The organism is Colwellia sp. BRX10-9, from assembly GCF_014077405.1.
Lineage (GTDB): Bacteria > Pseudomonadota > Gammaproteobacteria > Enterobacterales > Alteromonadaceae > Colwellia_A.
Window position 1 is genome coordinate 1 of record NZ_JACGVV010000026.1, and the last position, 57,671, is coordinate 57,671.

Annotated in this window: 50 protein-coding genes and 1 pseudogene; 29 read left to right on the plus strand and 22 right to left on the minus strand. The window is 37.9% G+C overall.

Going from position 1 to position 57,671, the window contains the following annotated elements:
• The 7 genes from infB to H4J69_RS14250 all read left to right on the plus strand — a co-directional run.
• Positions 1-2,175, plus strand: a 2,175-nt coding sequence (gene infB / locus H4J69_RS14220; protein WP_182251977.1) for a translation initiation factor IF-2, incomplete at its 5' end; no start/stop codon positions are given.
• A 174-nt stretch (positions 2,176-2,349) separates the two neighbouring features.
• Positions 2,350-2,784 (plus strand): 30S ribosome-binding factor RbfA, encoded by a 435-nt coding sequence (gene rbfA, locus H4J69_RS14225; protein ID WP_182215444.1) that lies wholly within the window; start codon positions 2,350-2,352, stop codon positions 2,782-2,784.
• A gap of 11 nt (positions 2,785-2,795) precedes the next feature.
• Positions 2,796-3,758 (plus strand): tRNA pseudouridine(55) synthase TruB, encoded by a 963-nt coding sequence (gene truB / locus H4J69_RS14230; RefSeq protein WP_182215442.1) that lies wholly within the window; start codon positions 2,796-2,798, stop codon positions 3,756-3,758.
• 244 nt (positions 3,759-4,002) lie between these two features.
• A complete protein-coding gene (gene rpsO / locus H4J69_RS14235; protein ID WP_070376186.1) occupies positions 4,003-4,272 on the plus strand; it encodes a 30S ribosomal protein S15 in 270 nt (89 codons plus the stop codon).
• A 348-nt stretch (positions 4,273-4,620) separates the two neighbouring features.
• Complete coding sequence (pnp, locus tag H4J69_RS14240) at positions 4,621-6,738, plus strand: polyribonucleotide nucleotidyltransferase (protein WP_182215440.1); 2,118 nt, start codon at positions 4,621-4,623, stop codon at positions 6,736-6,738.
• 96 nt (positions 6,739-6,834) lie between these two features.
• The gene (gene nlpI / locus H4J69_RS14245) at positions 6,835-7,731 is read left to right on the plus strand and encodes a lipoprotein NlpI (protein WP_182244922.1); all 897 of its coding nucleotides are present in this window, start codon (positions 6,835-6,837) and stop codon (positions 7,729-7,731) included.
• A gap of 30 nt (positions 7,732-7,761) precedes the next feature.
• Entirely contained in the window at positions 7,762-9,144 is a 1,383-nt protein-coding gene (locus H4J69_RS14250) for a hypothetical protein (RefSeq protein ID WP_182244923.1), read from the plus strand.
• A gap of 48 nt (positions 9,145-9,192) precedes the next feature.
• Here H4J69_RS14250 and H4J69_RS14255 read toward each other — a convergent pair whose 3' ends face one another.
• Positions 9,193-9,456 (minus strand): hypothetical protein, encoded by a 264-nt coding sequence (locus H4J69_RS14255; protein ID WP_182215434.1) that lies wholly within the window; start codon positions 9,454-9,456, stop codon positions 9,193-9,195.
• A gap of 179 nt (positions 9,457-9,635) precedes the next feature.
• Between H4J69_RS14255 and H4J69_RS14260 the strand changes: the two genes are divergently transcribed.
• The gene (locus H4J69_RS14260) at positions 9,636-11,321 is read left to right on the plus strand and encodes a SufS family cysteine desulfurase (RefSeq protein WP_182244924.1); all 1,686 of its coding nucleotides are present in this window, start codon (positions 9,636-9,638) and stop codon (positions 11,319-11,321) included.
• On the opposite strand, the gene tcdA is transcribed toward H4J69_RS14260, so the two are convergent.
• Both tcdA and H4J69_RS14270 read right to left on the minus strand, forming a co-directional pair.
• The gene (gene tcdA / locus H4J69_RS14265) at positions 11,312-12,112 is read right to left on the minus strand and encodes a tRNA cyclic N6-threonylcarbamoyladenosine(37) synthase TcdA (protein WP_182244925.1); all 801 of its coding nucleotides are present in this window, start codon (positions 12,110-12,112) and stop codon (positions 11,312-11,314) included. The two genes, H4J69_RS14260 and tcdA, sit on opposite strands and share 10 nt — an antisense overlap.
• A 684-nt stretch (positions 12,113-12,796) precedes the next feature.
• Positions 12,797-14,083, minus strand: coding sequence for a citrate synthase (locus H4J69_RS14270; RefSeq protein WP_182215429.1), 1,287 nt, complete (start codon positions 14,081-14,083; stop codon positions 12,797-12,799).
• Positions 14,084-14,493: 410 nt separating this feature from the next.
• Between H4J69_RS14270 and sdhC the strand changes: the two genes are divergently transcribed.
• From sdhC to H4J69_RS14335, 13 genes are all read left to right on the plus strand, one after another.
• Positions 14,494-14,868 carry a succinate dehydrogenase, cytochrome b556 subunit gene (gene sdhC / locus H4J69_RS14275; protein WP_070376194.1) on the plus strand — a complete coding sequence of 125 codons (375 nt, stop codon included), beginning with the start codon at positions 14,494-14,496 and terminating at the stop codon, positions 14,866-14,868.
• Positions 14,862-15,209: a succinate dehydrogenase, hydrophobic membrane anchor protein gene (sdhD, locus tag H4J69_RS14280; protein WP_070376195.1), complete on the plus strand. Its 348-nt coding sequence runs from the start codon at positions 14,862-14,864 to the stop codon at positions 15,207-15,209. Before sdhC ends, sdhD begins: the two co-directional genes overlap by 7 nt.
• Positions 15,210-16,982: a succinate dehydrogenase flavoprotein subunit gene (gene sdhA, locus H4J69_RS14285; RefSeq protein WP_070376196.1), complete on the plus strand. Its 1,773-nt coding sequence runs from the start codon at positions 15,210-15,212 to the stop codon at positions 16,980-16,982.
• Positions 16,983-16,993: 11 nt separating this feature from the next.
• The gene (locus H4J69_RS14290; protein ID WP_070376197.1) at positions 16,994-17,704 is read left to right on the plus strand and encodes a succinate dehydrogenase iron-sulfur subunit; all 711 of its coding nucleotides are present in this window, start codon (positions 16,994-16,996) and stop codon (positions 17,702-17,704) included.
• A 159-nt stretch (positions 17,705-17,863) separates the two neighbouring features.
• Entirely contained in the window at positions 17,864-20,671 is a 2,808-nt protein-coding gene (locus tag H4J69_RS14295) for a 2-oxoglutarate dehydrogenase E1 component (protein WP_182244926.1), read from the plus strand.
• Positions 20,672-20,690: 19 nt separating this feature from the next.
• A complete protein-coding gene (gene odhB, locus H4J69_RS14300) occupies positions 20,691-22,187 on the plus strand; it encodes a 2-oxoglutarate dehydrogenase complex dihydrolipoyllysine-residue succinyltransferase (RefSeq protein WP_182215423.1) in 1,497 nt (498 codons plus the stop codon).
• 200 nt (positions 22,188-22,387) lie between these two features.
• The gene (sucC, locus tag H4J69_RS14305) at positions 22,388-23,554 is read left to right on the plus strand and encodes an ADP-forming succinate--CoA ligase subunit beta (protein ID WP_070376200.1); all 1,167 of its coding nucleotides are present in this window, start codon (positions 22,388-22,390) and stop codon (positions 23,552-23,554) included.
• On the plus strand, positions 23,554-24,426 hold the full coding sequence (gene sucD / locus H4J69_RS14310; protein ID WP_070376201.1) for a succinate--CoA ligase subunit alpha: 873 nt from the start codon (positions 23,554-23,556) through the stop codon (positions 24,424-24,426). The genes sucC and sucD overlap by 1 nt, the downstream gene beginning before the upstream one ends.
• 1,948 nt (positions 24,427-26,374) lie before the next feature.
• Positions 26,375-28,366 carry a hypothetical protein gene (locus H4J69_RS14315; RefSeq protein WP_182230851.1) on the plus strand — a complete coding sequence of 664 codons (1,992 nt, stop codon included), beginning with the start codon at positions 26,375-26,377 and terminating at the stop codon, positions 28,364-28,366.
• A 548-nt stretch (positions 28,367-28,914) separates the two neighbouring features.
• The gene (locus tag H4J69_RS14320; RefSeq protein ID WP_310733614.1) at positions 28,915-29,736 is read left to right on the plus strand and encodes a transporter substrate-binding domain-containing protein; all 822 of its coding nucleotides are present in this window, start codon (positions 28,915-28,917) and stop codon (positions 29,734-29,736) included.
• Positions 29,737-29,889: 153 nt separating this feature from the next.
• On the plus strand, positions 29,890-30,831 hold the full coding sequence (locus H4J69_RS14325; protein WP_182230852.1) for a DUF2785 domain-containing protein: 942 nt from the start codon (positions 29,890-29,892) through the stop codon (positions 30,829-30,831).
• A 114-nt stretch (positions 30,832-30,945) separates the two neighbouring features.
• Positions 30,946-31,533, plus strand: coding sequence for an LURP-one-related/scramblase family protein (locus tag H4J69_RS14330; protein WP_182215416.1), 588 nt, complete (start codon positions 30,946-30,948; stop codon positions 31,531-31,533).
• 22 nt (positions 31,534-31,555) lie between these two features.
• Positions 31,556-32,509 carry a glyoxylate/hydroxypyruvate reductase A gene (locus H4J69_RS14335; RefSeq protein ID WP_182244561.1) on the plus strand — a complete coding sequence of 318 codons (954 nt, stop codon included), beginning with the start codon at positions 31,556-31,558 and terminating at the stop codon, positions 32,507-32,509.
• A gap of 85 nt (positions 32,510-32,594) precedes the next feature.
• On the opposite strand, the gene H4J69_RS14340 is transcribed toward H4J69_RS14335, so the two are convergent.
• The 4 genes and pseudogenes from H4J69_RS14340 to lgt form a co-directional block, all read right to left on the minus strand.
• The gene (locus H4J69_RS14340) at positions 32,595-33,527 is read right to left on the minus strand and encodes an exopolyphosphatase (protein ID WP_182244562.1); all 933 of its coding nucleotides are present in this window, start codon (positions 33,525-33,527) and stop codon (positions 32,595-32,597) included.
• Between the two features lie 208 nt (positions 33,528-33,735).
• Positions 33,736-34,077, minus strand: a pseudogene (locus H4J69_RS20505) (DUF2789 family protein).
• 79 nt (positions 34,078-34,156) lie between these two features.
• On the minus strand, positions 34,157-34,993 hold the full coding sequence (locus H4J69_RS14355) for a ribonuclease H family protein (RefSeq protein WP_182215410.1): 837 nt from the start codon (positions 34,991-34,993) through the stop codon (positions 34,157-34,159).
• Between the two features lie 13 nt (positions 34,994-35,006).
• Positions 35,007-35,795, minus strand: coding sequence for a prolipoprotein diacylglyceryl transferase (gene lgt / locus H4J69_RS14360; RefSeq protein WP_070376208.1), 789 nt, complete (start codon positions 35,793-35,795; stop codon positions 35,007-35,009).
• Between the two features lie 109 nt (positions 35,796-35,904).
• Between lgt and H4J69_RS14365 the strand changes: the two genes are divergently transcribed.
• From H4J69_RS14365 to H4J69_RS14380, 4 genes are all read left to right on the plus strand, one after another.
• A complete protein-coding gene (locus H4J69_RS14365) occupies positions 35,905-36,822 on the plus strand; it encodes an aldo/keto reductase family oxidoreductase (protein ID WP_182215408.1) in 918 nt (305 codons plus the stop codon).
• Between the two features lie 160 nt (positions 36,823-36,982).
• A complete protein-coding gene (locus H4J69_RS14370; RefSeq protein ID WP_070376210.1) occupies positions 36,983-37,564 on the plus strand; it encodes a DUF2975 domain-containing protein in 582 nt (193 codons plus the stop codon).
• On the plus strand, positions 37,564-37,773 hold the full coding sequence (locus tag H4J69_RS14375; RefSeq protein WP_070376211.1) for a helix-turn-helix transcriptional regulator: 210 nt from the start codon (positions 37,564-37,566) through the stop codon (positions 37,771-37,773). The genes H4J69_RS14370 and H4J69_RS14375 overlap by 1 nt, the downstream gene beginning before the upstream one ends.
• Positions 37,774-37,786: 13 nt before the next feature.
• The gene (locus H4J69_RS14380) at positions 37,787-38,359 is read left to right on the plus strand and encodes an outer membrane beta-barrel protein (protein WP_182244564.1); all 573 of its coding nucleotides are present in this window, start codon (positions 37,787-37,789) and stop codon (positions 38,357-38,359) included.
• Between the two features lie 26 nt (positions 38,360-38,385).
• Here the strand turns inward: H4J69_RS14380 and H4J69_RS14385 are convergent, their stop codons facing one another.
• On the minus strand, positions 38,386-39,654 hold the full coding sequence (locus H4J69_RS14385) for an MFS transporter (RefSeq protein ID WP_182244565.1): 1,269 nt from the start codon (positions 39,652-39,654) through the stop codon (positions 38,386-38,388).
• Between the two features lie 141 nt (positions 39,655-39,795).
• On the opposite strand from H4J69_RS14385, the gene recR reads away from it, so the two are divergent.
• Both recR and htpG read left to right on the plus strand, forming a co-directional pair.
• Positions 39,796-40,401: a recombination mediator RecR gene (gene recR / locus H4J69_RS14390; RefSeq protein ID WP_070376214.1), complete on the plus strand. Its 606-nt coding sequence runs from the start codon at positions 39,796-39,798 to the stop codon at positions 40,399-40,401.
• A gap of 178 nt (positions 40,402-40,579) precedes the next feature.
• Positions 40,580-42,541, plus strand: coding sequence for a molecular chaperone HtpG (gene htpG / locus H4J69_RS14395; RefSeq protein ID WP_070376215.1), 1,962 nt, complete (start codon positions 40,580-40,582; stop codon positions 42,539-42,541).
• Positions 42,542-42,606: 65 nt separating this feature from the next.
• Here the strand turns inward: htpG and H4J69_RS14400 are convergent, their stop codons facing one another.
• The 3 genes from H4J69_RS14400 to H4J69_RS14410 all read right to left on the minus strand — a co-directional run bounded on the left by H4J69_RS14400 (position 42,607) and on the right by H4J69_RS14410 (position 45,940).
• On the minus strand, positions 42,607-43,053 hold the full coding sequence (locus H4J69_RS14400) for a DUF255 domain-containing protein (RefSeq protein WP_182244566.1): 447 nt from the start codon (positions 43,051-43,053) through the stop codon (positions 42,607-42,609).
• 285 nt (positions 43,054-43,338) lie between these two features.
• Positions 43,339-44,613 carry an ATP-binding protein gene (locus tag H4J69_RS14405; protein ID WP_182244567.1) on the minus strand — a complete coding sequence of 425 codons (1,275 nt, stop codon included), beginning with the start codon at positions 44,611-44,613 and terminating at the stop codon, positions 43,339-43,341.
• Complete coding sequence (locus H4J69_RS14410) at positions 44,591-45,940, minus strand: hypothetical protein (protein ID WP_182244568.1); 1,350 nt, start codon at positions 45,938-45,940, stop codon at positions 44,591-44,593. Before H4J69_RS14410 ends, H4J69_RS14405 begins: the two co-directional genes overlap by 23 nt.
• A gap of 688 nt (positions 45,941-46,628) precedes the next feature.
• Here H4J69_RS14410 and adk point away from each other — a divergent pair.
• On the plus strand, positions 46,629-47,273 hold the full coding sequence (gene adk / locus H4J69_RS14415; protein ID WP_070376218.1) for an adenylate kinase: 645 nt from the start codon (positions 46,629-46,631) through the stop codon (positions 47,271-47,273).
• A gap of 214 nt (positions 47,274-47,487) precedes the next feature.
• A complete protein-coding gene (locus H4J69_RS14420; protein ID WP_182217508.1) occupies positions 47,488-47,889 on the plus strand; it encodes an MAPEG family protein in 402 nt (133 codons plus the stop codon).
• A gap of 110 nt (positions 47,890-47,999) precedes the next feature.
• Here the strand turns inward: H4J69_RS14420 and H4J69_RS14425 are convergent, their stop codons facing one another.
• From H4J69_RS14425 to hisG, 11 genes are all read right to left on the minus strand, one after another.
• Positions 48,000-48,461 (minus strand): GNAT family N-acetyltransferase, encoded by a 462-nt coding sequence (locus H4J69_RS14425; protein WP_182244569.1) that lies wholly within the window; start codon positions 48,459-48,461, stop codon positions 48,000-48,002.
• Between the two features lie 244 nt (positions 48,462-48,705).
• Complete coding sequence (locus H4J69_RS14430; protein ID WP_182222471.1) at positions 48,706-49,002, minus strand: hypothetical protein; 297 nt, start codon at positions 49,000-49,002, stop codon at positions 48,706-48,708.
• A gap of 147 nt (positions 49,003-49,149) precedes the next feature.
• Entirely contained in the window at positions 49,150-50,034 is an 885-nt protein-coding gene (locus tag H4J69_RS14435) for a hypothetical protein (protein WP_182244570.1), read from the minus strand.
• Positions 50,035-50,183: 149 nt separating this feature from the next.
• Complete coding sequence (gene hisIE / locus H4J69_RS14440) at positions 50,184-50,804, minus strand: bifunctional phosphoribosyl-AMP cyclohydrolase/phosphoribosyl-ATP diphosphatase HisIE (protein ID WP_182217514.1); 621 nt, start codon at positions 50,802-50,804, stop codon at positions 50,184-50,186.
• On the minus strand, positions 50,798-51,574 hold the full coding sequence (gene hisF, locus H4J69_RS14445; RefSeq protein ID WP_182217515.1) for an imidazole glycerol phosphate synthase subunit HisF: 777 nt from the start codon (positions 51,572-51,574) through the stop codon (positions 50,798-50,800). Before hisF ends, hisIE begins: the two co-directional genes overlap by 7 nt.
• A gap of 61 nt (positions 51,575-51,635) precedes the next feature.
• Entirely contained in the window at positions 51,636-52,373 is a 738-nt protein-coding gene (gene hisA / locus H4J69_RS14450; RefSeq protein ID WP_182204062.1) for a 1-(5-phosphoribosyl)-5-[(5-phosphoribosylamino)methylideneamino]imidazole-4-carboxamide isomerase, read from the minus strand.
• A complete protein-coding gene (gene hisH / locus H4J69_RS14455) occupies positions 52,370-52,993 on the minus strand; it encodes an imidazole glycerol phosphate synthase subunit HisH (RefSeq protein ID WP_231907369.1) in 624 nt (207 codons plus the stop codon). Before hisH ends, hisA begins: the two co-directional genes overlap by 4 nt.
• Complete coding sequence (gene hisB, locus H4J69_RS14460; RefSeq protein WP_182217517.1) at positions 52,993-54,075, minus strand: bifunctional histidinol-phosphatase/imidazoleglycerol-phosphate dehydratase HisB; 1,083 nt, start codon at positions 54,073-54,075, stop codon at positions 52,993-52,995. Before hisB ends, hisH begins: the two co-directional genes overlap by 1 nt.
• 1 nt (position 54,076) lies before the next feature.
• Positions 54,077-55,183, minus strand: coding sequence for a histidinol-phosphate transaminase (hisC, locus tag H4J69_RS14465; RefSeq protein WP_182222473.1), 1,107 nt, complete (start codon positions 55,181-55,183; stop codon positions 54,077-54,079).
• 2 nt (positions 55,184-55,185) lie between these two features.
• Positions 55,186-56,484: a histidinol dehydrogenase gene (gene hisD / locus H4J69_RS14470; protein WP_182244571.1), complete on the minus strand. Its 1,299-nt coding sequence runs from the start codon at positions 56,482-56,484 to the stop codon at positions 55,186-55,188.
• Between the two features lie 92 nt (positions 56,485-56,576).
• The gene (gene hisG / locus H4J69_RS14475; RefSeq protein ID WP_070376230.1) at positions 56,577-57,476 is read right to left on the minus strand and encodes an ATP phosphoribosyltransferase; all 900 of its coding nucleotides are present in this window, start codon (positions 57,474-57,476) and stop codon (positions 56,577-56,579) included.
• Between the last annotated feature and the right edge of the window lie 195 nt (positions 57,477-57,671).

Below are 57,671 nucleotides of genomic sequence, written 5' to 3' on the forward strand. Positions count from 1 at the left end.
CAAGCAGCCGCAGCGAAAGCAAAAAATGCTGAAGAAGTACCAGTAAAAATTGCAGAAACTGAAGAAGCTAAAAAAGTTCGTCTTGCTCTAGAAGCTGAAACAAAAGCTAAGCTTGAAGAAGAAGCTAAAGAAGCAACAGCCGCCGCTAAAAAATTAGCAGAAGAAAATGAAGCGCGCTGGAAAGAACAAGAAGCTGAGCGTAAAGCTAAAGAGAAAGAGGTTGTTCATTTAACTTCTTCTAAATATGCTCAAGAAGCTGAAGATAAAAGTGACTCTGCTGATGAAAGTGGCCGTCGTCGTAAGAAGAAAAAAGCACCTGCAGACCGTAATGCTCGTGGCCGCAACAATGGTCGCGGTAAAGGTAAAACTTTATCTTCACCTGACAGCTTAAAACATGGTTTTACTAAACCAGTAGAAACAAAAGTACAAGATATTCGCATTGGCGAAACTATTTCGGTTGCTGAACTTGCCAATAAAATGGCTAAGAAAGGCGCAGAAGTTGTTAAAGCTATGTTCAAACTAGGCGCAATGGCAACCATTAACCAAGTTATTGACCAAGAAACAGCCGCACTTGTTGCTGAAGATATGGGTTTTGAAGTTGTACTTGTTAAAGAAAATGCCTTGGAAGAAGCTGTACTTGCTGACCGTCATCATACGGGTATCGAGATTACTCGTGCACCTGTTGTTACTATTATGGGTCACGTTGATCACGGTAAAACATCATTACTTGATTACATTCGTAAAGCGAAAGTAGCAGACGGTGAAGCCGGTGGTATTACTCAGCATATTGGTGCTTATCACGTAGAAACTGGTCATGGTATGATCACTTTCTTAGATACTCCAGGTCATGCTGCCTTTACTTCTATGCGTTCTCGTGGTGCTAAAGCAACCGATATCGTTATCATTGTTGTTGCTGCAGATGATGGTGTTATGCCACAGACTGTTGAAGCAATTCAACATGCTAAAGCATCTGATGCACCTATTATCATCGCTGTAAACAAGATGGATAAAGAAGGTGTTGATATCGAACGTGTTAAGAGTGAATTATCTCAACACGGTGTTTTATCTGAAGAGTGGGGCGGTGAAGTTCAATTTTGTCATGTCTCAGCTAAAACAGGTTTAGGTATTGATGACTTACTTGATTCAATATTGCTACAGTCTGAAGTTTTAGAGCTAACTGCTGTTGTCGATAAAATGGCAAGTGGTGTAGTTATTGAATCTAAATTAGATAAAGGCCGCGGCCCAGTAGCAACTATCCTGGTTCAAGAAGGTACTTTAAAGCAAGGTGATATTGTTCTTTGTGGTTTAGAATATGGCCGTGTTCGTGCAATGCGCGATGAAAATGGTAAAGATATTCAATCAGCAGGTCCATCTATCCCAGTTGAAATTATTGGTTTAAGTGGTGTTCCACAATCTGGTGATGAAGCGACTGTTGTTAAAGATGAGAAAAAAGCACGTGAAGTTGCTTTATTCCGTCAAGGTAAATTCCGTGATGTGAAACTTGCTCGTCAACAAAAAGCTAAACTTGAAAATATGTTTGCAAGTATGGCTGAAGGCGAAATTTCTGAAGTAAACGTTGTAATTAAGTCGGATGTTCAAGGTTCACTTGAAGCTATTAGTGACTCATTACTTAAGTTATCTACTGATGAAGTTAAAGTTAGAATCATAGGTTCAGGTGTTGGTGCTATCACTGAAACTGATGCGACATTAGCGGCGGCTTCAAATGCCATCGTGGTTGGTTTTAATGTTCGTGCTGATGCATCTGCGCGTAAAGTGATTGAATCTGAAAACATTGATTTACGCTACTATAGTGTTATTTACGCATTAATTGATGAAGTTAAGCAAGCGATGAGCGGCATGTTAGCGCCAGAGTTCAAGCAAGAAATCATTGGTCTTGCACAAGTTCGTGACGTGTTTAAGTCGCCTAAAATCGGCGCAATCGCTGGTTGTATGGTTACTGAAGGTATCATTAAACGTAGTGCTCCAATTCGCGTATTACGTGACTTGGTTGTTATATACGAAGGTGAACTTGAATCACTTCGTCGTTTCAAAGACGATGTTGCAGAAGTTCGTAACGGTACTGAATGTGGTATCGGTGTTAAGAACTACAATGATGTTCGCGTTGGTGACCAAATTGAAGTATTCGAAACAATAGAAATTAAGCGTACGCTATAACTTTAGATTATTGCTGATTGATTGACTGCTTTTGTTGGTTAATCGGCTTCAATGTAATGAGATAGCTCACTTACTGTTGTACAAATACTAAATGGGGGCTTTGCCTCCATTTTTGTTTATATATTAAAAGTTATCAGGTAAAAGTCCTCGATAATTTTATTAGGAGAATTTCCTATGGCAAGAGAATTTGCCCGTACCGACCGTGTCGGACAAGAAATACAAAAAGAAATCGCGACTATTTTGATGCGCGAAGTTAAAGATCCACGCTTAGTCATGACAACAGTTTCTGCTGTCGAGTTGACACGTGATTTAGCTTACGCAAAAATATTCGTGACTTTTTTTACCAATGAAGCCTCAGAAATAAAAAGCTCTATTGAAGTGTTAAATGAAGCTGCTGGTTTTATTCGTTCGTTATTAGCGAAGAAATTACGTGCTCGTATTATGCCGCATTTACGTTTTGTTTATGACAGCTCTATGGCTGAAGGTGTTCGAATGAGTTCATTGGTTGATGAAGCTGTCGCTAGCGATAAGCATATTGCTGAAAGCTCAGAGCGAGATGCTACCGCTTCTAAAGAAGCAACTGATCTCAACAACGAAGAAAATTCATAGGGTACAGCTAGATGGCTAAACGCAGAAAAGGTCGCCCAATTAATGGGGTGATCCTACTTGATAAACCCTATGACATGTCATCGAACAGTGCTTTACAAAAAGTTAAGCGTATCTTCTTTGCACAAAAAGCCGGGCATACTGGGGCATTAGATCCACTTGCTACCGGTATGTTGCCGATTTGTTTAGGTGAAGCAACTAAGTTTTCTCAATTTTTACTCGATACTGATAAAACCTATCAAGTAACAGCAAAATTGGGTGTGCGCACTACAACCAGTGACGCTGACGGCGAAGTTGTTGCGGAAAAGCTGGTTGATGTATCAAGTGAGCAATTAGCAATAGCACTTGAGTCTTTTCGCGGTACCACACAGCAAATTCCTTCTATGTACTCAGCGTTAAAATATAAAGGCCAGCCTTTATATAAATATGCGCGAGAAGGTGTTGAGGTCCCTCGTGAGTCCCGAGATATTACGGTTTTTCGTTTAGACTTATTACGCTTTGAAGGTGATGAAGTTGATTTACATATTCATGTATCTAAAGGCACCTATATTCGTACTATCATCGACGATTTAGGCGAGCTGCTTGGTTGTGGCGCACATGTTGCTAATTTACGCAGAAGTGCCGTGGGAAATTATCCTACAGATAAAATGGTAACACTGGAACAATTACAAGCATTAGTGGCACAAGCAGAAGAGCAAGAGTTAGCGCCTTCTACTTTACTTGACCCTTTATTGTTACCGATGACGACGGCCTGTGATGGTATCCCTGAGGTTTTTATAGATGATATGTCTGCTAACTTTTTACGCCACGGTAATCCAGTACAAGCAGCTAATGTTCCAGCTGAAGGTTTAGTGCAGGTTTTTGTTGGAGACAATATCAATGATGGAGAGTTTATTGGTGTTGGTCATATAGACGACAACGGTTTAATTGCACCAAAACGCATTGTTGTTTTAGACGAATTTTTGAAAACGCTGTAATAAATTATTTAACATTTTAGGATCTTGGCTGGTTATCGCCTATATCAGTAAAATAAAACAGCGTTTACTCATGGTTAAATGTTATATAGTCTAACGACAAGTTATTAATGGTGTGACACAAATATCAGTTGCAATTTCGTCTGTCGCTGATACAATGCGCGCTCTTTTGTCACCTTAGCTGAATTAGTGTTTGGCGAGGTGCGAATTTTAAGTACTTTCGAGTACATCACACTAAGGATTTATTATGTCTTTAAATGCTACAGAAAAAGCTGCAATCGTTGCAGAATATGCTCAAAAAGAAGGTGATACTGGTTCACCTGAAGTACAAGTTGCTTTGTTAACTACACAAATTAACCACCTACAAGGTCACTTCAAAGAGCACATCCATGATCATCACTCACGTCGTGGTTTATTGCGCATGGTTGCACAACGTCGTAAGTTACTTGATTACTTAAAAGGCAAAAACGTTGAGCGTTACACAACGGTAATCGCTAAATTAGGTCTACGTCGTTAAGATGTGACTTATTTGTTACCTTTTTTCTTAAAGGTAATATCAAAAAAAAGGAGCTTTATAGCTCCTTTTTTTATTGCTAATTTACTGGGTAACTTGCCCAAACTTAGTCAAAGTACGCTTTTTTGTCTTTTCTTAATAACAATTCCCCTTTCTGGCTAGTAAATAGCGCGTTTGATAGTATAATGTGCCTGCAAATTTTTAGAAAATTTAAGCTTTTGCAAAACTAATCAATCCAAACTGTATAATTTTTTGTTCAACTTAAGCGGTTAAAATTTTGCTATAAGTGAATAAATAATTGTACAGATTGGTTAATCAAGAAAATTTATATTTAGCTAAAAAGGAACATTTATGTTCAATACAGTGACAAAAACATTTGAATTCGGTCAACATACCGTTACTTTAGAAACTGGTGCTATCGCACGTCAAGCAACTTGTGCTGTTATGGCAAGCATGGACGATACGTGTGTATTAGTGTCTGTTGTTGGTAAGAAAGAAGCAAAACCAGGACAAGATTTTTTTCCATTAACAGTTAACTACCAAGAGCGTACATACGCAGCGGGTAAAATCCCAGGTGGTTTCTTTAAACGTGAAGGCCGTCCTTCTGAAGAAGAAACATTAATCTGTCGTTTAATTGACCGTCCAATTCGTCCACTTTTCCCAGATGGCTTTACTAACGAAGTTCAAGTTGTTATTACGGTTGTTTCTGCTAACCCAGAAATTGCCCCTGACATCATTTCTTTATTAGGTACGTCTGCAGCTTTAGCTATTTCAGGTATGCCATTTAGTGGTCCTGTTGGCGCAGCACGTGTTGGTTATACTGACGGCAAATACATTCTTAACCCATTACAATCTGAATTAGAAACGTCTAAGTTAAACTTAGTTGTTTCAGGTACTGATTCTGCAGTACTAATGGTTGAGTCTGAAGCTGATATTTTATCTGAAGAAGTTATGCTTGGCGCTGTTATGTATGGCCATGAGCAAATGCAAACGGCTATCACAGCAATTAAAGAAATGGCTGCTGAAGTTAACAATCCTAAGTGGGATTGGGTTGCACCAGTTAAGAATGCTGACCTTATTGCTAAAATTGCAGAATTGAGTGAAGCACAAGTTAACGAAGCTTACCAAATCACTGAAAAAGCTGTTCGTTACGAAAAAATCAAAGAAATCCGCGATGGTGTTGTTGAAACATTATTAGCAAGCGATGCAGATCTTAATGTTCAAGAAGCAAAAGATTTATTCCATGACTTAGAGAAAACTGTTGTTCGTGGTCGTATCACTAAAGGCATGCCTCGCATCGATGGTCGTGATCCTGAAATGATCCGTGCCCTAGACGTTATGACAGGTGTATTACCGAGAACTCACGGTTCTGCGGTATTTACTCGTGGTGAAACACAAGCATTAGTTACGGCTACTTTAGGTACACAACGTGATGCACAGCGTCTTGATACTATTATGGGTGAGAAGACTGACGCATTTATGCTTCATTATAACTTTCCTCCATACTGTGTTGGTGAAACAGGTTTTGTTGGCTCTCCAAAGCGTCGTGAAATCGGCCATGGCCGTTTAGCAAAACGCGGTATGTTAGCGGTTATGCCTTCACTTGAAGAATTCCCATATGCTGTGCGTATTGTTTCTGAAATTACAGAATCAAATGGTTCATCTTCAATGGCTTCTGTTTGTGGTGCTTCATTAGCATTAATGGATGCTGGTGTACCAATTAAAGCTTCTGTTGCTGGTATTGCAATGGGCTTAGTTAAAGAAGGCGACGACTTTGTTGTTCTTTCAGACATTTTAGGTGATGAAGATCACTTAGGTGACATGGACTTTAAAGTAGCGGGTACTACCGGTGGTATTACTGCACTTCAAATGGACATTAAAATTGAAGGCATCACTAAAGAAATCATGCAACTTGCTTTAAACCAAGCAAAAGCTGCACGTACTCATATCCTATCTGTAATGGATGAAGCTATCTCTGGTCACCGTGATGATATTTCACAGTTTGCACCACGCATTCATACCATCAAAGTTAGCCAAGATAAAATTCGTGACATCATTGGTAAAGGTGGTGCTACTATCCGCATGCTTACAGAAGAAACAGGTACAACTATCGAGATTGATGACGATGGTACTGTTAAAATTGCTGCAACTAATGGTGAGCAAGCTGAAGATGCGATTAATCGTATTAAAGCATTAACGGCTGAAATTGAAGTAGGTACAATTTACCAAGGTAAAGTAGTACGTATCGTTGATTTTGGTGCTTTTGTTAACGTACTTCCGGGTAAAGATGGTTTAGTTCACATCTCTCAAATCTCTGACGAACGTGTTAATGCTGTAAGTGACGTATTAACTGAAGGCCAGGAAGTTACGGTTAAAGTACTTGAAGTCGACCGTCAAGGCCGTGTACGTTTAAGTATTAAAGAAGCTAATGAGAAAAAGGAAGCACCAGTAGCTGACGCTGCTGAATAGCTTACTTAAAAAGTTAGATAAAAAGGGAGCCTGATGGCTCCCTTTTTTATATACTAAAATGAGTCAATACAAAATTTCATTAGGTACATTATTTCTGTGAATAAATTATTTAAAGTAGCGCTTGTCATCGTCATCTCATCTTTACAAGGTTGTGCAAGCAGCCCAGAAAATGACGATTCGCTCGCCATGAATCAACTTATCATTGTCGAACCATTAGCCATAAATTATAAAAGTGAAATAGCGATAGCGCGTCTAACTGATGTTATTCAAAGAGCTGAAATAACCGATGCCCAACGAGCTGAACTTTATTATGACCGCGGTGTTGTTTACGACAGTGTTGGTTTACGTTCATTAGCCCGTCTTGATTTCAATCGAGCTTTGCGTTTAAAGCCAGACTTTGTTGATGCCTATAATTTTTTAGGGATCCATTTCACCCAATTGCAAGAGTTCAACCAAGCTTACGAGGCTTTTGATTCGGCAATAGATTTAGCGCCTGAACATGAATATGCCTATTTAAATAGAGGGATTGCTTTATATTATGGGGGTCGTGCTGAACTATCTATTGATGATTTTAGTACTTTTCAGCAACGAAAAAGTAATGACCCTTACCGTATTTTATGGATGTATTTAGCCGAGTCAGCGGCAAATAACCTTAATGCGAAAACATCATTAAAGGTCGCGGCAGAGCAAGTTGAAGAGAGTGTTTGGGCTAAAAATATTATTCAACTTTATCTTGGTGAGATAACCGAGCAAGAATTTATCAGTCAATTATCAATAGGCGTAAATTCTAATAAGGCTTTAAGTGAACGTCTGTGCGAGGCATATTTCTACTTAGGTAAATACTATCAACTCAAAGACAATAATGAACTTGCAGCAAACTTTTTTAAATTAGCCTTAAGTACTAACGTCTATGAGTTTGTTGAACACAGATACGCCAAACTAGAGTTAGACTTAATGCGACAAGAAATTGTTAAAGCCGCTAAGTCGTCTTAATGTGTTGATGGATGTTATTTATACCTGCAAATGAAATATAAAGTCAGCTTAACCATCATCAGCTTATTGACTGTTATATCAATAAGCTCTTTTTTATCGGTAAACTCATTAATTAAAGCCGTAGAAAATGGTTACGCTAACCACTCACAATTAACCGTTATAGAAAAGCTTGGCTTAAACACTCTTTTGTATAAGCATTTAAATACTTATGTTGATAACGACCCAAGATGGCAAAATATTGCTAAATCACTGGCTAAAAGTGATGGAGAGGTGGCATTTAAATTAGCCCAATATTATAAAAATAAGCAAGGCGACAATAATCAAAATATCGAGCTATGGCTTGCACAAGCCATTCGATTAGGTCATCAGCAAGCAAGAATAGACTTAGCAAAAATTTATTTTTTCCATAACAAACTACTTGCGGCTAAAAAATTATTATTACCAATATCGTCTAATGGATCTGCCCTAACGCTTTTACTTGAGGTTTTAATTTCAATAGGAGAAAAACCAGAAATAGACCGATATATTAAGCAGCTTGAGACGATAAACGCAGACAAACCATCTGAAGAACTTGAGTCTTTTTCGAAAAAGCTATTGCGTTACCATGTCTTAAATACTCCAAATATACCGTCACAAGCAAATTGTCTAGCGAGCATTGCCCCCTATGCAACGAATCTACGCGACTTAGCATATTTTGAAGAACTGATATCATCCTCGACGTTAGCAACATTACAACCTTACCTTTGTTTTTCACCGGTACAATACATCAGTAAAATAACACTCGCTTGTCACCAAAGTACTAATGAAGCGATTCGATGTGACGAATCTATCTGGCCAAATAATAAGCGAGTGTCAGTAGACAGGTTCATTGCGGTGCTTGTTGAAAAAGGCGGTGCTAACGTAAACGCGGGTATTTTATATATTGATCGTCATGATAATGCAGAAGTCTTTTACCATGAGCTGGCTCATCTACTTGGCTTTATTGATGAGTACGCGCTACCTAAAAATCATTCTCGTTGCTTGGCTGTGCAAAATGCGATGTTCTCCCATAATGTTGCAATTTTGCCCCGTTTTTATCAAGGCTCTCGTGAGAAAGTCCGTGCAGTAATTCTCAGCGAATTACCTTGGGCTAAATATATTTCAAGGAAAACATCGTTAGTGACTCATACTGCGCAAGGTTGGAAATTAGGGACTGTTTCTAAAGAAGGTGATAGCGTGGGTGCTTTTATTGCTGAAAGCTGTAATGAAAAAGACTTTGTTGCAATAAAACCTTTAAAGCAAAGAACTAGGATGCGTTATTATCAAACAGGCTTTCCAGCTTTATACTTACAATTGCTAGCCGACAACCCCGAAAAGTTCTTAATGCCACACTATTTACATAATGTTAGTCTAGCAATAGAAGCAAAAAAATAACGCTTTCGCGCTATTTTTATCAGCCAGATTAGTTGAGAAGAGCTCTGCCTAACCTAAAGGAATAGGGCCAATAATTGGCTTACTCGCTTTAGTCGTCTCGTATTTATGGGTACTTTGAGACGTATTCATTTTCTTATTTGCCTTCTTAATAATCACAGTCGCGTTTTTAACTTTTGCTATCGGCCACATAGTATTGCGATTAAGTGCATTTATTCCTTCATCTGCGATGTCATTTGATACAGCTGTTGGTAAACCTTCTTGTGCAGGCTTTGGATGCTTATTTGCTTTAATGAACCATGAAAATAACTTCATACTTTTCACCCTTTATTTTCTTTACTGTTTAACTCTAGTTTAAAACAGATAAATTAACCTATTATTTTGGACTATTGTCTAAATAAACTAGTGAGACTCTTGATTGTTTAAATGATCAATTTTTATAGTATTATCAGGTATAATTATGTCAGTAATATTATCTTTGCATGTAATCTCTTATGAATAAATTCGATGTCAGCACATTTCGCCAGCATTTTCCTTTGCTCAGTAATACCGTCAACGACTTGCCCTTAGTTTATTTTGATAATGGCGCTACCACTCAAAAGCCTAATGTGGTTATCGAAACCGAAGCTGAGGTGTATCAGCAATATAATGCTAATGTTCATCGTGCCTCACATGCTCTGAGTGCTAAAGCTACCTTGGCTTTTGAGCAAGCTAGAGCTAAAGTGCAACACTTTATTCAAGCCAAATACTTAGAAGAAATCATTTGGACTCCAGGTACAACGGGAGGAATTAATTTAATTGCTCAGAGTTGGGGGCAGAAAAACTTACAAGCGGGCGATGAAATATTATTAAGCCATGCTGAACACCACGCTAACATCGTGCCTTGGCAAATGATTGCCGTAAAAACTGGCGCTATTATTAAAGTTTTACCTTTAGATGCGAGTGGTTGTATCGATGAAAATAGCTTAGCAGGTTATTTTAATGAAAAAACTAAGGTGGTTAGTTTTACGCATATTTCTAACGTGATTGGTAAAGTGAATCCCGTTAAAAAAATCATCACCTTAGCTAAAAAATATAAAGCCATAACGGTTATTGACGGTGCTCAAGCTTGTGCCCACTTAGCACTAAATATGCAAACTCTAGACTGTGACTTCTACGTTTTTTCAGCACACAAAATGTTTGGACCCACGGGCGTTGGTGTTTTATACGGTCGACGTGACTTATTAACGGCTATGCCTCCTTATCAGGGGGGGGGGGAAATGATAAAAAAAGTTAGTTTTCAAGGAACATCATTTAATCAACTCCCCTTTAAATTTGAAGCTGGGACACCGAACTATGCTGGTGTTATTGCTTTCTCTGCCAGTATTGAATTCATTAATTCATTTGGAGTAGCTCAGTTAGCAAAATATGAAAGCTTATTGACATGCTACTGTTATGAAAAATTATCACAAATTAAAGCGGTTAAATTTGTTGTTGAGGACAAACCTGATATTAGCGTACTTTCATTCACCGTCTGTGGTGCACATAATTACGATATTGCCAGCGGGCTAGATGCATATGGTATTGCCATCAGAAGTGGACATCATTGTGCGATGCCTTTAATGGACTATTTAAAATTAAGTGGCTGTATTAGAGTTTCATTAGCGGCTTATAATACTTATGCAGAAATTGATTTTTTTATTGAGAAACTAAATTTACTGATCCAAGGCACTGATGACAATGTTGATAAAATTATTATTGAACCACATCACTTAGCACAGCCCGTCAATTCAACTAATCACTCAGCTATGATAGTAAGATTTAGTTTATTAAAAGGTTGGGATTCTCGTCATCGAGAAATAATGATGTTGGGTAAGTCATTAGTCAGAATGGATAAAAGCTTCCGTAACAACACTACCTTGATTGTAGGATGCGAAAGTCATGCCTGGTTAATGGCAACTAAAAATACTCAAGATGAGTTTATTTTTAGTTGCGACAGTGACGCTAAAGTTATTCGAGGTTTAATGGTAATTATATTAGCTGCTTTTCAGCAGCTTTCATCGGCACAGATATTAGCGTTTGACGACCAATCTTATTTTTCAAAGTTGGGTTTGTTACAGCACTTGAGCCCATCACGTAGTAATGGTGTTAAAGCCATCGTTGAAAAAATTAAAATGATGGCAAGGCAACATCAAAGCTGATGCTTAGCTAAATATTTCTTAATTGCACGGCTGGTAGCAAAGAAAGCAAATGTGGCTGTAACGTGAGTAACCGCGCCAAAACCTGAGCTGCAATCTAACCGTACCGTACCATATTGAGTTTGCTTTGCGTGACAAACATTGCCATTTTCATCAGGATAAACCAGTTGTTCAGTAGAAAAAACGGCATCAATTGAAAACTTTCGCTTATTGCTTGTTTTTGCATCGGCTTTCGGGAAGTTAAATTCACGGCGCAGTTGATTTTTTACCTTAGCAAGCAATGGATCTTGATAAGTTTGGCTCAAGTCACAAAGTTGAATCTTACTTGGATCTGTTTGCCCTCCTGCGCCACCAATAGTAATTACTGGTATTTTATTGCGTTTACAATGAGCAATAATAGCCGTTTTTATTTTCACTGAGTCAATAGCATCGATGACATAATCAAAATCGTTACTTAATAGTTCACGCAAATTATCAAAAGTGACAAAATCTTCAATGACATTCACCTGACAGCTTGGATTAATTTGCTTAATACGTTCAGCCATCACATCGACTTTACTTTCTCCAATCGTTTCAGTAAGTGCATGAATTTGTCTATTGATATTGGTTGTGCAGATATCATCTAAATCAATTAATGTTATCGAACCAATCCCTGTTCTTGCTAAAGATTCAGCAGCCCAAGAACCAACACCACCGATGCCTATCACACAGAAGTGCGCTTTTTCTAATAAAGCAGCACCTGCAGCGCCGTAAAGACGCGCAATTCCACCAAATCTCATTTGATATTCAGACATACCGTAATCATTAACTCATAAAATTTTTAACATTATAAGGGTGAATTAACACTGAATACAGCAAATCCCGTAAGCAATTAACTTTTTTCTTTATCTCGCTATTTTTACCCTTAACAATGACGACTTTATCCGCTGGCTGCACCTTAATTTAAAGTGTTGAGGCAGCAGAATTGTAATGGTTTGGTTGATTTATTAATAAATCAATCAATGATTGTGAGAGTGTAAGGTGACAATTACAGTTGATTTAGCTGGGTATAGTGTTGGAAAAATAAATATGCAGTGGCAAGGTATCAATTGTTTTACTTATAATTAATAAATCATCAGTATTTTAAACAATTATTGTAGTAATTTTTAGCTATTATCGGTATAGATTTGGCCCGGAATTAAGCTGAACTATCGGTCTGTGTTTTTTTAATTTACTGTTTATTAATACTATTTTTTATGTGTATAGCTAGTATTCTTTATTGTTATAATGATTATTTATTGGGCTGTTTTATGTTTTTATCAAGATAAAGCTGTTTTTATTGCAGTAAAGAGAAAATTATTACTAAGGCGAGGCAAAAGAAATTTCCTGATAATCAAAGAAAAAAGGGTTATTAATTGTTTTTATGATGCGACTAAAATTGAAGGAATAAAAAAGGTAGCGTGAGCTACCTTTCAAAGAGTGATTTATAAAATAAATAATTATCTTTTATTTAATGGGATAAATTCACGGTCAATTTCACCAATATAGTTTTGACGAGGACGACCAATTTTTTGACCCGCTTGACCTAACATTTCATCCCAGTGAGAAATCCAACCCACGGTACGAGACATAGCAAATACTACTGTGAACATGTTGGTAGGAATACCGATAGCTTTCAAGATGATACCTGAATAAAAATCTACATTCGGGTAAAGTTTTTTCTCAATAAAGTATGGGTCTTCAAGGGCCACTTTTTCAAGAGCCATTGCCACGTCTAAAAGAGGATCTTTTATGCCTAACTCTTTCAATACTTCATGACATGTTTCACGCATTACTGTTGCGCGTGGATCAAAGTTTTTGTAAACACGATGTCCGAAACCCATTAAGCGAAATGAATCACTCTTATCTTTAGCACGAGCAACAAATTCGTCAACACGCTCTAATGTACCAATTTGCTCAAGCATTTTTAAGCAGGCTTCGTTAGCGCCGCCATGTGCAGGGCCCCACAAAGATGCTACGCCTGCAGCGATACATGCATAAGGGTTAGCACCAGAAGATCCAGCTAAACGAACTGTTGAAGTTGAAGCGTTTTGCTCGTGATCTGCATGCAATGTAAATATTCTATCCATGGCACGGGCAACAGTAGGGCTAACAACATACTCTTCTGCTGGTACAGAGAACATCATATGTAAGAAGTTTTCTGCATAGCTTAATTCATTACGTGGATAAACGAATGGTTGGCCAATGCTGTATTTGTAAGCCATTGCTGAAATAGTTGGCATTTTAGCAATTAAGCGATGCGCACTACGCATACGTTGCACAGGATCTTCAATGTCTAAATCACTATGATAAAATGAAGACATAGCACCAACAACACCACAAAGCATTGCCATTGGGTGTGCGTCAGGCAAGAAACCTTGGAAAAAATGAGCCAGTTTCTCGTGAACCATAGTATGGTTGGTAATAATATCAACAAATTCATCATATTGAGTTGATGTTGGTGCATCACCATTTAACAAAATATAACAAACTTCTAGATAGTTAGCTTGTTTAGCTAAACTGTCAATTGGATAACCACGATGTTGTAAAATACCCTTACCACCATCGATATAAGTAATAGCTGATTCACATGAAGCGGTTGCTAAGAAACCCGGGTCATAAGTGAAATAACCATAATTACCCAAAGTTCTGATGTCTATTACGTCGTTACCGGCGCTACCTGAAAGTATTGGTAAATCTGCAACTACGTTACCATCAATACTGAGAGTGGCTTTAGATTCAGCCATATGTTTAATCCCCTATAAATTATTTAATTCGCTTGCTGAACTTACTTTTGAAAAGTTAGTCAGTTTTTATGAATATAAAACTGACCGTATTCTACTTCATTATACCCCCTTAAAGTCAAACCAATTGTTTCTACCTTAGACTAAAGTTAAAGAATTGCTAAAATAGGTTAAATAATAGTCTGATACCTTTGAAATAAAGGTGAAATTCTCGCGTAAGAAAATTGTAATTAAAAATGTTCAGCTATATAATCAAGCTGATCTAATTTTTGTATTTGTAGATTATTTCATTAATAGACAAATATTAACTAAGATCGCTAGGGGATTGCTCAATTGATTGTAAACACGTTTACTTATTTCATTGAGCAATAAAAAAACAAGTTGAAGGCTCAAAGAACTCTTTAGGCGAAATTGTGAAAAAACAACGTCCTGTAAACCTAGATCTGACTACAATTAAAATGCACCCTTCGGCAAACGCCTCGATATTGCACCGTGTTTCTGGTGTCATTATGGTATTTGCTATTGGTATATTATTGTGGGCACTTTCGTTATCTCTATCTTCCGCTGAAGGATTTGCTCAAGTTCAAGCATGTCTGGATGGTTTCATATTTAAATTCATTATGTTTGGCATAATCTCTGCTCTAACGTTCCATATATTAATGGGTGTTCGTCACTTATTTATGGACTTAGGCCATTTTGAAGAATTAGCTTCAGGTAACACCAGTGCTAAATTTGCTATGGCACTTTGGTTTATACTTACCGTCGTAGTAGGAGTTTGGTTATGGTAAACAACATTGCTACTGTAGGCCGAAATGGCGTACATGATTTTATTCTTATAAGAGCAAGCGCTATTATTTTAACGTTATATACGTTATTGATCGCTGGCTTTTTTGTAGTTACTCCAGATGTAACTTATGACGCTTGGCATAGCTTTTTTGGCTTGATGTCAGTAAAAATAGCAACATTACTTGCTGTTTTGTCAGTTGTTATTCATGCGTGGATTGGTATTTGGCAAGTATTGTCTGATTATATTAAACCAGCTTTTTTGCGTGGGTCATTACAATTTTTCTTTTCTGTTACTTTATTAGCTTACCTTGCGGCAGGCTTTTTAATTGTGTGGGGTGTATAAGTGGGCGTTCCAATTCGTGAATTTGACGCTATAGTTATTGGCGCCGGTGGTGCAGGTATGCGCGCTGCATTAGCTATTTCTGAATCAGGCAAATCTTGTGCCTTGATTTCTAAAGTTTTTCCTACTCGTTCTCATACAGTATCTGCTCAAGGTGGTATCACTGTTGCGCTAGGTAATGCGCATGAAGATCATTGGGAACAACATATGTACGATACCGTTAAGGGTTCTGATTATATCGGAGATCAAGACGCAATCGAATACATGTGTAAAACAGGTCCTGAATCCATTATTGAGTTAGAGAAAATGGGTCTACCCTTTTCTCGTACTGAAGAAGGTAAGATTTATCAACGTCCTTTCGGTGGCCAATCTAAAAACTTTGGTGGCGAACAAGCTGCACGTACAGCAGCCGCAGCCGATCGTACTGGCCATGCTTTATTACATTGCTTGTACCAACAAAACGTTAAAAATAAAACTAATGTCTACTCTGAATGGTATGCACTAGATTTAGTTAAAAATAGTGACGGTGCTATTGTTGGTACAACCGCTATTTGTATCGAAACAGGCGAGATTGTTTACTTCAAAGCCCGTGCTACGGTATTAGCTACCGGTGGTGCTGGTCGTATCTATGCATCAACAACTAATGCTCACATCAATACTGGTGACGGCGTTGGTATGGCAGTTCGTGCTGGCATACAGATGCAAGACATGGAAATGTGGCAGTTTCATCCAACAGGAATCGCCGGTGCAGGTACGCTTGTTACTGAAGGTTGTCGTGGAGAAGGTGGTTACCTGCTTAACAAAGATGGCGAGCGTTTCATGGAACGTTATGCACCAAATGCTAAAGATTTAGCAGGTCGTGACGTAGTTGCTCGTTCTATGATGACAGAGATCCGTGAAGGTCGTGGTTTTGACGGTCCTATGGGTCCGCATCTTAAACTTAAACTTGATCATTTAGGCCGTGAAACGCTTGAAAAACGTTTACCAGGTGTTTGTGATTTATCGAAAACATTTGCTCACGTAGATCCAGCAGTAGAACCTATTCCAGTTATACCAACTTGTCATTATCAGATGGGTGGTGTTCCTTGTAACGTGAATGGCCAAGCGATTAACTTTAACCCAGAAACGGGTAAAGAAACTATCGTTGAAGGGTTATTTGCCGTTGGTGAAATCGCTTGTGTATCTGTTCATGGAGCAAACCGTTTAGGTGGTAATTCTCTTCTTGATTTAGTGGTCTTTGGTCGTGCAGCGGGTAATTTCTTAGGCACTTACTTAAATGATACGCAAAGCGGAAAAGATGCCTCTGAGTCTGACTTAGAAGCTTCATTAGCACGTACTAATCGTTGGGAGTCATCTGTAAAAGGTGGAGAAAGTCCAACTAAAATACGTAAAGACTTGCAAAAATGTATGCAATTTAACTTCTCGGTATTCCGTGAAGGTGAGGCTATGGCCGAAGGCATGCAAGAGTTGACTGAAATCCGTGAACGTCTTCAACATGCAAGCCTCGATGATAAGTCTACAGAATTTAACACGCAACGTATTGAGTGTTTAGAATTAGACAACTTGATGGAAACGGCTTTTTGTACAGCTAAAGCAGCTAACTTCCGTACTGAATCTCGTGGTGCACATGCCCGTCAAGATTTCACTGAACGTGATGATGAGAACTGGTTATGCCACTCTATCTACACGCCAGAAACAGAAGAGATGACAAAACGTTCTGTAAATATGAAACCTATTCATCGTGAAGCTTTCCCACCGAAAGCTCGTGTATATTAAGGAGCATTGCAATGAAACAAATTTTTTCGATTTATCGTTACAACCCTGATGTTGATAATGCACCTTACATGAAAGATTATGAGCTGGATATTCCAGAAGGCTCAGATATGATGGTACTTGATGCACTTATTTTATTAAAAGAGCAAGATACGACTATCTCTTTCCGTCGTTCATGTCGTGAGGGAGTATGTGGCTCTGACGGTATGAATATTAATGGTAAAAATGGTTTAGCTTGTATTACACCATTATCGGCTGTTCCAGCAAAGAAAATAGTGTTACGCCCTTTACCTGGTTTACCGGTAGTACGTGATTTAGTTATTGATATGACACAGTTCTATAATCAATATGAAAAAATCAAGCCGTTCTTAATTAATGATGGTAAAAACCCTCCTGCACGTGAGCATCTTCAATCGATTGAAGAGCGCGAAAAGCTTGATGGTTTATATGAGTGTATTTTATGTGCTTGTTGTTCAACTTCTTGTCCGTCTTTCTGGTGGAACCCAGATAAGTTTATTGGACCAGCAGGTTTGTTGCATGCTTATCGCTTCTTAATTGATAGCCGTGATACTGCAACTGAAGAACGTTTAGATGGTTTGCAAGATGCCTACAGCGTATTCCGTTGTCATGGTATTATGAACTGTGTTGATGTTTGTCCAAAAGGATTAAACCCAACGAAAGCTATCGGCCATATTAAGTCGATGTTGATTTCACGCGCAGTATAAAATTAAATAGCAGAGTGTTAGATGAAATTATCTAGCACTTTGGTGTTTTAAAACAGGAATAGTCATCATTAGCAGATGACAATTAGCCATTAGTCTAGTTGACTTGCTAACGATAATTGTTTATTTTTTTATTGCTTTTATCCCATAAAGGAACAGGCAATGCCCGAAGGTACAATGAAGGCTTGGTTAGAGTCTTCTCATTTAAGTGGCGCTAACGCTACTTACATTGAAGAATTATACGAATCTTATTTGGATAACTCCCAATCTGTTTCTGCAGAATGGCGAACGTTATTCCAACAACTTCCAAAAATTGAAGGTGCTGACTTAGAATTCAGGCACTCTGAAATCCGCAATGAATTTAAAGAATTAGCTAAGCAATCCCATAAAACTGTTGTTGTTTCTGGTAGTAGTGATGCCAAACAAGTTAAAGTTTTACAGCTAATTAATGCTTTTCGTTTTCGTGGACATCAAAATGCCAACCTTGACCCATTAGGTTTGTGGAAGCGAGATAAGGTACGCGATTTACAACTGTCGCATCATGAACTTTCAGAAAACGACTTTGATACAGAGTTCAACGTCGGCTCATTTGCTACTTCTCAAGATGCGATGAAGTTAGGTGACTTATACAATGCCCTTAAAACTACTTACTGTGGTTCTATCGGTGCTGAATATATGCACATTACTGACACCGATGAAAAACGTTGGATCCAACAACGTTTAGAGTCTGTTCAGTCGCAAGCAAAATTTTCTGTCGACCAAAAAGAAGAAATTCTTAAAGGTCTTATCGCTGCCGATGGTATTTGTAAATACCTTGGAGCTAAGTTTCCAGGCGCTAAACGTTTCTCCCTTGAAGGTGGTGATGCGTTAATACCTATGCTAAAAGAGCTTATTACTCGTGCTGGTACGCAAGGCACTAAAGAAGTTGTTATTGGTATGGCTCACCGTGGCCGCTTAAATGTCTTAGTTAACGTGATGGGTAAAAATCCGTCAAAGTTATTTGACGAGTTTGGCGGTAAGCACGATGAAATTTTATCTTCAGGTGATGTTAAATATCACCAAGGTTATTCATCAGATTTTGTAACGCCTGGTGGCAATGTTCATTTAGCTTTGGCCTTTAATCCATCGCATCTAGAAATTGTTAACCCTGTTGTTATTGGCTCAGTCCGTGCGCGTCAAGACAGACGTGGTGATAAAGTCGGTGATACGGTTCTTCCGGTTACGATTCATGGTGACGCTGCTATTGCCGGTCAGGGTGTGGTTCAAGAAACTTTTAATATGTCACAAGCACGTGCATTTAAAGTTGGTGGAACGATACGTATCGTTGTCAATAATCAGGTTGGTTTTACAACGTCAAATCCTGCAGATACGCGCAGTGGTGAATATTGTACTGAAATAGCAAAAATGGTTTCAGCACCGATTCTTCATGTTAATGGCGATGACCCAGAAGCTGTTATCTTGGCAACACAAATTGCCCTTGATTATCGCAACGAATTTAAGCGCGATGTCGTTATCGACCTTGTTTGCTACCGTCGTCATGGTCACAATGAAGCTGATGAGCCTAGTGCAACGCAGCCATTGATGTACAAAAAAATTAAGAAACACCCAACACCTCGTCAACTCTATGCACAGCAACTTGATACTGAGGGTTCAATCAATTTAGATAAGTCGAATGAATTAACCTCTTATTATCGTAAATTGCTAGACGAAGGTCAGTGTACGGTTGAACAATGGCGACCTATGACAGAACATTCTGTCGATTGGACTCCATACCTTGGCCATGAGTGGGACGATGATTACGATAAAGAAATTTCTGTTGAAAAGCTGAAAGAACTTGCCGGTAAATTGTCAACATATCCTGAGTCTCATCCTGTACAAGGTCGTGTTAAGAAGATATACGATGATCGCGTTAAAATGGCATCGGGTGAAAAATTACTTGATTGGGGTATGGCAGAAAATTTAGCTTATGCCTCGGTTGTTGATTTAGGTAAACGTGTTCGTATTACTGGGCAAGACTCTGGTCGCGGTACTTTTTTCCATCGTCATGCTGTTTTACATAACCAAGATGATGCTAGCAAATACTTACCTTTGCAAAATATTCGCGAAGGACAAGGTCCATTCGATATTCATGACTCAGTGTTGTCAGAAGTATCAGTGGTTGCCTTTGAATATGGCTATACTACAGCAGAGCCTGCAGGGCTTACTATTTGGGAAGCGCAATTTGGTGATTTTGCTAACTGTGCACAAGTAGTCTTTGACCAATTTATTAGTTCAGGTGAGCAAAAGTGGGGCCGTTTATGTGGTTTAACTATGTTGTTACCTCATGGCTATGAAGGTCAAGGTCCTGAGCATTCATCTGCACGATTAGAGCGCTTCTTACAACTTTGTGCCGATCATAATATGCAAGTTTGTGTGCCATCAACACCTGCGCAAGTATTTAATATGCTGCGTCGACAAGTTGTTCGTCCTATGCGTCGTCCATTGGTTGTTATGTCGCCTAAGTCATTATTAAGACATCCTTTAGCGGTCTCTTCATTAGAAGAGCTATCGACGGGTGTGTTCCATAATGTCATTGGTGAAGTTGACGATATCGATCCGATAAAAGTGACACGTGTCGTTTTTTGTAGTGGTAAAGTTTACTATGAATTACTTGATCAGCGTCGCAAGAGTGAGCAAGAAAATGTTGTTATCATTCGAATCGAGCAGCTATATCCATTTCCAGAAGAAGAGCTTCAAGCAGAGTTGGCCAAATACCAGCATGTTAAGCAATTCGTTTGGTGTCAGGAAGAACCGCAAAACCAAGGTGCATGGTATTGTTCACAGCATCACTTTAGAGCGGCAATACCTGAAGGTACTTATTTGACATATGCTGGTCGTAAGGCCTCTGCAGCACCAGCTGTAGGTTATATGTCTGTCCATGTAAAAGAACAACAAGCGCTAGTCAATGACGCGCTATCTGTTGAAGACTAGTGAGTAAGGAATAAAATAAATGACAACCGAAATTAAGGTTCCCGTTTTACCTGAATCTGTTGCTGATGCAACCGTAGCTACTTGGCATGTTCAAGTAGGTGATAAAGTTTCACGTGACCAAGTATTAGTAGATATTGAAACTGACAAAGTTGTACTTGAAGTACAAGCTGTCGTTGATGGAGTGATCACTGAGATTTCTCAAGCCGAAGGCGCAACAGTATTAGGCGAGCAAGTAATTGCAATCCTCACTGAAGGCGATGCATCAGCTGATGTTTCAGCTCCTGCAGCGGCAAAACCTGCAGCAGCGGCAAAATCAGCTCCTGCGGCGGCAACAGCAGTGAAAGTTATCGACATCATCGTACCGGTTTTACCTGAGTCTGTTGCTGATGCAACAGTTGCTACTTGGCATGTTGCTGAGGGTGATACAGTTTCTGTTGACCAAAACTTGGTTGATATCGAAACGGATAAAGTTGTTCTAGAAGTTGTTGCTCAAGACAATGGTGTGATTGGTAAGATAATCCACGTCGAAGGTGACACGGTATTAGGTTCACAAGTTATTGGCCAACTTAATGCGGGCGCAACAGCAAGTGCTCCTGCAGCTACTTCAGAAGATGCGATTAGCTCTGATGAATTAGCTAGCCCTTCTGTTCGTCGTTTAATGACAGAAAAAGGCTTAACAGCTGCTAATGTTAGAGGTACAGGTAAAGGTGGACGTATTTCTAAAGAAGATGTTGAAGCAGCGGCTAATAAACCTGCAGCTCCAGCTCCAGCGGCAAAAACTGCTGCTGCGACGCCTGTTGCACAAGATTTAGGCGAACGTACACAAAAACGTGTACCTATGACACGTTTACGCAAGACAATTGCCAAACGTTTATTAGAAGCTAAAAACTCAACGGCAATGCTAACAACGTTTAACGAAGTTAACATGAAGCCAATTATGGATCTTCGTAAGCAATATAAAGATCTTTTTGAGAAGACGCATGATACGCGTTTAGGCTTTATGTCATTTTATGTTAAAGCGGTTACTGAAGCATTGAAACGCTTTCCAGCGGTTAATGCATCAATCGATGGTGACGATATTGTTTATCATAACTTTTTTGACATCTCAATTGCTGTTTCTACGCCGCGTGGCTTAGTAACACCAGTATTACGTGATGCAGATCAATTAGGTATGGCAGCGATTGAAAATGGTATTCGTGACTTAGCAATAAAAGGTCGCGACGGAAAGCTTTCAATTGAAGATATGACCGGCGGTAATTTCACGATTACTAACGGTGGTGTTTTTGGTTCACTACTTTCAACACCTATTTTAAACTTACCGCAAGCGGCTATTTTAGGTATGCATAAGATCCAAGACAGACCTATGGCTGTTGATGGAAAAGTTGAAATACTTCCTATGATGTACTTAGCACTTTCTTATGATCATCGTTTAATTGATGGTAAAGAATCTGTTGGCTTTTTAGTGGCAATTAAAGACTTGTTAGAAGATCCAACACGTCTACTTCTTGATATATAATCGAGAAGTTTAAATCTTTTGATTTAGACTATAGTATTAGCTCTGGGGACTTTGTTCCTTAGAGCTTTTATACTATAATCGATCAACTTTTTTCGATGATAGCTAATTTTATTTATATTTATGATTAAAATTAAGATTTTACTTATATTTATGACTAAGAACAGCTGTCATTATCATTCACAGATAAATGGAAATACACCATGAATTTGCATGAGTATCAAGCGAAACAATTATTCGCTGAATATGGTTTACCAGTTTCTGAAGGTTTCGCTTGCGATACACCTCAGGAAGCGGCAGAAGCGGCTGATAAAATCGGCGGCACTATGTGGGTTGTTAAAACTCAAGTTCACGCGGGCGGTCGCGGTAAAGCTGGCGGCGTTAAGCTAGTTAAATCTAAGCAAGAAATCAAAGATTTTGCTCAAAACTGGTTAGGTAAGAACTTAGTTACTTACCAAACTGACGCTAACGGTCAGCCAGTTGCTAAAATTTTAGTAGAAAGCTGTACAGATATTGCTAACGAATTATACCTTGGTGCTGTTGTTGACCGCGCTAGTCGTAGAGTAGTATTCATGGCCTCTACTGAAGGCGGTGTTGATATTGAGAAGATTGCTGAAGAAACGCCTGAGTTAATTCACCAAGCTGAAATCGATCCACTTGTTGGTGCTCAACCGTACCAAGCTCGTGAATTAGGTTTTAAGTTAGGTTTAAACCCGACGCAAATGAAGCAATTTGTTAAGATCTTTTTAGGTCTTGCAAAAATGTTTGAAGATTTCGATTTTGCCTTATTAGAAATCAACCCGTTAGTTATTACTGACGAAGGTAATCTTCACTGTTTAGACGGTAAAATTGGTATCGATGGTAATGCTTTATACCGTCAACCTAAAATGCGTGCGTTTCATGATCCATCTCAAGAAGATGAACGTGAAGCTCATGCTGCACGTTTTGAATTAAACTACGTAGCCTTAGACGGTAACGTTGGTTGTATGGTTAACGGTGCAGGCCTAGCAATGGGTACTATGGATATCGTTAATTTACACGGCGGCAAGCCAGCTAACTTCCTAGATGTTGGCGGCGGAGCTACGAAAGAACGTGTTTCTGAAGCATTCAAAATCATCCTTTCTGACGACAACGTTAAAGCTGTTTTAGTTAACATCTTTGGTGGCATCGTACGTTGTGACATGATTGCTGAAGGTATTATCGCTGCAGTTAAAGATGTAGGCGTTAAAGTACCTGTAGTTGTACGTTTAGAAGGTACAAATGCTGAAGAAGGTCGTGAAGTTCTTAAAAAATCTGGCTTAGATATCATTGCTGCTGAGTCATTAACTGATGCAGCGACTAAAGTTGTAGCAGCTGCGGAGGGCAAATAATGTCTATCTTAATTAATAAAGATACTAAAGTAATCTGTCAAGGTTTTACCGGTGGTCAAGGTACATTCCATTCAGAACAAGCACTTGAATACGGTACACAAATGGTCGGTGGCGTAAGCCCAGGTAAAGGCGGTCAAACGCATTTAGGCCTACCAGTATTTAACACAGTACGTGAAGCTGTAGAAGCAACTGGCGCAACAGCAACAGTTATTTACGTTCCAGCTCCTTTCTGTAAAGATGCAATTTTAGAAGCAATTGATGCAGGCATCGAGCTTATCGTTACTATCACTGAAGGTATTCCTACTTTAGATATGGTTGACGTTAAAGCTAAGCTTGATCAATCTGGCGTTCGTATGATCGGTCCTAACTGCCCAGGTGTTATTACTCCTGGCGAAACTAAGATTGGTATCATGCCTGGTCACATCCACAAGCCTGGTAAAGTAGGTATTGTTTCACGTTCTGGTACGTTAACGTACGAAGCCGTTAAGCAAACAACTGATGCAGGTTTTGGCCAATCTACTTGTGTAGGTATTGGTGGTGACCCGATCCCAGGAACTAACTTCATCGACGTATTGGAAATGTTCCAAAATGATCCACAAACTGAAGCAATTGTAATGATTGGTGAAATTGGCGGAACTGCTGAAGAAGAAGCGGCTGAATATATCAAAGCACACGTTACTAAACCTGTTGTATCTTACATTGCTGGTGTTACTGCACCAGAAGGTAAGCGTATGGGTCACGCTGGCGCGATTATCGCCGGTGGTAAAGGTACTGCTGATGAGAAATTTGCAGCATTAGAAGCGGCTGGTGTTAAAACTGTTCGTTCTTTAGCTGATATCGGCGTAGCACTTAAAGAGAAAACAGGTTGGTAAGCTAGCGCTGCTAATTTGTAATTCTTAATAAAAACCCGCATTCTCGCATAGAGATTGCGGGTTTTTTATTAATACGTGCTGTGCTTAATATTCAGATAATTCAATGCAACTGAATATTTTTCCTGAATGTAGGGAACAACATTAAACCATTCAACATCAAGCGACAGTAATCTAATATTACTTTCATATAAACAGATATCAGTTAAACCTTACCATATTATTTTTCTATACTTATTTTTCTCTTTTTGAAAATACTTAATGCATTGTTCATTGTAGGCTTAATAAACTTTCGTGCTTGAATATGCATTTGATATATAGCGTAAATGCACTCATCCATCACTAAGTGTAAATCAATTTTTTCTCCAAAATTATCAAGTAGTTTATTTCGAACATCTTTTTTTTTATTCCACTATCGTCATACTGAATTTGTTTCAGTACCCACTCTCGTCATACATAATTTATTCCAGTATCCACTCTCGTCATGCTGAATTTATTTCAGTATCCACTCTCGTCATACATAATTTATTCCAGTATCCACTCTCGTCATACTGAATTTATTTCAGTATCCATTATCGTCATACTGAATTTATTTCAGTATCTGGGCTTTGAATTGTTAAGGTCGAGATCCTGAAACAAGTTCAGGATGACGGAGTACGGGTTCAGGATGACGGAGGTTGGGTTCAGCATGATGGCGTTTGAGTGCATACTGAATTTATTCCAGTATCCATTATCGTCATGCTGAATTTATTTCAGTATCCATTATCGTCATGCTGAATTTATTTCAGTATCTGGACTTTGAGTTGTTAAGGTCGAGATCCTGAAACAAGTTCAGGATGACGGAGTACGGGTTCAGGATGACGGAGGTTGGGTTCAGAATGATGGCGTTTGAGTGCATGCTGATCTTATTCCAATATCCACTCTCGTCATGCTGAATTTATTTCAGTATCTGGGCTTTGAGTTGTTAAGGTCGAGATCCTGAAACAAGTTCAGGATGACGGAGTTTGGGTTCATACTGAATTTATTTCAGTATCCACTCTCGTCATGCTGAATTTATTTCAGTATCCACTCTCGTCATACTGAATTTATTTCAGTACCCACTCTCGTCATGCTGAATTTATTTCAGTATCTGGGCTTTGAGTTGTTAAGGTCGAGATCCTGAAACAAGTTCAGGATGACGGAGGTTGGGTTCAGGATGATGGCGTTTGAGTGCATGCTGAATTTATTTCAGTATCCACTCACGTCATGCTGAATTTATTTCAGTATCTGGGCTTTGTATTATTAAGGTCGAGATCATGAAACAAGTTCAGGATGACGGAGTACGGGTTCAGGATGATGGCGTTTGAGTGCATGCTGAATTTATTTCAGTATCCACTCACGTCATGCTGAATTTATTTCAGTATCTGGGCTTTGAATTGTTAATGTCGAGATCCTGAAACAAGTTCAGGATGACTAAGTAAGGATTCAGGATAACGGAGGTTGGGTTCAGGATGATGGAATTTGGGGTCAGGATGACGGAGCTTGAGTTCATGCTGAATTTATTTAAATATCGATTCTCGTCATATTAGAAAACACTCACTTTAATTTACCAGCTTTGGTTTTGTTAAAGGGTTTGATTTTCAGGAGGCTGACTACTCCCAAAGAGGGGTGAACGCCGAAGCCTCTTTGAGCACAAAGAGCGCTTTTGCATAAACTAGCATTAAACCATATCGTAATCCCCAAGCCGTTATTCCATAATTTTTTTATACGGAACTTGTCAGATAACTGGTATGTTAATTAAGTCGTCCAATGTTAAATCCTATTTTTATTTATTATTAACATCAATAATTACACTAAGGTTGTTAACTGTTATTTAATTATGTGTTAACATTTTCGCTCTATTGAAGGGAATTCGATACGACAAAGATTGTTTAATTCTATTTCCCTTCTAAATTTTAAAAGGAAAGTAAAATTGAAGTATGTAAATCTAGTGATGATAAGCGTTTCTTTATGTTTATTAACAGCATGTTTAGAAGTAGAAAACGACAATAATAACGAAGATGTAGTGCAAGCAATCCAAGCACAAAATGAAATTCTTAGTGGCACTAACAATTCTATCAATCCTGGTACTCCTGCCGCTTCTGTTGCATTAACGGGTATCGTTGTTAATGCATTAGATAATCAAGCCGTATCAGCCACGAACATTACAATTATTGCCGCTGATGTTGTCCTCGTCGATAGCGTTAGCTTCAACGGTGGCGAGTTTAAACTAGAAAACCTTCCTGCTAATTCTGATATTGAAATGATTATTGAAAGTAGCAATAATGAATTTTTATCACGTGCATATTTCATTAATACGGGTCATTCAAATGCAGTCAATACGGCCAATGATTTTGGTCAATTTGAAGTTTCTACAGCTAAAGATATGCAAATAACTGTTATTAATAAAACATCAGGATTGCCTCTTACTGGATTAGCGTTTAAAGCTTCATCTCATTACGGTACTAGTTCAAGGTCAAATAAGTATCAACACCAATCGACTTATAATGAAGCCAATGGCGTTTACCATATCACCATACCAAAGTTTCTCAATATTATGGTTAGAGCCAACTTAGATCTCAATCAAGATGGTGAAATAGATTATAACCCTGAGTTAAATAACAACATTAATAGCAATGATTTATATTTTTTATCATCAAATACTGATGAATCATTAACGCTTTATGTTGAAGAAAAAATGCCGTTAAAAGAGATTGAATTTCGCATTACAATGATTGATGCAAGTGCGAATGTTATTTTAGGTGCTGAGTTATTCTCTACAGACTCTGCGGGTACACAGACGACTTCTACTTTTGATGCTGCAACAGAACAGTATGTGATTTCAGCAATGTTTGGCGATTACTCACGAGTAGAAATCCCTTCATTTATGGCAAACGATATCTCTTATCAAAGTGCTTCAATATCACTGAATAAGAACGATGATGACAGCTTAAGAGTCAACATTTCAGGTGCTTTAGAAAACTGTTGTTATAATATCGCTAATACTGATGTTGTTGAGTTAGCGGTTATGCCAAGAGTTGTTACTAATGATAGCTCTTCTTTAGAGGTCGTTATTGCGGCAAATGAAGTAAATTATATCGATAAAAGTTTCAGTGTATTCTACTCTCAAGCTATTACCGCATCAGCAAGTAGCCTATCACTTACTAATACTTCTGGTTTTACCGTTGTTAAAGGTAATGATTCATCGACTGATGTTATTTTACCCGGTACTACAGTTGTTAGTGGCATGGTAGATATTCCTGTTTCATTTGAGATGAGTTTAAATGACACCAAACTTACGATTACGCCGGTTAACTCTTTGCCTAAAAGTCAAAATTACCAATACAATGTCGGTAACTTAGTTGTGAAGTCTACAGAAAAATCTGTCGATGTTAATAATGATTCACTTTCGTTTTATATCGAAAATAATGATGACTTTGATATTAATGACGTACATTTAGATAACAATAATTTTACCAGCAACGGAAATGCGATTACTCTCTCCAATTCAGCGGGTGATAGTTCTTCGCCTTCAAATTATGATCGCAGTGTTTATTTATATCTACCATCATCAATTGAAACGTTACAAAGCTTTTCAATGCGTCTTTACTCGGTAACAGAAGACGGTGTCAGTTATAATTCAGTAAGAAATTTTACTCTTGTTAGAGATAGTAATACTTATAATGTTTCACCATTGGGACTAGTCAAACTTGCTGAAAATGAAACATTAATTACCGAAAGTCTTCAAACGTCGATTGAAACAGGAACCGCTCAATCAGACAATCAGAAAGTTTACCGCGCCTCAACGTCTATATACGCTTCTGATGATTTAGATAGCTCGGAAAATAGTTTAACGTTTGAATATGCTTATCAAACAAAAGCGGGTGACATTGTTACGGGTACTATTAATATCCCGGTACAATAAATATCAGTGATGATTATTTTATATCAGTAAGTTTAGTCTGATTAATTCACCTTTAAAACCCGCTATCTAGCGGGTTTTTTATTTTAAAGCTAGCTTGTCTTGTCGCCGCTTTAGTCTTGTGAATAAAACACTAGGTCAGAGTGAAAAATATTACGTGTTGTTCATTGCGTAAGTCTCTAATATGCAACCTAGAGAATGAAAAGGTAGGCCTATGACTAAACCACGACTCGCATGGCGAAGTCATGCCTAAGCTAAAACGAGTATCACGTGACCGGTCTAGTTAATCGAACAGCAGGCTTTTATGTTTAAATTTTGCCCCGATTGTTAACCTTTTGCGATATTGTTATGTGCCACTAGATAGCTATTATATCTGACTGAGCAAAGTATGCCGGGCCGCATTTTAAGGTTTTACTTGTCATTTTACCCGCCAATTTATATTATGGTCCTATCGAATAGGCTCTGCATAAGTAAAGTTTTCAAGAAAAACAAGGAGGTCGTTACCAAAAGGATTATACTTTATAAGCATTAATTTGAAGGTGGTGGTCCAAGTGAAAGTAATATTCAGTCTTTATTTTTTACTTATTGGTATATGCTTCATTTTGATCGTATCTCCAAATGTACTTGCTCACTCAATAGTTACCCCTACTAATATTTCATATGAAAATTCAGCCATTATTCCAAAGCATAGTTCTCTAGTACTGCCTAAAACTCTCCACTACAATTTTGCTTCTATTGAATTACTGATTGAACAAGAAGTCGGTCGGATTGTTTTACCTCAAATTTATAAAAATATAGGGATAGACATTACTATTACGCCTTTACCTGCTAAAAGAGCGGAATTGTTAGCGAGTATCGGGCAAAGTGATGGCGAAATAATGAGAATTTGGTCCTACGCAGATGAGAACAAAGAAATGATCAGAGTTCCTACTCCTTATTATTCTTTGCAAACTATGCCATTTAGCCTAGCAAGTAAGCATCTCAATATTGTCAGTAAAGATGATTTAAAAAAATATAAATTGGCCAAAATTAGAGGTGTAAAACACACCGATAATATAACGAATGGCTTAAGTAATGTTGTCGAAATGAATAGTACTGAAAATATGTTTAAAATATTACAAAGTGGTCTAGTTGATGTTGCCTTGACCAATACTATAGACGGTCAGCTAATCTTGAAAAGGTTGGGTTACCAAAACATAATTCCTGCAAAAAAGCCATTAGCTGTTTTTCCTCTTTATCATTATATACATCAGAAAAATAAAAATTTGGTTGCTCTTATTAACCAAGAAATAATGCGTCTGCAACAAAGTGGTGAATTAGAAACGTTAATTGCCTTAGCTGAAAAGCAAGTCATCAGTTTAAACCACCAATGATTGCTATATGCAAACTCTGTTAATGACTATCGTTCTTAAATCCTTTCTCAATACAACTCACTAACGTCTTCATTTTATGTTTTTTTTGCCAATGTGGTGGTATCCTGATGTGCTTATTTTTAAGATAATTGAATAACTTTAAAAGGATGTAAAATGAAATTTTCATTAAAAATTCCAATAATATTGATGCTTTTTATCAGTAGCTCTGCCTTCTCTGCTAATGAAGTATTGATCAATGCGCAGCAAGTCAATAAACAGTGTTTATCGAAGCAATGGCATAAAAAAAATCTACTACAACTCAAAGAAGATAAATTTACCCTTCAAAACAAAGCAGATAAAGAAGCTTTAGCACTACAATTACTGGCTTGTTTAGCAAGCCCAGATGCTGAAATAAGAGATGGTGTCGCTTTTGAAGCATTAAGTTATTGGTTGCGAAACGAACACCTTAGCCAAGCAATACATATTAAAATGTTTAACTACTTAACTCGTGTTTTAGAATCGAAAGTAACTGACACCTTTGGTGTCTATCAGTCATTCTCAATCTTGGTATTAGCTGAAGTGGTTCGTGTCGATAGGCACTCACCTTTTTTAACCGTTGACCAAAGAGACTATTTAGTCAATGTGGGTACAAGTTTTTTAACTAATATAAAAGATTATCGCGGTTTTTCAGCTAAAACTGGCTGGCAACATAGTATCGCTCATGCTGCAGACCTTATGCTGCAATTGGCGTTAAACCCTAAAGTTAACAAAGCGCAACTCGATAAGATACTGGTCGCTTTAGCCAGCCAACTTACTGCTAATGATCAACATTCATATATTCAAGGAGAGTCAAAACGTATCGCTATGGCTGTTATATATGTTTTTTTACGAGAACAATACTCTGCTGATGATTTTAACCTTTGGCTTATTAAAGTGGTTGATCCTGCTCCTTTCAATCAATGGCAAGATGTTTATCAAAGTGAACAAGGATTAATTAAATTACATAACACACAGAGTTTTTTATACGCGTTATATGCCACAATAAAACCCAGTAAGAATAAAGTATTAACTGAAATGTCTACCTATTTAGAGCAAGTGATTAAAGCGACTAAATAACGTCAATTTGTATGGTTTAATGGTAATTTCAATCAATATAAAAGCAAAGACAACTATTATCATCAATGATTTTCGTAATAACAACAATAGCTAAACTCACGGAGTGAGCGTTTAATGAATACTAGAATTAATAAGAATACTTATATAATCAAAGAGCATGTTGGCCTATTTAAAGCGGCAAATAATTACGACATTTATGATCCTGAAACAGGGGATATCATCATGGAATGTCGAGAGCCTAATTTAGGCTTTTTTACTAAAATGCTGCGTTTCACTGACTACAAAACCATGACACCTTTTGATGTTCAAATACGTACGCCTGACGATCAGCGTATCATCAGAATTCAGCGTGGTATCTCTTTATTTATTTCAAAAGTAACTGTTTTTGATTGTGACGGTAATGCGGTTGGTTACTTTAAACAAAAATTATTTTCAATCGGTGGAAAATTCGATATCTTTGATAACCAAGACCAACTTGTCTGTCAGTTAAAGGGCAACTGGGTTGGTTGGAATTTTCGCTTTATGGATGGCAATGATGAACTTGCTCATATATCGAAAGAATGGGGTGGCATAGGTAAAGAGTTATTTACCAGTGCAGACAATTACGCATTAGAAATTTCTGCTGATGTTCCTGAAGATCACCCGATTAGAAAGCTGATCCTTGCTGCCGTAATGTGTATTGATATGGTTTTAAAAGAATAATGCTAAGAGGAAACATTTAACAATGGCTGTTATTACTTTTGTGAGTCAACTTGCCCAGCAAGAGCAGGATGCTTGGTTAGCGCTATTATCAACTAAGCTGCCAAATGAAGCAATTAAGCTTGATAAAGACTTGTCTGTTGAGCAAAAGCTTCAATGCGAAATCGCTATTGTTGCTAATCCAGATGCTGATATCTTGTCTCAATACCCCAAACTTATATGGGTACAGAGCCTATGGGCAGGGGTCGATGCGCTAGTTTCGCAATTAAGTGATAATAAACCAACGCCAAGTTTTAAACTCGTGCGTTTAATTGATCCAATATTAGCGCAAACCATGAGTGAGGCGGTCTTAACTTGGGTGCTTTATTTACATCGTGATATGCCAAAATACTTACAACAACAAAAATCAGCGCAGTGGCTACAACATCGCTATTTACTGCCACAAGAGCGCACCTTAGGTATTTTAGGTTTAGGTGAATTAGGTAAGTTGAGCGCGTTACGTTTACATGATAATGGCTTTAATGTGCTTGGTTGGAGTCAAAGTGATAAGTTAATTAATGGCATTACATGCTATTCAGGAGACGAGGGGTTAGTGACTATGGTTAGGCAAACAGATATTTTAATTTGTTTACTACCACTTACTTCAGCGACCTACCAACTCATCAACGATGATCTGCTGACAAACCTACCGCAAGGCGCCAGTATTATTAACTTTGCTCGAGGGGGTATCGTCGCTAATCACGACCTTATTAATCACTTAGCCAATGGCAATCTTGAACATGCAATTCTAGATGTTTTTGAACAAGAGCCTTTAGATAAAAGTGATAATTTATGGTCGAATGAAAAAATAACGGTTCTTCCCCATATTTCTGCGCCGACACATTTTGAAAGTGCAGGTGAAATAGTGACCAATAATATTAAACAATATCGAAGTAACGACCAGATACCTTTTTATATTGACTGGACTAAAGGCTATTAATATTTTTGATTAGCGATTTACTATTACCATCATTTTTGATGGCAATAGTAAGCTATTATTGAGCCGAGAGTCTGACTAATGCGACTTAGCCATCGGCATTAATCGTCGCAATAAGTTCGGCAAGGCAAGCTTCATTTTGATCATGTGGAACTTGACAGGTTCCCGCCGCATTATGCCCACCACCATTGTATTTCAACATAAGTTCACCGACATTTGTTTTTGCACTGCGATCAAAAATAGATTTACCGGTAGCAAAAACAGTATTTTGTTTTTTAAGCCCCCACATAACATGAATTGAAATATTACATTGTGGAAATAAGGCATAAATAACAAAACGATTACCCGAGTAAATAATTTCTTCTTCTCTTAAGTCCAGCACAACTAAGTTATTGTGTACGGTTGCACAGCGCTTAATTTGCTCTTTAAATTTTTCTTCATGTTCAAAATAAAGATCGGTGCGTTCCTTAACATCAGGGAGTGCGAGTAATTGGTCAATGTTGTGATCTTTACCAAAATCAATTAAGTCCATCATCAGTTCATAGTTCGAAATCCGAAACTCTCTGAAACGGCCTAAACCTGTGCGTGAGTCCATAATGAAATTAAGTAATTCCCATCGCTTGGCATGCAAAACTTCTTCTTTATTAAATTGTGCTGAATCACCTTTATCTACCGCTTCCATCATGCTTGTCCAGCTTGCGGGGAAAGTTTCTAGGCCACCGTAGTAGTCATAAACAACGCGAGCAGCTGAAGGCGCATCAGGGTCGATAACATGGTTATCTCGTTTTTTATTACGAAGTGTTTCACTATGATGGTGATCAAAAGCGATATGAACACCGTCAACATAAGGTAAGTTGGTGGAAATATCATCTTGCCCAACCGCTATCTTTCCGTCTTGCATATCCTTGGGGTGAACAAAGAGAATACCGTCAACTAAATTAATATGTTTGAGTAAAATAGCACAAACTAAACCATCAAAATCACTACGTGTTACTAAACGGTATTTTTTATTATCCGACATTTATTATCTCCATTATATAGATTTTTACACTCTGTTATTTAACACTATATTGTTTATATAAGCATAATTAAAGTAGATTAATGCGCGGAATCAACTTTAAGGTTAAATAAAGTGCTTTATGTGTAGATTATTTTATTTCGATTCTTTTATCTCGATCCTATTTGAAAAGTTTATGCCTAGGTTTAATTTTCTATGTATTGCTCTTGCATTAACCTAATGAACAAACCAAGCTGTTAGTCATTTCAGACCAGTTAGCATCCTCCTGCACGGCTTCTTTTAAAATAATGACTTGTGAGTGGCTCCATATTTTTGCTTAATACAAGGGTAATCTTACTGGAATAGCTTTATGAGTCTCTATAAAACTTGTTATATCTGCTTGGACGTTATTCATACCTAATTGGGAGAATAAACAAGATATTGTATGATTTGAGAGATTGATAATGGCTACGTTTCTGATAAGAAATAGAATGTTGAGTATAGCTTGGATTGAGCAAAGCACCGAAAAATTTAAGTAAAGTAGGAAAAAAGAAACGATTGAATATCGTTGCATTTTTCCTATTTATTTTGAGGTTATGCGGCATTTAACCCATGAGAACGTTGACTATATGGCCGCATTATATATTGATCTATTATCCCGCTTCGGTTGCTAATATTTCGCGAATATTTATTGTTTGCTGATATTGTACAAAATTCATTTCTTGTGACGTTCTGGCAAGTACAGCCATGCGATCGGCGAGCTCATTACCTTCAATATTCGCGTGACCTTTAACATGAGTAATAGCAATATGTTTTTTAATTTCTTGATAGAGTGTATAGCAAACCTTGACTAACTCTGGATTTTTAATCGCTTCGCCATTTGCTTTTTTCCAACCTTTATTTTTCCATCCTGTTGCCCATTTCGTGATGCTGTCGATGGAGTATTTTGAATCAGACAGTACTTGAATGGTTCTACCAGGATTAGCTTCAATATAAGCTTTCGCCAATTTAAAGGCTTGTAACATACCAATTAACTCAGCGGTGTTATTAGTACCATTGGCGTTATAGGCACCATACCAAAGGCTATGAATTTCACCTTGATGATAAACTGCGACACCAGTCCCTGATTTTCCAGGGTTGGGCGAACACGCACCATCACAATAAATATCGATATTAGCTTTAGTGACTTCACGATCGCTGCGTACTGTGCTGCCAGCAGGTTTTGCTGAGGCTGTTGCTCGACTCAATGATGAACTTGCGGTTTTAGCCGCAGCGGGGTATTCAGCTCCGTTGCGTGGTGGTGTTTTTAAGGATCGCTGGGTTAATGCTTTGGTGTAAGTTGACTTAAAAGCGGCTTCTGCTTCAACTTGTGAAGGAAACCCCATAAATTGAGCATCAGCACGCCCTGATGTTACGGATTGAACCGTTGTCCAGTTGTCAAAGACACCTGTTTTTGAACCTTTCCAAACCACGTAATATTTTTTACTCATTATGCTACTCAGCTTATTTTAGTTTGTTCTTGGCAGATAACGACCATATTAATAAAACGATACCAGCGATAAAAAATGGAATACTCAGCATTTGCCCGGTATTTAACGCCCAAATCGACTCATAAGCAGCTTGTTTAACTTTTACTGACTCAATTAAAAATCGAGCGGTGAAGGTTAATATTAAAAATAAGCCTAATAATGAACCCTTTGGCGTTTTATCTTTTGATTTTTTATAGATAAAGAAGAGAATAATAAAAATCAGTAAATACGCAATCGCTTCATAAAGTTGCGCAGGGTGGCGAGGTATATTATCAATACGCGCGAAAATAATAGCCCAAGGCGCATCACTGGCAACGCCTAATATTTCAGAGTTAACAAAGTTAGCTGAACGAACAAATACACCAAAGAGTGCGGTACAAATAGCTAATCGGTCGAGCAGCCATAAATAGTTTTCTTGATACTTTCTTGCGTATATACCTAATGCAATAATAAGTCCTAAACCGCCGCCATGGCTAGCAAGACCACCTTCCCAAATGGCCAGTATCTTTAAAGGATTAGCAAAGTAATATTGAGGATCGTAAAAGAAACAATGGCCTAAGCGAGCACCAATAATTATACCAAATACAGAATACATCAGTAAGTTGTCCAGAGCCTCTAGATTTTTGTGCTCTGTTTGATACACCCATTTCATCACCTGTAAACCCGATATGATAGCGGCAGCAAATAGCGCGCCATACCAATGAACGCTTAAAGGACCTATAGAAAGTAAAACTGGATCAATATCCCAAATAAAATGTTGCAATGAAAAAAACCTTATTTATACGTATGCAGTGATTGAGTTGTTGATGAACAACAACCATAAAGTCGCTATTATGTCAGTCAATTAGCGATAAAACGAGAGCAAAGTTGTAATGAAAAATTATAGTTTAGGTAAGAGCGAACTCCAGTCATCACGATTAATCTATGGTTGTATGCGAATTGCAGGTGATCAATCAGTTAATGATATCGATAAAGGCAAACGTGCGGTGCAGAGCGCGATTGATGCAGGCTACAATCATTTTGATCATGCTGACATTTATGGTGGAGGGGCAAGTGAACAATTATTTGGTGAATTGTTAAAGCAATTACCGCACTTACGAGAAAAGATGATCCTTACCTCCAAAGCAAGTATTCGTCCAAAAAACAATGAAAATACTTATGCGCCAACACGCTATGACTTTAGCAAAGCATATATTTTATCGAGTGTAGAAGGTTCTTTAAAGCGTTTGCATACCGAGCAACTCGATCTTTTCTTATTACATCGCCCTGATTATTTATTTGATATTAATGAAGTCGCCGAAACCTTTAAACAACTCAAAGACAGCGGTAAAGTTGCGCATTTTGGCGTAAGTAACTTTAAACCCTCACAAGTAGCGATGTTACAAAGTGCATTAGATTTACCGTTATTGGTGAATCAGATAGAAATTAATATTCATAATGTTGATGCGTTAAATGACGGCACTTTGGATCAATGTCAACAAGATAAACTATCGCCAATTGCCTGGTGCCCGTTAGGTGGTGTTGCCTACTCTGCATGGGGGAATACCTTTTCAGTTGAAGATGAACAACGTATCGCCGAGGAGTTAACTTCGCAAGCACAAGTGTATAACTGTCAACCTTGGCAAATTATTCTTGCTTGGTTACTAAAACACCCCGCGAAGATATTTCCTATTATTGGTTCGACCACACCAGAACGAATTATTGCTGCAAAAGTAGCACTAGAGCTTAATTATAGCCGTGAAGATTGGTATCGATTATTTGAAGCGAGAAATGGTCAAGCTGTTCCCTAGCGAGGAAGGTGAATCGATATTGAATCGTTTTTCTCGCTAACTAAAGTCAGCGGGTAATTATACAACAGTATTTATTTATCGTTTATCGGTAAAAATAGATTGATAAGCATGTTTTTTCTGCTACATTAGGCTTATTGAATAAATTTAGGTTATAAGTTTTATGTTAGCGCATCATAGGATCAGCAAAGTAAGTAAAATAGTTAGGGCACTCGTTGCGCTATTTGTTGTTATGCAAGTTTTCAGCTTTACATTTTTATTACTCTTTGGGGTTAATAATGAAGGCACCTTTGAGCTAACTGACAATTTTTCATTTATTTCTTCAGCGGCCAATATCGACTTTTCAGGTAGTTGGGAAAATTTAGCGTTAGCCTTAACCGATGAAGGTTTTAACGCTTTGCTTATACTAGGCAGTGCAGATTTGTTGCCAAGCCTTTTAATTTATTGGTCTTTGTTTAAGTTATTTGGTTTATATCAGCAGGGTTTAGTATTCACTGTCGCCAATATTCAATGCATTAAAAATATTGGTACTGTGCTATTAGCTTGGATTGCCTTAAAGCTTCTTTATCCGATAGTGGTGACCTTAGTATTACGATTTTCAGGAGCTTCTGATACGTTATCGTTATACATAAGCTTAGGCTCTGATGAGTTAAGATTTTTATTAATTGGTTTAGTGATATACGTGATAGCTTGGATAATGAGCGAAGCGACTAGCTTGCATCAAGAGCAGGAGTTAGTTATCTAGTGGCTATGATTATAGAACTGGACGTTATGCTAGCAAAACGTAAAATGAAATTAAACGATCTTGCTTTGTCAGTAGGCATAACGCCACAAAACTTATCTGTACTTAAAAGTGGTCGAGCAAAAGCGATACGGTTTTCAACGCTTGAAGCCATTTGCCAAACACTAGATTGTCAGCCAGGCGATATTTTACTTTATGAAAAAGATCAATAAACAAGGAATGAAGATGAACAAATCTATAGCGATAATGATTACCTGTGGAGCCTTAGTGAGTCACCTAGTAAGCTTTTCGGCAATAGCAACTGATGAGGAATCGTATGCTTTTGTTGGTTTTGGTCTAAGCCATTATGATAATTTAGCTAACTTAGCCTTAAGTGAGACTCAAATTGATCTTGTTCCTGAAGTTTATCTTGGTGTAGGTAAGCGTTATCAATTGAATGACGACTGGCAGCTAGCTACAGAGGTTTCAATTCATTATGCCAAAGCACATTTTAGTGGCTTAGCTGAAAATGTTGACGCCAATCATTTATCTAAAGAACGGAAAGTTTCTTCGGGTAATTATCAATCACTGGGATTATGGGCAACTTCTCGTTTTAACTATGTTAGCTTAAGTGATAATGTCTCACCATTTATTGAACTAGCCCTTGGCGCGGTGCAAACGAACCAGAGTGCACTTTTTGGTGAAGAAAAAAATCAGCAGATTGCTTATAAAGCAATCGCTGGTCTAGAGTTTGAGGTAGCTGACAAAATGACTTTTTCTATTGGCGTTGGTCTTTCAGACAACGATGACCACCTGTAAATAAGTTGATACTATTATTGGTATCGCTAAGATTTAGCTGCCTTGTTGGTGGCTTTTTTTCTGTCTTTAATATAGTAAAACCAAGTTACGGCAAAGAGTATGGCAATAAAGGGCATACTCGTAAGAACTACTGTATGCCAACCTGCTTTAAATAAAACCCAACCAGCGAGTAACGATGCAGTTGCTTGTAAACCAAAAATAATAAAGTCATTAATTGCTTGTACTTTGTGTCGTTCACTCGGCTTATAACTTTGCGGCAGTAAGGTTGTACCAGTCAAAAACAAAAAATTCCAACCTATGCCTAATAAAATCAGTGCCCACCAATAGTGCATAACCTGCTCGCCAGAAAGTGCCACAACAGCGACTAACGCATAAATCACTGTGCCAATTAACATTAAGCTTTTCAAGCCGATTCTTTTTACTAACCAAGCGGTAAAAAGTGAAGGGATAAACATCGCGGCAATATGGCTTTGAATTACCCATTTTGTCTCGTGTAAGCTATGACCGCTCATCTGGTGCATGCTCAAGGGGGTTGCTGTCATTAAGTAACTCATTAAGGCAAAACCAATGGCCGCTGATAATATTGCAATAATAAAAATAGGTTGTTTGATAATTTCACTCAATGGGCGAGTGTCGCCCACTTGTTGATGAGATTCAATCTGGGTGTTTTTAAAATTCAGCATAATAATCATCGCACAAACGATTAATCCGGCTAACACTAAAAATGAGCCAGCATATCCATAGGGAGATGCTAACCAATCTTTCGCGACTACGGCTATTTCAGGGCCTAGAAAAGCGGAAAAAATGCCACTTAGCATTAAAATCGACAACACGGTTGGAATATCTTTACCGTCCTTAATACTCTCAATTGCTGCAAAACGTAATTGCTGGATAAATGAGGTACTAATACCAAAGAGTAAACCAGCAAAGACAAAGAGTTCAAAGTTAGCAATAAGTGCAGAGACCATTGCCGTTAAGGTCGCAACTAAACCAACACTATAACCGGTAAAAATCGCAAAGCGGCGACCTTTATTTTTTGCCAACATAGCCGCAGGAATAGCACCACAGGCTACCCCTAAAATCATCACGGTAACGGGGAGGGTCGCTAAAGAAGGATCACTTGCCATACGGGTCGACAATATACCGCCAATAAAAACAATCACCGGTGATGCCGCCATAACAAGGGGTTGGGCAATAAAAAGCAGCCAAATGTTTTTAGGTAAAGTGAAATATCGTGATAAGAAAAAAGCGCTGACAATGAGTAAGGCTAAGGTAATAAAAATATTGGATAACATAGCGATTCGTTTTGATAATTATTCTTGGACTATCATAGCGTATTATTTTTAGTGACGAGAGAATAATTTATCTTGGTTTTTATGCTTCAACTGATAAACTGCCTGCGTTGAAAATTAGCTAAACATTGTTTTAAGGTTGTTATGAAATTTAGTCCACTGGTTCAAGAATTAATCAATTCACTTAAATGTTTACCGGGTGTTGGCGCTAAATCGGCGCAGCGTATGGCGTTTCATTTACTTGAACGTAATCGTATTGGCGGCGCTAAGCTTGCGGGTACATTAAAAGTGGCGATGGAAAATATTGGTCATTGTTCACAATGCCGAAATTTTACTGAAGATGATACCTGTGAAATTTGCCAAAGTGCTAAGCGGCTTATAAACCAGCAGCTCTGTATTGTTGAAAGTCCAGGTGATGTTATTGCTATAGAACAAACCGGGGAATTTCAAGGACGTTATTTTATTTTAATGGGGCACTTATCGCCGCTAGATGGTATTGGACCGGATGATCTTGGCTTAGATATATTAGAGAAACAGCTGGCGACAGATCAGTTTAAGGAAATTATTTTAGCAACCAATCCAACGGTTGAAGGAGAAGCTACCGCACATTTTATTGCCGAACTGGCTAAAAAGTATCAAGTGGTTATTTCTCGAATTGCCCATGGTGTGCCTGTTGGTGGTGAACTTGAATATGTTGACGGTAACACCTTATCTCATGCTTTATCAGGACGTAAGAGCTATTCATTCTAATCTTGAGTAAATTTATGCTTTGAACACATATTCAAAGCATATTTTTAAATTTATTTTACCTAAGAAACATCACATTCCCTTGAAATAATTTCTCTTAGCCCCACATGTTATCTATCAACGTGAGCATCATATTTGCATGTTCTCTTTTAAACACCGATAAATGTAGGATATATTTCAAATGTCAGAAACAGGCCAAAAAGAAAATCATCAGTTTGCAACTGATAACGCTAAATTACTTAAATTAATGATCCATTCACTTTACTCAAACAAAGAAATCTTCTTACGTGAGTTAGTGTCAAATGCGGCCGATGCTGCTGACAAACTTCGCTTTAACGCACTATCAAATGCTGATCTATACGAAGGTGATGGTGATTTACGCGTACGTGTTAGTTGCGATAAAGAAAATAATACGCTTACCATTTCTGATAATGGTATTGGTATGACGCATGATCAAATTATTGATCATTTAGGTACTATCGCTAAATCAGGTACGGCTGAGTTTTTCTCGCAACTTTCTGGCGATCAAGCTTCAGACTCACAACTTATTGGTCAATTTGGTGTTGGTTTTTATTCAGCATTTATCGTTGCAGACTCAGTAACTGTGCGTTCTCGCGCTGCTGGTGTTGATGCATCCGAAGGTGTTGAATGGACAAGTGCTGGCGAAGGTGAATTCACCACAGCTAAAATTTCAAAGACTAATCGTGGTACCGATATTATTCTTCACTTAAAAGAAGAAGAGCAAGAATACGCTGACGATTGGCGTTTAAAATCAATAGTCACTAAGTACTCAGATCATATTTCTGTTTCTGTTGAAATGCTAACACCAGCAGTTCCTGGTGTTGAAGCCGTTGCTGAAGTTAAAGATGACGAAGACAATGTTACTGTTCCAGCTGCTGAAGCCGTTGCTGAAGTACCTGCCAAATGGGAACCTGTCAATAAAGCCACTGCATTGTGGACTCGTGAAAAATCAGAAGTTTCTGATGACGAATATAAAGAATTCTACAAGCATGTATCACATGACTTTGGCGACCCACTTGTCTGGGAGCACAATAAAGTAGAAGGTAAAACTGAATATACATCATTACTTTATATTCCAAGCAAAGCGCCATTTGACATGCATAACCGTGAAAAACAACATGGTTTAAAGCTATTTGTTCAACGCGTATTTATAATGGACGACGCTGAACAGTTTATGCCTACGTATTTACGTTTTGTAAAAGGTTTATTAGATTCAAATGATTTACCATTAAACGTTTCTCGTGAAATTTTACAAGATAACAAAATTACCCAAGCGATCCGTAAAGGCTGTACTAAACGCGTACTTAAAATGCTTGAAAAACTAGGTAAAAAAGACAAAGAGCAATACCAGTCATTTTGGAACGAGTTTGGTCAAGTATTGAAAGAAGGCCCAGCAGAAGATCAAGGTAATAAAGAGCAAGTTGCAAACTTATTACGCTTTGCCTCAACAGAGCATGATACTGCGGTTCAAAGTGTTTCAATTCCTGAATACGTAGAACGTATGAAAGAAGGACAAGAAAAGATTTACTATGTTGTTGCAGACAGCTTTGAAGCGGCTAAAAACAGCCCACATTTAGAAGTTTTCCGTAAAAAGGGCATTGAAGTATTATTAATGTCTGACCGTATCGATGAATGGTTAGTGAGCCACTTAACAGAAGTTGATGGCAAGCAATTACAATCGGTCACGCGTGGTGGTTTAGACCTAGGTGATATGGAAGATGAAGAGTCAAAACAAGCACAAGAAAAACTTGAGCAAGAGTTCGATTCTGTTGTTACCCGTATTAAAACATCATTAGCTGGTAAAGTGAAAGATGTTAAATTGTCGCAACGTTTAACTGATTCTCCAGCTTGTATCGTTGCCGATGAGCACGACATGAGCAGCCAAATGATGAAGCTTATGCAATCAGTTGGACAAGAAGTACCTGACGCATTACCTATCTTCGAAATCAATGCAGAGCATGAGTTAGTAAAACATGTTGCTAATGAAACTGATGATGAAAAATTCAATCAGTGGACGCAAGTATTGTTTGAACAGGCGATGTTAGCTGAGCGTGGTAGCTTAAAAGACCCAGCAAGTTTTGTTGCACGTTTAAACAAATTAATGTTGAGCCTTACTAAGTAAGCTTTTAATATTTCTTAGTGTACAGATTAAAAAAAAGGAGCTTCGGCTCCTTTTTTATATCTAATTCAGTCTATTTTATTTGTGGCTTTATTTAACAGTGTTTGTAGTTGCTCAACACTTTTATAACCATGACTCAAGGAATATTGGTCACCGCGAACGATCATCACCGCTGGAAATCCTCTAAAAGTAAGCTGCTCACCTTTGTTATCTTTAAGATCGTCAAAAACAAAACTTGAAAGCATAAAGTTGATAGTTTCTCTAACAGGAATAAACTGCTCATTCAATATTTTAGCTAGAGCGGGATCTGTAAAAACATCTTTTTCCATTGCTGCACAGGTTGTACAAAAGCGCATTTTAGCAAAGACAAAAATTGGTTTTGTTGAGTCCATTGCACGCGCGTCTTGATAACTATGCCATTCAACTTGAGTGGTATATAAAGTTGATGAAATACCCGCATAGAGGCTAGGTATTAAAATAATGGCGGCAATTATTGCTATAAAAAATTTATTCATGGGCTTTTCGATAATATAATTGAACAAGTACCCACTAGACCCACTATCTAAGTATATGCTTTCATTTGAGTTCATTAATTTAAAGCTGAACGTTAATACTCAACGCAATATCAAGATGAACGCTAGCAGAGCCTGTTATTTTGACCTATAACAATTATCTTATCTCACCATAAAATTGGCATTATCGTATCGGTTATTTGCAGCCTAAAGGCATTAAAAGTTAACTAAGCATGTAGTAACCATAAGTTACTTCTCTCTATAGGTAATGGCGTTAATTTTTAAAGTTCAGTTATCAATATCACTGGCTTTATTGGCCTGGGCACTTGTTAAAAACTTTTGCAAGAGTGTATAAATTTCCTGAACGTCAATGGGCTTGCCTAAACAATCATCAAATCCTGCTTGTCGGTACTTTTTAATATCGTGGGCCATAACATTCGCCGTTAAGGCAATAATTGGGATATTTGGATTGCTTTTTTTTATCGCCTTACACGCTTCAACGCCATCCATATTTGGCATTTGAATATCCATAAAAATTAAATCAGGTATTAGTTTGCCGATTTCTGCTATTGCCTCTATGCCATCATTTGCAATACGAATGTTTGCTTTAGTCGGGCGTATAACAGCATTAAATACTTTTTGATTTATTTTGTTGTCTTCTGCCAATAGAATATCGAATCCCTGTGCCTGTGGGGCTTGCGTTTTTTTCAATGCTAACTTGCTATGACTTTTCAACGTAGTTTTCTTTAATGGCAATACCACACTAAAAATAGAGCCAACATTTTCTTCACTAATGACGTTAATGTCACCCCCCATCAAGTTTGTTAATTGCTTGGCAATAGACAGACCTAGACCCGTACCACCATAATTTCTTGTTGTGGAAGTATCTGCTTGTTCATAACGGATAAAAAGTTTTTTAATTTGAGCGGGTGATAATCCAATTCCCGTGTCTTTGACTTCGAAAACCACTTTCTCATCTTTCTCCATAAGCGTTATGCTAACTTCACCTTTAGGGGGAAATTTAAGCGCATTAGAAATTAAATTTACAATAATTTGTCTTAACCTTATCGGGTCCGTTAACCAGTAAGTACAAAGATCTTCTTCTATAGTAAAAATTAAGGTAATACCTTGTTGCTCTGCTAAAAAAGACAGTTCTAAAATAATAGATTTGAACAGTTCACCAATGTTGGTTGGCAGCGATTCTAAGCTAATATTGTTTGATTGGATTTTAGATAAATCTAAAATATCATTAATAAAAATATCATTAATAATTGTAATAAGATTTTTAGAGGAAATAATGCCGATATCAACTAATTCTTTTGATGAGTCAGATAGAACTTCTTGTTTTAATACTTGTAATGAGCCTAAAACACCATTCATTGGTGTGCGGATCTCGTGACTCATGTTTGATAAAAATTCGCTTTTAGCTTGATTCGCCTTTTCAGCTTTCATCGTTGCTTTTTCCGCATCTATCTTAGCTTCTATTGCCAATGATTTTGCCTCACGCAAACCGACCTCAGCTTTAACTCTTGTTTCTACTTCATGTTTTAGTTTTAAATACATTTTGTATTGAAAGATAACTAAGATAAAAATAATAAATAATAAATAATACCGTCGCCAATGTGATACTGGCTTGTTCAGACTTCAATAACAGTTGCTCGACAACTATTCTGCTTTTTTGTTCTTCATCAATGACTTTCTTGAGGGTATTTCTAACATCAATAATATTATTTTGCTGGTTGGTTTTTATTGTTAAGTATTTTTTCCACCAAAATTTATCTTGCAAAGCTTTTGGCTTGCTATAATCCTTACTGTTAAAGGCGAGTATTGATTCAATTTCTATAAATTCATCAGGGGTAGCTAAGTCGGGTTGAGCATCAAAGTAGTGCTTTGCTACATCGAAATAATACCGTGACATTTGCTCGTTTTGTTCAGTTGCATAATAAAATGACAAGACAGTATTTAACCAAGCCTGCCAAAATTCATCATCAGTGGTAACTGATTTGATATAGCTTATTGTTTCAGTAGGAACATTTTCTTTAAGCCGGGCTTTATTATCTAAGTAGGCTAATAAAAGTAGCACTTTACTGCTTTCATCTGTTTCTTCTTTGGCGAGTTTTAGTAACTCATTAGCCACACGATTGGCAATAATAATTTCGTTAACACCGGTTAAATGCCATTGTAAATTGTATAGAAAAGACGCTTTATTAATAACGTAATTATGTTTGTTTGATGAGCGTAATAACCGCAGAGTTAAATTAACATATTCATTTGCATCTTTAGAAATAGCAGAGAGTGCCCAAAGCATGGCAAATTCTTCGAAAGAATAATTTGATTGTCCGATTATTTTTTGCAGGCTATTACGCAGTATCTGATTTTCTAAAATAGGAAAATCTTCTCTAATAGCTGTCATGGCTAAGGCTATATCATAATGAATTTTTGCGCGCTTGCTTATTAATGTTGGGTAAAGTGTACTTAATTTTTTATGTGCGACGTCGGATGAGTCTTGTAAGTTTACTTCTCCAACGATTAAATAAATAGCGGCAATATTTTTCGCACTTTTATTTTTAATCTGCACGGCTAAAATACTGAGACGTTGACTACAAATTTTTACCTCACTGTATTGATCGGCAAACATGCTATAAACACAAGATTGAATCAATAAGTTTATTTTTTGGTTATCGTCATCAATAGTGGCCAGGCGTGGCAATAGTTTTTCTTGAAAATAGTCTGTTGAATATTGTTGTTGGTTTAACAAACTTATTATTTCATCAACATCTTCACCCACTATGTCTTGTGCAAGAACAGAAGTTATCGTTAATAAATTCGCGACAAGGCAAAATATAATAATAAAAAAAGAGTTTCTACAACATCTATGCATCTGATTCATTGCTGCTTTCCATAAGGCTGATCGCGGAACTACTTATTATTACCACATAAATTTATATAGTTAATACTGTAAACAAGCAATAGGGGTAACCACCTAGAAGCGGTTATTAAAAGTATGCTTAACGCTTTATTTTATATATAAAATATATTGAGTGTGAATAAATTAATTTTTTACACTCAACCACAATGACTCATCAGTAGGTGACAACGCAAGCCTTACCTTTACTGATCCTAATAAAGATAAGGCACTGAGTGCTTAATTGTTTTTTTGGCTGCTCTAAGCTACATGATTAACGTATTGCGTATCTATGGAAATCTCACAGTAGAAAAGGGTCATTTAAATTTACTTATTACCCAAGTGCTTGGAGATTATATTTTTATCGCAAGTTTTTTCTTTATAGTAAGTAAGACTCATTAGTCCTTATTTGCTTGTCTCTTTGTTGATTATAATTTTGGGTATTATCTTTAAATGCCTTATATCACCACGATAACCCCATAGACTTTAGTATAAAAAATAGCTTTTTAGTGCCTTTTTTGATGATAGAGCGGTAATGCTACTTGTCTGACTACAATTGAACTTGTATAGTGTTGCACAATCGAAAAAATACTCATTTGGCTGTTATATTCGAGACGTTTTGACACCAGTACAACAGCCTAATTAGTATATTAAACATATAAGGCAATATTTTATGCGCATTATTTTATTAGGTGCTCCGGGCGCTGGCAAAGGCACTCAAGCACAATTCCTAATGGCTAAATTTGGTATTCCACAAATTTCTACGGGTGACATGTTACGTGCTGCTATTAAAGCAGGTACTGACCTGGGTAATAAAGCTAAAGCAGTGATGGATGCTGGACAATTAGTTTCTGATGATCTGATTATTGGTTTAGTCAAAGAACGTATTGCACAAGATGATTGTAAAGCAGGTTTTTTGCTTGATGGTTTTCCTCGTACAATTCCACAAGCAGATGCGATGAAAGATAACGGCGTTTCAGTTGACAGTGTCGTTGAATTTGATGTTCCTGATGAAGTCATTGTTGATCGCATGAGTGGTCGTCGTGTTCATGCCGGTTCTGGTCGTGTTTATCATTTAGTTTATAATCCGCCTAAAGTTGAAGGTAAAGATGACGATACCGGTGAAGACTTGTCTATTCGTCCTGATGATGAAGAAGCCACAGTCCGCAAACGCCTGGGCATTTACCATGAGCAAACTAAACCATTAGTGGCTTACTATCAAGATGAAGCAAAAGCGGGTGCATGTTCGTATTTAACGATTGACGGCACTAAGCCTGTAGAAGAAGTCAGTGCTTTACTTGCTAACGAATTAAATTAATTCGGTTGATTTTATAAGCCCTTTATTAACAAGTAGCTAATAACGAGCTTATAAATACCTAACAAAAAATTCGCTTCGGCGAATTTTTTTGTTTTTATTGGCTGTGAAAAATAGACAGGGTAATTTTTCTTAAAATAATAGCCTTTTAGGCTATCAAAATTAATTTTAAAACGTAAACTATATTCCCTCATCTATAAATATAAGAAGAAATTTCATGGTAGTAAGTTTATCGATAACAGGCCTCTACACGAGTTTGTTGGCGCTTTTATTTGTTGGTTTAGCCATCAATATTATTCGCCTACGTTTACAGTTTAAAGCCGGTATTGGTGACGGTGGTCATCAACCCCTTGCCAAAGCAATTCGTGTACATGGTAACTTTGCTGAGTATATTCCTATGGCGTTAATAATGTTGGGTATTTATGAGGTTAACGGGGCGAGCCCGATAGTACTGCACGCCTTAGGTGCGATATTATTTATTGGCCGTATTCTGCACGCCGTAGGACTTTCAAAAACTACTGGGGTTTCTAAGCAGCGTCAAATAGGTATGTTATCACTATTCCTTGTTATGCTTATTCTAGCCGTTGAAAATATCCGCTTATTTATTACTGCAGTTTAGCGAGTACTACACTCTTTTGAACTAATACATAACATAACTCAAATAAGCATGCATACTGCAATGCTTATTTGAGCGCTACGCTTGTAATAACGGTTTAAACACCTGCTTATTTATTGAACAACTTTTAACATAGCGATGTGCGGAATATCATCTTCAAGATACATAGCAGAAACACGTTCAAAACCGTGATTGCCATAAAAGCTTTCAAGGTGCTCTTGGGCTGATATTTTAATTTGTTGATCTGGAAAATATTGCTGACAAACGGTTAACGCCTCAGCCATTAACTGGTGACCTAAACCTGTCCCTCTCGCATGACTGGCAACAATAACTCTGCCAATAGCAATATAGTCGCGGTAACTTTGGCCTTTTGCTAAAATACGCAAGTAACCAGCAATCTTACCCTCTAGGTAACAAAAGAGGTGAACCGTATCCTCGTGCCGGTCAATATCATCAATATCAGCATAAAAACAAGTTTGCTCAACCACAAAAACATCAATACGAAGCTTTAATATTTCATACAGTTCATCGATATTGAGCGCTTTAAAATGCTTCACTTGCCAAGCTACTTTCATTAAACCTTACCTATTGTGATTATCAGGAAACAGTTTATTTTTTCATGATTTATCTACTAGGTAAAGTTAATAACACCCATTTTATTAATTAGCAGGGTTACTTTATTAGCAAAGCCAATGCTCAAGATAAGCTTACTGGCTTTAATAGTGAGATATTATAAATATTAAATATCTAACGCATTAATAGCTAGTTTCATCAGTAGACGTCCTCAGATAATGAGTCATATTGGTATAATACCTAGATTTAGTGGTGAAGTACCTGTAAGTAGCCATGATAACTTTTACTGATTAAATAATTTGAAATTTCTTGTCGATATTCATTAACATCTATGTGAGGGAACTCGATATACATCGTTTCTTTTAAAGAAATCTCATCAAGAAAGAGTATGTAACCTAAAGGTAAGTAGGTGGGGGAGAAGTTATTTTTAAAAATTGTTATGCGAATTTCAGCTGCGGTATAGTATTCTTTGCACCCAAAATCACGTTCTAGTGTTGGCAATAATTTTGTGCCATAACTTTTTATTGACCAGTATTTAAACATTGCTATTCCTTAGCTGTTTTTAACATCCATTTTCTGCTGGAAAAATATACGCTCTTCTCTGTAAATGTCAATGAAAATAATGAATTACTGAATTTTTTATGATGTTTAATAAGGGCTGTAGGACATAATATGCAGATAGTACAAAGATTAGTTTAGGTTTAATATTTTGACTTTATCAGGGCTTAAAAAAAAACCGGCTTGTGTAAAAGCTTGTACAATTCTATGCTGACTTCGTAATTTCTTTAACCCGATATTAATGGCTTTAAATGCGGTTTTTCCGTGAGGGTGTTTTGTACTAATAACAAAGTGGCGACTGTCTTTGAGCTCTATAGCAACACCTTTTACCGGCACTAAATGAATTTTATCCATTGTAAAGGATTGATCGGGTGTCGAATTAAAAGGCATTAATAAGAAGTCTATCCAACCTAGGTTTACCATGCGAGCTTGGCTTAGCCACTCATCTTCGTGGATCAGCTCTTTTAAATACAATAACTTTAACGTTTGCCAGTCAGTACGCCATTTTGGCGTAGAAACGGCAGTAAATTTTTGCAGGTCATCGAGTTCTGTTATAGCTAAAACAGCATTATTACTTGGGCTGGTGTATATACCTGCAATGTATTCGCCTTGTCGGATAACTGCATCAGAAGTATAAACACTGTCATTAAGTGCTTTGGCATCAGCAAGCCAATAAGAGTCAAAACTAATGAGTAAGCGTCCTGATGCCAACATCTTAGTATTTCTAAAGTTAATTTTACCTGTTGCATATTTGAAGCTGTGTTCAAAACCACCTATTTTTAAAGCTTGCTGGGCGATAATCATATCGACAACATCGCGGCGGATATTTTTTCCTGAAAAATTTTTAATTGTATGCACATCCTGACCATTTAAGAAGGTCATATAATCTTGGTAAACATCATCACGAATGAAGATTAAGATATCTTCTGCTTTTGTAAGGGGACTAAATAATGAACTCTGTATAAAGAGCAAGGGTATAAGAACAGTGATTAATTTTGTAAATATTTTTAATATCATGAGTGTTAAATAACTCTATGTCGGGGCGTATAAAAATCTTTTTCTAAATTATTTATCCTTAGACGTAAAATTGAGTATAGCCGCTTAATTAAAGAAAGATAGCTGTTGATAAAGTGTCTTATAAACAACTATCTTAAAGTTAACTCAGCTTACTTGTTATGTCGTTTTTGTAGTACCGCCATCACCTCAGATACTTCAATGTTTTTATCTTGAAGTAAGACGAGTGTGTGGTAAAACAAATCAGCACATTCACCGAGTAAGTCTTCTTTGGTTTCAGCAACCGCAGCAAGTGCAACCTCAACGCCTTCTTCGCCAACTTTCTGTGCTATTTTAGTGGTGCCTCGCGAAAATAAGTGCGCAGTATAACTGCTTTCAGGATCGCAACCTTTTCGACTAGCAATCACTTGCTCTAATTCGCTAAGGAAGTTTTGCTGAGTTAATTTTTGTTCTGGAAAGCATGACTCAGTTCCTAAATGACAGCTTGGTCCAATAGGTCGACAAGCAATTAACAAACTATCGTTATCACAATCGGTTAGAACCTGGCTAACATTGAGAAAGTTTCCTGATGTCTCACCTTTCACCCAAAGTGCTTGTTTTGAACGACTAAAAAAAGTCGCTTTACCCGTTGTTAATGTTGCTTTGAGGGATGCTTCATTCATATAACCTTGCATTAAAACGGCACCCGTATCTTGATGCTGAATAATTGCAGGTATTAAGCTTTCCATTTTAGCCCAAGCTAATTCATTAATGTTCTCTAGGGTAACTAGCATAATCTTATCTCTATATTTTGATTCTTCAATGTTTGTTTTAATTGGTTTATTTCAATGATACCTTTATGGAAAACACTTGCAGCAAGTGCGCCATCTACATCGGCTTGTTTGAAAACGTCAGCGAAATGCGATATTTCACCCGCACCGCCTGATGCTATTAAAGGAACATTACACACCGCACGTGCTTTTTGTAATTGCGCAATATCATATCCTTGGCGAACACCATCTTGATTCATACAATTTAAAACGATTTCACCTGCACCACGTTGCTGAACTTCTTTGATCCAATCAAAGGTTGTCCACTTGGTTTGTTGGGTACGACTTTCATCTCCAGTAAATTGATAAACTTGATACAACCCCGTTTCTTTATCATAAAAACTGTCAATGCCGACAACAATACATTGCTGACCAAAAACGTCAGCCAAACGAGAAATCAAATTAGGGTCACGCAAAGCAGGGGAGTTAACTGATATTTTATCCGCGCCCATCATTAAGATTTCTTTTGCGTCTTGCTCTGTTTTTATACCACCAGCAACACAAAAAGGAATATCGATGACTTCAGCAATACGGCTAACCCAGCTTTTATCAACCACTCTATTATCTGAGCTGGCGGTAATATCATAAAAAACTAATTCATCAGCACCTGCGGCTGCGTATTTTTGGGCGAGTGGTACAATATCACCAATAATTTCATGGTTTCTAAATTGGACTCCTTTAACAACTTTGCCATCACGTACATCGAGACAAGGTATAATTCTTTTTGCTAACATAAAACTTCAACCTTTGTACTTTGCTTAGACAATAAAAAACTCACGGTTTCAAGCCCATAACTTAAGCGTTTGGCCAGCATGCAATCGCCTCCTCAAGTGTGAATTTACCTTCAAGTAACGAACGACCTAAAATAACACCGCTGACACCAGTTGGAATTAAAGCCTTAATATCGTCAAGGCTGCCAATACCCCCTGAAGCTTGCCATTGGATGTCAGGATATTTTGCACAAACCTCGCGATACAAGTCTACATTGGTGCCTGTTAACGTACCGTCTTTACTGATATCAGTACAAAGTACGTGTTTGATGCCAGCGTTTTGGTATTGAGCAAGTAGGTCTTCTAAATTAACGCCACTGTCCTCAATCCAACCGTGTGTAGGGAGTGTTTTATTGCCAGCAGCATCAATTTTAATATCTAGTGCTAAGACAATTTTTTCACATCCATAGGTTTTTAACCACTGAGTCACAAGTTCAGGTTGTTTAATCGCTAAACTCCCAATGACTACACGGTCTGCACCTAATGCCAATAGCTGTTTAACATCGTCTTCACAACGAATTCCACCACCGACTTGAATCGTCATCGTTGGATGTTTGACTACGGTCTTTAAGGTTTCAAGTTGGCGCTTTGTTGAGTCTTTAGCACCGTCTAAATCAACGAAGTGCATTACGGTTGCCCCTGACTTAGCATAGGCTTGTTGGCGCTCTTGCACTGTGTATTGGTAATTAGTTTTTTGGCTGTAATCACCTTGAAATAATCGTACAACTTGGCCATCGATTAAATCAATTGCTGGGATCATCATAGGGCTAACTCCAAAAAATTCTTAATGATTTTACTACCTAATTTACTTGAACGCTCGGGATGGAACTGGCAGCCAATGAAGTTATCTTTGGCAATCACCGCGGAGAAGCTAGAGCCATATTGACAAGTTGCTAAGGTGTATTCACTTATTGGCGCGGCAAAGCTATGAACAAAGTAAAAGTAGTCACCTATATTTATGCCTTTAAATACCGGGTGATCGCCAACAGATGTTAATGTGTTCCAGCCCATATGCGGTAATCTATTATTTTCAGCATTGAGCGGTATAATATCGGTATGAATAATACCTAAACAGTCAACTTTTTTGCCATCGCTACTTTCTACTGACGAGTCACACATTAACTGCATACCTAAACAAAAGCCCAACACGGGTTGAGTTAAGTTTTGCAAGGTTTCAACCAGTCCTTTCGCGCGAATGTTTGCCATAGCATGTTTTGCTGTGCCAACACCTGGCAGTATCACTTTGTCGGCATTTTTAATAAGAGTAATATCGTCAGTGATGGTCACTTGAAAGCCTAAACGTTCTACAGCAAACTTAACCGAAGAAAGATTGGCACAACCAGTATCAACAATAACGTTCATCATTGCTTTTTCAACAGACATCACAGGGTACCTTTTGTGCTAGGTAGCACATCACCACTTACCGTAATGGCTTGACGTAATGCTCGACCAAACACTTTAAATAAACTCTCTACTTGGTGATGGCAATTACCTTCGGTTGTTGAAAGGTGCAGGGTAATAGCCATAGAGTCAGCAAGTGAACGGAAAAAGTGTGAAACCATTTGCGTCGACATATTGCCTACTCGGTTATCAGTAAAATCAGCATCAAATTCAAGCCACGGACGACCCGATAAATCGATAGAACATTCAGCCCGACATTCATCCATCGGCAGAACAAAGCCAAAACGACCGATACCACGTTTGTCGCCCAATGCTTTCCTTAGTGCTTGACCAAGTGCCAGAGCGGTATCTTCAACGCTGTGGTGCTCATCAATGTGGTAATCACCATCGACACTGACCTCCAATGAAAAACCACCATGGGCAGCAATTTGCTCAAGCATGTGATCGAAGAAGCCTAATCCGGTGTTAATTTTTACTGTACCGACTTTATCTAAATTCACCGCAACGTTAATATTGGTTTCTTTAGTGGTACGAACAACTTTAGCTTCACGTTCTTGTTGGTTCAATAATTGTGCTGAAATTGCCAACCAATTTAAGCTTTCTTTGTTATATTTTATACCGCGAATACCCATGTTAGCAGCAAGTTGTATATCGGTATCACGATCGCCAATCACAAAAGAGTTTTCGAAGTTTACTTTTCCTTGCTGTAAGTAATCACTTACTAAGCCAAGTTTAGGCTTACGACAACTGCAATTTTCATTGTCAAAATGCGGACAAAGTAATACATCGTCAAATATAACGCCTTGTGAGGAAAAAATATCCATCATCTTGTTATGAGGTAAATCAAAGTCGGCTTGTGGATAACTAGTCGTTCCTAAGCCATCTTGGTTTGACACCATAACTAAGCGGAAACCCTTTTTTTGTAGTGCTAATAACACTGGAATAACGTCAGGCTCAAAAACCAATTTTTCAAGTGTATCTACTTGCTTATCAGAAACAGGTTCTTCAATTAAAGTGCCATCTCTGTCGATAAATAGTATGTTTTGTTTTTTTGTATTGAGCATTTTATATCTCTTTTACTGCATTAATAATCGTTTGTTTTAGGAGCGATAATTCACGTTCGCTACCTATGCTAATACGTAAACAATCGGCTAATTGTTGTTGCGCAGATTGGTCGCGAATTAAAATACCTTGTTGTTTTAGGCAATCGAAAATAAAGTTTTTAGTGTCAGTATCTACGGCGCGAAATAAAATAAAGTTTGCATCACTGTTAAAAACTTTAGCACACCAGTCTTGGTCTTTCAGCCAATCAAATAATTGGCGACGTAAAATCACCGTTTCTTGAACACGGATACTTACTTGTTCAAGCGCTAATTTTGCTAATGCTTTACTGGCAATGTCTGCTACTGGTGCAGAGATAGGGTAAGGGGCGATAACCTTACTCAGCATAGTAATAATATCAGCATTAGCTAAAGTAAAGCCACAGCGTAAACCCGCTAAGGCAAATGCTTTTGATAACGTTCTAAGAATCACTAATTGCGGGTAATCTTTTAACCAGCTTGCGGTACTATTTTCAGGACTAAATTCAATATAAGCTTCATCAACAACAACAATTGCGCTATCACCAAACATCTCAAGTACGGTTCGAATTGAATCTGTGGTTAATACATTACCCGTTGGGTTACCTGGTGAGCATAAAAAAACAACTTTAACTTTACCCACTTGAGCTTTTATAGCCTCAATATTAAGTTGGTTATCAACTAGCGGTACGCGCATTATATTTGCGCCGTGATTCTCTGCGCTAATCGCATACATACCATATGTTGGTGGACAAATTAAAATACTGTCTTGATAGGCTTTACAAAAGGTACGTATGATAAGTTCAATACCTTCATCAGCACCGCGTGTAGCAAGAATATTAGCAGGGGACAATCCGGCATATTCACTATAAGCATTGATTAAGTTGTCAGGTTGAAAATCAGGGTAGCGGTTAATGCAATTGCTATCTATAGCATATATCCCTGGACCTGATGCTTCATTGGCATTAAGCCAAATTTTATTACTATTCGCAGACGATGTGTCACTTCCACTTGCATAAAGTCGCCTTGCTGATTGGTATGGCACCATATCAACAAGTTCCTCACGGGCAAGTTTATCAGCTATTGTTGACATGATTATTCCTCTAACCTGATGGTTACTGCTCGTTTGTGGCCGTCTAGTCCTTCGGCATCGGTGAGCTCAGTGATACATTCGGCAATATTTAATAAGCCTTGTTTAGTGATCTCTTGCACAGTAAATCGTCGAGAAAAATCGGCCAATGATAAACTAGAAATTACTTTAGAATAACCATAAGTGGGTAAAACATGATTTGTACCACTGGCGTAATCGCCTGCGGACTCTGGCGTGTACTCACCAACAAATATTGAACCTGCGTTGCGTAAGGTTTTTAATAGCTCTTGAGCATTATCGGTTTGAATAATTAAATGTTCAGGAGCATAAATATTTGAAACCTCAACCGCTTGCGACAAACTTTTTACTAAAATCAAACGACTTTGTGTAAGCGCTTGTTCTGCTATCTCTCGACGAGAAAGTACCGCGACTTGTTTGAGTAATTCATTTTGAACGTTAGTAATTAATTCGGCACTGTCAGATAATAAGATAACTTGGCTATCTGGTCCGTGTTCAGCTTGAGAAAGCAAGTCAGCTGCGACAAAGTTTGCTTTTGCATTGGCATCGGCAATAATTAACACTTCAGAAGGACCCGCTGGCATATCAATGGCAAAACCATTCACTTGTTGAGCAAGTTGCTTTTTGGCTTCGGTAACGTATTTATTACCTGGCCCAAATATTTTATTGACCGGTTTTATTGTTTCTGTGCCAAAAGCCATTGCTGCACAACCATGCGCGCCACCGACTGTGTAAATTTCATCAATTTCACATAATTTTGCGGCCACTAGAATTTCGTCAGCAAGGTTACCATTGATATCGGGAGGGCAAACTAAAATAGTACGCGGACATTGGGCTAACTGTGAAGGTACACCAAGCATTAGTACCGTCGATGGCAAAGGTGCAGAGCCTGCCGGAATATATAAACCAACACTTTCGATTGCTTCAGTTTTTAAGGTACAACGAACGCCTGGGGATGTTTCTACAGTAATGTCGTCACATATTTGTGCTTGGTGAAAGCGCCTGATCTGACCATAAGCCGTTTCAATGGCTTTTAATCTTTTAGTCGACAATGCTGCTCTGGCTGCGGTTATTTGTTCATCAGTAACGGTTAATGTGGTTAGTTTTACACCATCAAATTTTTCCGTTAATTCATAAAGCGCTTTGTCACCATTTCGTTTCACGTTATTTAATATGTTTTCAACTTGCTGTGAAAGTAAACCACTCTCACTTATCGCGGGTCGAGCAAGTGCTGTTTGTTGCTCTCTTTTTGATAATGCTTGCCAATCGATCATTTTATTTATCATTACTTTTAACCTTAATACTTTACTTACCGTGAAAGGTACCCTAGATTTTTGGGATCACAGCCGTGGCGATGCAATCCCAAAGATGACGCGCATTAGCCCATCATTTTTTCAATTGGCATAACTAATATAGAGTTACAACCGAGTGCATTGAGTTTTTCCATTGTTTCCCAAAAAAACGTTTCGGTAGCAACAACATGAACAGCAACTAAATCATCGCGACCCGCTAAAGGTAAGATTGTTGGCGTTTCTTTACCAGGCATTAAGGCACTTACTTCGGCAATTTTATCTTTTGGCGCATGCAACATAATGTATTTGCTTTCTTTTGCTTTCATAACACCTTGGATGCGTGGCAATAAGGTATCAAGAATACTTTGTTTTTCGCTACACAAAGTACTCGCTGTTTGAATAAGCGATGCTTTAGATTTAAAAATCTCTTCTACTTCAACTAAACCATTGGCTTCTAGTGTAGCGCCGGTTGAAACTAAATCACAAATACCGTCAGATAAACCTACTCGCGGAGCAACTTCAACAGAGCCTTTTAATAAACAAAAATCAACATTGATGCCTTTTTCTTTAGCATAACGATTGAGTAGTTGAGGATAAGTCGTTGCAAAACGTAAGCCGTCTAAACTTTTGACGCCCTGATAATCAAAGCCTTCAGGCATCGCAATAGATAATCGACAACCACCAAAATTAAGCTGTGAAGTTCGAATGTATTGAGACTTTTGCCCCATCAATTCACGTTCTAATGCCGCTTCTTCTAGGGTGTTGTCACCAACAATACCTAAGTCACAAACCCCGTCCATCACTAAGCCTGGGATATCTGAGCTACGTACGCGCATTATATCGATAGGCATATTAGCAACATGTGCTAACAAACGTCGATCAGTAACATTGAGTGTTAAACCACAACGTTTGAGTAAGGCTTGAGTGTCGTCACTTAAACGACCTGATTTTTGCATAGCGATGCGTAAGCGAGTTTCTGTAGTCATGTTTGTATTTCCTTTAATAAAGCGTTGGCCAAAATTCTAGTACGTGTATATACAATTTCAAGGCCTATAAAATGCGAAAAACCCCCGAGAGAGATAGACTCTTTCGGGGGTTAAATCTGAGTTATACAACTCGCCGAAAGGTCACAGCCCCTCAGCGAATAAACCTGAGCAGCTAATCGATATGGTGATGATGGC

Excerpts from the sequence above, each read along its gene's own strand:
- H4J69_RS14430 (WP_182222471.1), bottom strand. The coding sequence starts at position 49,002 with ATGTTTAAATACTGGTCAATAAAAAGTTATGGCACAAAATTATTGCCA.
- hisIE (WP_182217514.1), bottom strand. The coding sequence starts at position 50,804 with ATGCTAGTTACCCTAGAGAACATTAATGAATTAGCTTGGGCTAAAATG.
- sucC (WP_070376200.1), top strand. The coding sequence starts at position 22,388 with ATGAATTTGCATGAGTATCAAGCGAAACAATTATTCGCTGAATATGGT.
- rpsO (WP_070376186.1), top strand. The coding sequence starts at position 4,003 with ATGTCTTTAAATGCTACAGAAAAAGCTGCAATCGTTGCAGAATATGCT.
- H4J69_RS14340 (WP_182244562.1), bottom strand. The coding sequence starts at position 33,527 with ATGTCGGATAATAAAAAATACCGTTTAGTAACACGTAGTGATTTTGAT.
- hisG (WP_070376230.1), bottom strand. The coding sequence starts at position 57,476 with ATGACTACAGAAACTCGCTTACGCATCGCTATGCAAAAATCAGGTCGT.
- truB (WP_182215442.1), top strand. The coding sequence starts at position 2,796 with ATGGCTAAACGCAGAAAAGGTCGCCCAATTAATGGGGTGATCCTACTT.
- sucD (WP_070376201.1), top strand. The coding sequence starts at position 23,554 with ATGTCTATCTTAATTAATAAAGATACTAAAGTAATCTGTCAAGGTTTT.
- H4J69_RS14425 (WP_182244569.1), bottom strand. The coding sequence starts at position 48,461 with ATGAAAGTAGCTTGGCAAGTGAAGCATTTTAAAGCGCTCAATATCGAT.
- H4J69_RS14380 (WP_182244564.1), top strand. The coding sequence starts at position 37,787 with ATGAACAAATCTATAGCGATAATGATTACCTGTGGAGCCTTAGTGAGT.
- H4J69_RS14435 (WP_182244570.1), bottom strand. The coding sequence starts at position 50,034 with ATGATATTAAAAATATTTACAAAATTAATCACTGTTCTTATACCCTTG.
- H4J69_RS14260 (WP_182244924.1), top strand. The coding sequence starts at position 9,636 with ATGAATAAATTCGATGTCAGCACATTTCGCCAGCATTTTCCTTTGCTC.
- odhB (WP_182215423.1), top strand. The coding sequence starts at position 20,691 with ATGACAACCGAAATTAAGGTTCCCGTTTTACCTGAATCTGTTGCTGAT.
- H4J69_RS14405 (WP_182244567.1), bottom strand. The coding sequence starts at position 44,613 with ATGTATTTAAAACTAAAACATGAAGTAGAAACAAGAGTTAAAGCTGAG.
- H4J69_RS14250 (WP_182244923.1), top strand. The coding sequence starts at position 7,762 with ATGAAATATAAAGTCAGCTTAACCATCATCAGCTTATTGACTGTTATA.
- H4J69_RS14255 (WP_182215434.1), bottom strand. The coding sequence starts at position 9,456 with ATGAAGTTATTTTCATGGTTCATTAAAGCAAATAAGCATCCAAAGCCT.
- H4J69_RS14270 (WP_182215429.1), bottom strand. The coding sequence starts at position 14,083 with ATGGCTGAATCTAAAGCCACTCTCAGTATTGATGGTAACGTAGTTGCA.
- hisA (WP_182204062.1), bottom strand. The coding sequence starts at position 52,373 with ATGATGATCCCAGCAATTGATTTAATCGATGGCCAAGTTGTACGATTA.
- H4J69_RS14330 (WP_182215416.1), top strand. The coding sequence starts at position 30,946 with ATGAATACTAGAATTAATAAGAATACTTATATAATCAAAGAGCATGTT.
- sdhD (WP_070376195.1), top strand. The coding sequence starts at position 14,862 with ATGGTAAACAACATTGCTACTGTAGGCCGAAATGGCGTACATGATTTT.
- H4J69_RS14370 (WP_070376210.1), top strand. The coding sequence starts at position 36,983 with ATGTTAGCGCATCATAGGATCAGCAAAGTAAGTAAAATAGTTAGGGCA.
- hisD (WP_182244571.1), bottom strand. The coding sequence starts at position 56,484 with ATGATAAATAAAATGATCGATTGGCAAGCATTATCAAAAAGAGAGCAA.
- H4J69_RS14335 (WP_182244561.1), top strand. The coding sequence starts at position 31,556 with ATGGCTGTTATTACTTTTGTGAGTCAACTTGCCCAGCAAGAGCAGGAT.
- hisB (WP_182217517.1), bottom strand. The coding sequence starts at position 54,075 with ATGCTCAATACAAAAAAACAAAACATACTATTTATCGACAGAGATGGC.
- H4J69_RS14365 (WP_182215408.1), top strand. The coding sequence starts at position 35,905 with ATGAAAAATTATAGTTTAGGTAAGAGCGAACTCCAGTCATCACGATTA.
- rbfA (WP_182215444.1), top strand. The coding sequence starts at position 2,350 with ATGGCAAGAGAATTTGCCCGTACCGACCGTGTCGGACAAGAAATACAA.
- H4J69_RS14400 (WP_182244566.1), bottom strand. The coding sequence starts at position 43,053 with ATGAATAAATTTTTTATAGCAATAATTGCCGCCATTATTTTAATACCT.
- H4J69_RS14355 (WP_182215410.1), bottom strand. The coding sequence starts at position 34,993 with ATGAGTAAAAAATATTACGTGGTTTGGAAAGGTTCAAAAACAGGTGTC.
- adk (WP_070376218.1), top strand. The coding sequence starts at position 46,629 with ATGCGCATTATTTTATTAGGTGCTCCGGGCGCTGGCAAAGGCACTCAA.
- H4J69_RS14290 (WP_070376197.1), top strand. The coding sequence starts at position 16,994 with ATGAAACAAATTTTTTCGATTTATCGTTACAACCCTGATGTTGATAAT.
- H4J69_RS14325 (WP_182230852.1), top strand. The coding sequence starts at position 29,890 with ATGAAATTTTCATTAAAAATTCCAATAATATTGATGCTTTTTATCAGT.
- H4J69_RS14295 (WP_182244926.1), top strand. The coding sequence starts at position 17,864 with ATGCCCGAAGGTACAATGAAGGCTTGGTTAGAGTCTTCTCATTTAAGT.
- tcdA (WP_182244925.1), bottom strand. The coding sequence starts at position 12,112 with ATGTCTGAATATCAAATGAGATTTGGTGGAATTGCGCGTCTTTACGGC.
- htpG (WP_070376215.1), top strand. The coding sequence starts at position 40,580 with ATGTCAGAAACAGGCCAAAAAGAAAATCATCAGTTTGCAACTGATAAC.
- H4J69_RS14385 (WP_182244565.1), bottom strand. The coding sequence starts at position 39,654 with ATGTTATCCAATATTTTTATTACCTTAGCCTTACTCATTGTCAGCGCT.
- recR (WP_070376214.1), top strand. The coding sequence starts at position 39,796 with ATGAAATTTAGTCCACTGGTTCAAGAATTAATCAATTCACTTAAATGT.
- hisC (WP_182222473.1), bottom strand. The coding sequence starts at position 55,183 with ATGTCAACAATAGCTGATAAACTTGCCCGTGAGGAACTTGTTGATATG.
- pnp (WP_182215440.1), top strand. The coding sequence starts at position 4,621 with ATGTTCAATACAGTGACAAAAACATTTGAATTCGGTCAACATACCGTT.
- H4J69_RS14410 (WP_182244568.1), bottom strand. The coding sequence starts at position 45,940 with ATGAATCAGATGCATAGATGTTGTAGAAACTCTTTTTTTATTATTATA.
- H4J69_RS14420 (WP_182217508.1), top strand. The coding sequence starts at position 47,488 with ATGGTAGTAAGTTTATCGATAACAGGCCTCTACACGAGTTTGTTGGCG.
- hisF (WP_182217515.1), bottom strand. The coding sequence starts at position 51,574 with ATGTTAGCAAAAAGAATTATACCTTGTCTCGATGTACGTGATGGCAAA.
- hisH (WP_231907369.1), bottom strand. The coding sequence starts at position 52,993 with ATGTCTGTTGAAAAAGCAATGATGAACGTTATTGTTGATACTGGTTGT.